Source organism: Microbacterium hydrocarbonoxydans (assembly GCF_900105205.1).
Classification (GTDB): domain Bacteria; phylum Actinomycetota; class Actinomycetes; order Actinomycetales; family Microbacteriaceae; genus Microbacterium; species Microbacterium hydrocarbonoxydans.
Map to the genome: position 1 here is coordinate 619,089 of NZ_FNSQ01000005.1, position 56,639 is coordinate 675,727.

The 56,639-nt window shown below is 68.8% G+C and carries 53 protein-coding genes and 1 riboswitch (2 of these 54 cut by a window edge); of the genes, 26 read left to right on the forward strand and 27 right to left on the reverse strand.

Features of this window, described 5'->3' with window-relative positions; translation table 11 throughout:
* A protein-coding gene (locus tag BLW44_RS03280) for an HNH endonuclease signature motif containing protein (protein WP_060926332.1) crosses the window boundary here: on the reverse strand, window positions 1-828 show its 5' portion. It extends 603 nt beyond the left edge of the window; only the first 828 of its 1,431 coding nucleotides appear in the window; it begins with the start codon at window positions 826-828; its stop codon lies beyond the left edge, outside the window.
* Window positions 829-973: 145 nt separating this feature from the next.
* Here BLW44_RS03280 and BLW44_RS03285 point away from each other — a divergent pair, with 145 nt between their 5' ends.
* Complete coding sequence (locus BLW44_RS03285) at window positions 974-1,423, forward strand: hypothetical protein (protein WP_060926331.1); 450 nt, start codon at window positions 974-976, stop codon at window positions 1,421-1,423.
* 86 nt (window positions 1,424-1,509) lie between these two features.
* Here the strand turns inward: BLW44_RS03285 and BLW44_RS18165 are convergent, their stop codons facing one another.
* Window positions 1,510-3,429 carry an ATP-binding cassette domain-containing protein gene (locus BLW44_RS18165; protein ID WP_074731574.1) on the reverse strand — a complete coding sequence of 640 codons (1,920 nt, stop codon included), beginning with the start codon at window positions 3,427-3,429 and terminating at the stop codon, window positions 1,510-1,512.
* Window positions 3,430-3,550: 121 nt separating this feature from the next.
* Here BLW44_RS18165 and BLW44_RS03295 point away from each other — a divergent pair, with 121 nt between their 5' ends.
* From BLW44_RS03295 to BLW44_RS03305, 3 genes are all read left to right on the forward strand, one after another.
* Entirely contained in the window at window positions 3,551-4,612 is a 1,062-nt protein-coding gene (locus tag BLW44_RS03295; RefSeq protein WP_060926330.1) for an enoyl-CoA hydratase/isomerase family protein, read from the forward strand.
* A gap of 224 nt (window positions 4,613-4,836) precedes the next feature.
* Window positions 4,837-6,564, forward strand: a complete 1,728-nt coding sequence (locus BLW44_RS03300; protein WP_060926329.1) for an ABC transporter ATP-binding protein — start codon at window positions 4,837-4,839, stop codon at window positions 6,562-6,564.
* Window positions 6,561-8,807, forward strand: a complete 2,247-nt coding sequence (locus BLW44_RS03305) for an ABC transporter ATP-binding protein (RefSeq protein WP_060926328.1) — start codon at window positions 6,561-6,563, stop codon at window positions 8,805-8,807. The genes BLW44_RS03300 and BLW44_RS03305 overlap by 4 nt, the downstream gene beginning before the upstream one ends.
* Before the next feature lie 179 nt (window positions 8,808-8,986).
* On the opposite strand, the gene BLW44_RS03310 is transcribed toward BLW44_RS03305, so the two are convergent.
* Window positions 8,987-10,507: a D-alanyl-D-alanine carboxypeptidase family protein gene (locus BLW44_RS03310; RefSeq protein WP_139305232.1), complete on the reverse strand. Its 1,521-nt coding sequence runs from the start codon at window positions 10,505-10,507 to the stop codon at window positions 8,987-8,989.
* 81 nt (window positions 10,508-10,588) lie between these two features.
* Window positions 10,589-10,698: riboswitch (TPP riboswitch) on the forward strand.
* Here BLW44_RS03310 and BLW44_RS03315 point away from each other — a divergent pair.
* From BLW44_RS03315 to BLW44_RS17710, 6 genes are all read left to right on the forward strand, one after another.
* Window positions 10,692-11,348, forward strand: coding sequence for an ECF transporter S component (locus tag BLW44_RS03315; RefSeq protein ID WP_060926354.1), 657 nt, complete (start codon window positions 10,692-10,694; stop codon window positions 11,346-11,348). (Overlaps the previous riboswitch by 7 nt.)
* 89 nt (window positions 11,349-11,437) lie before the next feature.
* A complete protein-coding gene (locus BLW44_RS03320) occupies window positions 11,438-12,838 on the forward strand; it encodes an ABC transporter ATP-binding protein (protein WP_060926355.1) in 1,401 nt (466 codons plus the stop codon).
* Window positions 12,835-13,632 carry an energy-coupling factor transporter transmembrane component T family protein gene (locus BLW44_RS03325; RefSeq protein ID WP_060926326.1) on the forward strand — a complete coding sequence of 266 codons (798 nt, stop codon included), beginning with the start codon at window positions 12,835-12,837 and terminating at the stop codon, window positions 13,630-13,632. Before BLW44_RS03320 ends, BLW44_RS03325 begins: the two co-directional genes overlap by 4 nt.
* 187 nt (window positions 13,633-13,819) lie before the next feature.
* On the forward strand, window positions 13,820-14,872 hold the full coding sequence (locus BLW44_RS03330) for a TerC family protein (RefSeq protein WP_060926353.1): 1,053 nt from the start codon (window positions 13,820-13,822) through the stop codon (window positions 14,870-14,872).
* 94 nt (window positions 14,873-14,966) lie between these two features.
* Window positions 14,967-16,280 carry a hemolysin family protein gene (locus BLW44_RS03335; protein ID WP_060926325.1) on the forward strand — a complete coding sequence of 438 codons (1,314 nt, stop codon included), beginning with the start codon at window positions 14,967-14,969 and terminating at the stop codon, window positions 16,278-16,280.
* 705 nt (window positions 16,281-16,985) lie between these two features.
* Window positions 16,986-17,420, forward strand: coding sequence for a hypothetical protein (locus tag BLW44_RS17710; RefSeq protein WP_139305233.1), 435 nt, complete (start codon window positions 16,986-16,988; stop codon window positions 17,418-17,420).
* Between the two features lie 143 nt (window positions 17,421-17,563).
* On the opposite strand, the gene BLW44_RS03340 is transcribed toward BLW44_RS17710, so the two are convergent.
* Window positions 17,564-18,289, reverse strand: a complete 726-nt coding sequence (locus BLW44_RS03340; protein ID WP_060926324.1) for an aminoglycoside 3'-phosphotransferase — start codon at window positions 18,287-18,289, stop codon at window positions 17,564-17,566.
* 156 nt (window positions 18,290-18,445) lie between these two features.
* Between BLW44_RS03340 and BLW44_RS18170 the strand changes: the two genes are divergently transcribed.
* From BLW44_RS18170 to BLW44_RS03355, 3 genes are all read left to right on the forward strand, one after another.
* Complete coding sequence (locus tag BLW44_RS18170; RefSeq protein WP_245647372.1) at window positions 18,446-19,045, forward strand: hypothetical protein; 600 nt, start codon at window positions 18,446-18,448, stop codon at window positions 19,043-19,045.
* A gap of 181 nt (window positions 19,046-19,226) precedes the next feature.
* The gene (locus tag BLW44_RS03350; RefSeq protein ID WP_060926323.1) at window positions 19,227-19,988 is read left to right on the forward strand and encodes an SDR family NAD(P)-dependent oxidoreductase; all 762 of its coding nucleotides are present in this window, start codon (window positions 19,227-19,229) and stop codon (window positions 19,986-19,988) included.
* A gap of 85 nt (window positions 19,989-20,073) precedes the next feature.
* Window positions 20,074-20,907 carry an SDR family oxidoreductase gene (locus BLW44_RS03355; protein WP_060926322.1) on the forward strand — a complete coding sequence of 278 codons (834 nt, stop codon included), beginning with the start codon at window positions 20,074-20,076 and terminating at the stop codon, window positions 20,905-20,907.
* A gap of 22 nt (window positions 20,908-20,929) precedes the next feature.
* On the opposite strand, the gene BLW44_RS03360 is transcribed toward BLW44_RS03355, so the two are convergent.
* From BLW44_RS03360 to BLW44_RS03370, 3 genes are read right to left on the reverse strand one after another with little or no spacing between them, the layout of a single operon-like run.
* Window positions 20,930-21,679: a sulfite exporter TauE/SafE family protein gene (locus tag BLW44_RS03360; protein ID WP_060926321.1), complete on the reverse strand. Its 750-nt coding sequence runs from the start codon at window positions 21,677-21,679 to the stop codon at window positions 20,930-20,932.
* 24 nt (window positions 21,680-21,703) lie between these two features.
* Window positions 21,704-22,342 (reverse strand): bifunctional 4-hydroxy-2-oxoglutarate aldolase/2-dehydro-3-deoxy-phosphogluconate aldolase, encoded by a 639-nt coding sequence (locus BLW44_RS03365; protein ID WP_082724488.1) that lies wholly within the window; start codon window positions 22,340-22,342, stop codon window positions 21,704-21,706.
* 52 nt (window positions 22,343-22,394) lie between these two features.
* A complete protein-coding gene (locus BLW44_RS03370) occupies window positions 22,395-22,949 on the reverse strand; it encodes a ribosomal protein L7/L12 (RefSeq protein ID WP_060926319.1) in 555 nt (184 codons plus the stop codon).
* A gap of 70 nt (window positions 22,950-23,019) precedes the next feature.
* Here BLW44_RS03370 and rlmN point away from each other — a divergent pair, with 70 nt between their 5' ends.
* Window positions 23,020-24,309 carry a dual-specificity RNA methyltransferase RlmN gene (gene rlmN / locus BLW44_RS03375; protein WP_174521346.1) on the forward strand — a complete coding sequence of 430 codons (1,290 nt, stop codon included), beginning with the start codon at window positions 23,020-23,022 and terminating at the stop codon, window positions 24,307-24,309.
* On the opposite strand, the gene BLW44_RS03380 is transcribed toward rlmN, so the two are convergent.
* Window positions 24,258-24,932, reverse strand: a complete 675-nt coding sequence (locus tag BLW44_RS03380) for an NAD(P)H-dependent oxidoreductase (RefSeq protein WP_074731456.1) — start codon at window positions 24,930-24,932, stop codon at window positions 24,258-24,260. The two genes, rlmN and BLW44_RS03380, sit on opposite strands and share 52 nt — an antisense overlap.
* A gap of 66 nt (window positions 24,933-24,998) precedes the next feature.
* On the opposite strand from BLW44_RS03380, the gene BLW44_RS03385 reads away from it, so the two are divergent.
* From BLW44_RS03385 to BLW44_RS03395, 3 genes are all read left to right on the forward strand, one after another.
* Window positions 24,999-25,568 carry a TetR/AcrR family transcriptional regulator gene (locus BLW44_RS03385; protein WP_060926318.1) on the forward strand — a complete coding sequence of 190 codons (570 nt, stop codon included), beginning with the start codon at window positions 24,999-25,001 and terminating at the stop codon, window positions 25,566-25,568.
* Between the two features lie 99 nt (window positions 25,569-25,667).
* A complete protein-coding gene (locus BLW44_RS03390) occupies window positions 25,668-27,317 on the forward strand; it encodes a DUF4407 domain-containing protein (RefSeq protein ID WP_060926317.1) in 1,650 nt (549 codons plus the stop codon).
* A gap of 78 nt (window positions 27,318-27,395) precedes the next feature.
* Window positions 27,396-28,409 carry an aldo/keto reductase family protein gene (locus BLW44_RS03395; RefSeq protein WP_060926316.1) on the forward strand — a complete coding sequence of 338 codons (1,014 nt, stop codon included), beginning with the start codon at window positions 27,396-27,398 and terminating at the stop codon, window positions 28,407-28,409.
* A 79-nt stretch (window positions 28,410-28,488) separates the two neighbouring features.
* Here BLW44_RS03395 and BLW44_RS03400 read toward each other — a convergent pair whose 3' ends face one another.
* From BLW44_RS03400 to BLW44_RS03415, 4 genes are all read right to left on the reverse strand, one after another.
* Window positions 28,489-29,394 (reverse strand): carbohydrate ABC transporter permease, encoded by a 906-nt coding sequence (locus tag BLW44_RS03400; RefSeq protein ID WP_217632038.1) that lies wholly within the window; start codon window positions 29,392-29,394, stop codon window positions 28,489-28,491.
* On the reverse strand, window positions 29,391-30,341 hold the full coding sequence (locus tag BLW44_RS03405) for a carbohydrate ABC transporter permease (RefSeq protein ID WP_060926315.1): 951 nt from the start codon (window positions 30,339-30,341) through the stop codon (window positions 29,391-29,393). The genes BLW44_RS03400 and BLW44_RS03405 overlap by 4 nt, the downstream gene beginning before the upstream one ends.
* A 3-nt stretch (window positions 30,342-30,344) precedes the next feature.
* Window positions 30,345-31,658 (reverse strand): ABC transporter substrate-binding protein, encoded by a 1,314-nt coding sequence (locus BLW44_RS03410; RefSeq protein ID WP_060926314.1) that lies wholly within the window; start codon window positions 31,656-31,658, stop codon window positions 30,345-30,347.
* Between the two features lie 81 nt (window positions 31,659-31,739).
* Window positions 31,740-32,975: an aminotransferase class V-fold PLP-dependent enzyme gene (locus BLW44_RS03415; RefSeq protein WP_060926313.1), complete on the reverse strand. Its 1,236-nt coding sequence runs from the start codon at window positions 32,973-32,975 to the stop codon at window positions 31,740-31,742.
* A gap of 164 nt (window positions 32,976-33,139) precedes the next feature.
* Between BLW44_RS03415 and BLW44_RS03420 the strand changes: the two genes are divergently transcribed.
* Window positions 33,140-33,859, forward strand: coding sequence for a FadR/GntR family transcriptional regulator (locus tag BLW44_RS03420; protein ID WP_060926349.1), 720 nt, complete (start codon window positions 33,140-33,142; stop codon window positions 33,857-33,859).
* Window positions 33,860-34,034: 175 nt separating this feature from the next.
* Here the strand turns inward: BLW44_RS03420 and BLW44_RS03425 are convergent, their stop codons facing one another.
* From BLW44_RS03425 to BLW44_RS03450, 6 genes are all read right to left on the reverse strand, one after another.
* On the reverse strand, window positions 34,035-34,547 hold the full coding sequence (locus BLW44_RS03425) for a glycine cleavage system transcriptional repressor (RefSeq protein ID WP_060926348.1): 513 nt from the start codon (window positions 34,545-34,547) through the stop codon (window positions 34,035-34,037).
* Window positions 34,548-34,653: 106 nt separating this feature from the next.
* Window positions 34,654-35,712: a PLP-dependent cysteine synthase family protein gene (locus BLW44_RS03430; protein ID WP_060926312.1), complete on the reverse strand. Its 1,059-nt coding sequence runs from the start codon at window positions 35,710-35,712 to the stop codon at window positions 34,654-34,656.
* 22 nt (window positions 35,713-35,734) lie between these two features.
* Window positions 35,735-36,703 (reverse strand): hypothetical protein, encoded by a 969-nt coding sequence (locus tag BLW44_RS03435; protein WP_139305234.1) that lies wholly within the window; start codon window positions 36,701-36,703, stop codon window positions 35,735-35,737.
* A gap of 69 nt (window positions 36,704-36,772) precedes the next feature.
* Entirely contained in the window at window positions 36,773-37,576 is an 804-nt protein-coding gene (locus BLW44_RS03440) for a GntR family transcriptional regulator (protein WP_060926310.1), read from the reverse strand.
* A 1-nt stretch (window position 37,577) separates the two neighbouring features.
* A complete protein-coding gene (gene rbsD / locus BLW44_RS03445; protein ID WP_060926309.1) occupies window positions 37,578-37,982 on the reverse strand; it encodes a D-ribose pyranase in 405 nt (134 codons plus the stop codon).
* Window positions 37,983-38,000: 18 nt separating this feature from the next.
* Window positions 38,001-38,951 (reverse strand): ribokinase, encoded by a 951-nt coding sequence (locus tag BLW44_RS03450; protein ID WP_060926308.1) that lies wholly within the window; start codon window positions 38,949-38,951, stop codon window positions 38,001-38,003.
* A gap of 107 nt (window positions 38,952-39,058) precedes the next feature.
* Here BLW44_RS03450 and BLW44_RS03455 point away from each other — a divergent pair, with 107 nt between their 5' ends.
* Window positions 39,059-39,721, forward strand: a complete 663-nt coding sequence (locus BLW44_RS03455) for a transaldolase family protein (RefSeq protein ID WP_060926307.1) — start codon at window positions 39,059-39,061, stop codon at window positions 39,719-39,721.
* Window positions 39,722-39,861: 140 nt separating this feature from the next.
* Here the strand turns inward: BLW44_RS03455 and BLW44_RS03460 are convergent, their stop codons facing one another.
* Window positions 39,862-40,539 carry a FadR/GntR family transcriptional regulator gene (locus BLW44_RS03460; protein WP_060926306.1) on the reverse strand — a complete coding sequence of 226 codons (678 nt, stop codon included), beginning with the start codon at window positions 40,537-40,539 and terminating at the stop codon, window positions 39,862-39,864.
* 47 nt (window positions 40,540-40,586) lie between these two features.
* Here BLW44_RS03460 and BLW44_RS03465 point away from each other — a divergent pair, with 47 nt between their 5' ends.
* Window positions 40,587-41,567, forward strand: coding sequence for an amidohydrolase family protein (locus BLW44_RS03465; protein WP_060926347.1), 981 nt, complete (start codon window positions 40,587-40,589; stop codon window positions 41,565-41,567).
* A gap of 179 nt (window positions 41,568-41,746) precedes the next feature.
* Here BLW44_RS03465 and BLW44_RS03470 read toward each other — a convergent pair whose 3' ends face one another.
* A complete protein-coding gene (locus tag BLW44_RS03470) occupies window positions 41,747-42,520 on the reverse strand; it encodes an SDR family NAD(P)-dependent oxidoreductase (protein ID WP_060926305.1) in 774 nt (257 codons plus the stop codon).
* Window positions 42,502-43,362: a fumarylacetoacetate hydrolase family protein gene (locus BLW44_RS03475; protein WP_060926346.1), complete on the reverse strand. Its 861-nt coding sequence runs from the start codon at window positions 43,360-43,362 to the stop codon at window positions 42,502-42,504. Before BLW44_RS03475 ends, BLW44_RS03470 begins: the two co-directional genes overlap by 19 nt.
* A 134-nt stretch (window positions 43,363-43,496) precedes the next feature.
* Between BLW44_RS03475 and BLW44_RS03480 the strand changes: the two genes are divergently transcribed.
* Window positions 43,497-44,792: an L-fuconate dehydratase gene (locus BLW44_RS03480; protein WP_060926304.1), complete on the forward strand. Its 1,296-nt coding sequence runs from the start codon at window positions 43,497-43,499 to the stop codon at window positions 44,790-44,792.
* The gene (locus BLW44_RS03485) at window positions 44,779-45,744 is read left to right on the forward strand and encodes an aldo/keto reductase (RefSeq protein ID WP_060926303.1); all 966 of its coding nucleotides are present in this window, start codon (window positions 44,779-44,781) and stop codon (window positions 45,742-45,744) included. Before BLW44_RS03480 ends, BLW44_RS03485 begins: the two co-directional genes overlap by 14 nt.
* A 285-nt stretch (window positions 45,745-46,029) precedes the next feature.
* Here BLW44_RS03485 and BLW44_RS03490 read toward each other — a convergent pair whose 3' ends face one another.
* Window positions 46,030-47,031, reverse strand: a complete 1,002-nt coding sequence (locus BLW44_RS03490; protein WP_060926302.1) for a LacI family DNA-binding transcriptional regulator — start codon at window positions 47,029-47,031, stop codon at window positions 46,030-46,032.
* A 180-nt stretch (window positions 47,032-47,211) separates the two neighbouring features.
* Here BLW44_RS03490 and BLW44_RS03495 point away from each other — a divergent pair, with 180 nt between their 5' ends.
* The 4 genes from BLW44_RS03495 (at window position 47,212) to BLW44_RS03510 (ending at window position 51,839) form a co-directional block, all read left to right on the forward strand.
* A complete protein-coding gene (locus tag BLW44_RS03495) occupies window positions 47,212-48,081 on the forward strand; it encodes a sugar phosphate isomerase/epimerase family protein (protein ID WP_060926301.1) in 870 nt (289 codons plus the stop codon).
* A gap of 176 nt (window positions 48,082-48,257) precedes the next feature.
* The gene (locus tag BLW44_RS03500; protein WP_060926345.1) at window positions 48,258-49,760 is read left to right on the forward strand and encodes a sugar ABC transporter ATP-binding protein; all 1,503 of its coding nucleotides are present in this window, start codon (window positions 48,258-48,260) and stop codon (window positions 49,758-49,760) included.
* Entirely contained in the window at window positions 49,760-50,794 is a 1,035-nt protein-coding gene (locus BLW44_RS03505; protein WP_174521345.1) for an ABC transporter permease, read from the forward strand. Before BLW44_RS03500 ends, BLW44_RS03505 begins: the two co-directional genes overlap by 1 nt.
* 46 nt (window positions 50,795-50,840) lie before the next feature.
* On the forward strand, window positions 50,841-51,839 hold the full coding sequence (locus BLW44_RS03510; protein ID WP_060926300.1) for an ABC transporter substrate-binding protein: 999 nt from the start codon (window positions 50,841-50,843) through the stop codon (window positions 51,837-51,839).
* A gap of 300 nt (window positions 51,840-52,139) precedes the next feature.
* Here the strand turns inward: BLW44_RS03510 and BLW44_RS03515 are convergent, their stop codons facing one another.
* The 5 genes from BLW44_RS03515 to xylB all read right to left on the reverse strand — a co-directional run.
* Window positions 52,140-52,436, reverse strand: a complete 297-nt coding sequence (locus BLW44_RS03515) for a putative quinol monooxygenase (protein ID WP_060926299.1) — start codon at window positions 52,434-52,436, stop codon at window positions 52,140-52,142.
* A 118-nt stretch (window positions 52,437-52,554) separates the two neighbouring features.
* Window positions 52,555-53,523, reverse strand: coding sequence for a phosphotriesterase family protein (locus tag BLW44_RS03520; protein ID WP_060926298.1), 969 nt, complete (start codon window positions 53,521-53,523; stop codon window positions 52,555-52,557).
* On the reverse strand, window positions 53,523-54,485 hold the full coding sequence (locus tag BLW44_RS03525) for a shikimate dehydrogenase family protein (RefSeq protein ID WP_060926297.1): 963 nt from the start codon (window positions 54,483-54,485) through the stop codon (window positions 53,523-53,525). The genes BLW44_RS03520 and BLW44_RS03525 overlap by 1 nt, the downstream gene beginning before the upstream one ends.
* Before the next feature lie 10 nt (window positions 54,486-54,495).
* Complete coding sequence (locus BLW44_RS03530) at window positions 54,496-55,515, reverse strand: NAD(P)-dependent oxidoreductase (RefSeq protein WP_082724491.1); 1,020 nt, start codon at window positions 55,513-55,515, stop codon at window positions 54,496-54,498.
* A protein-coding gene (gene xylB / locus BLW44_RS03535) for a xylulokinase (protein WP_060926296.1) crosses the window boundary here: on the reverse strand, window positions 55,515-56,639 show its 3' portion. The gene runs 405 nt beyond the window's last position; the window shows 1,125 of its 1,530 coding nt (coding positions 406-1,530); its start codon lies off the right edge, out of view; it ends in the stop codon at window positions 55,515-55,517. The genes BLW44_RS03530 and xylB overlap by 1 nt, the downstream gene beginning before the upstream one ends.

Here is a 56,639-nt window from a genome sequence, read left to right on the forward strand (position 1 = left end):
AGTGGGGCCCGCGGCGGGACCTGTCGTGGGATCAGTGGTGGGATCGGTCGTGAACGTCCCGTCTCCGAAGATCGCATGGTCGTCGCGGGAGGCCGAGTCGTGAGCGATGTCGTCGGGATAGAGGGGGCTGTCGCCGTCATCCATCGGCTCGAGCACCGGTTCACGGTCTGCGCGCGCCGCGATGACGGCACGCGCGAGCTGGGTGAGCCGATCGATGACCGCTGCGGCGAGGTAGTCGGGAAGCACGGCCGTCAGAACGGCGAGCCCATCACCGACGGGACGCACGCTGACGGTGCGTTCGGAGGCCGCTCGCGCGTGGCGCGCCGTGGTCGTGGAACCCGCGAGCACCGCGGCCGCACCTGTGAGAAGCGCCTTCGTGCGGGCCGGGGTCTCCTTCTCGGCGACCGTCACGGCGACGACGTCGTAGCGCTGCAGCGCGTCGGCATCCGCTCTGCCGTTGTTGACAGCCTCGTGGACGACCCCTGCCGCCCGCACGATCTCGCGCACGTGGGCCGCCGAGACGATCCCGGCGCGGAACGCCTGTTGCACATGCGGGTGCCCTTTCTCGAGGAACGCAGCGTCGGTGAACGCGTACTCGATGCTCCCCTGGGCTATCCGGCCAGCCGCGGAGTACTCGGCGATCATCGATCGATAGATGGAGTCTCGATGGTGCGAGTGCTCGTCGCCGTCGGCTCTGCCGAGGCGCATGCGGCGTGCGAGAAGGCTCGACGCCTCCGCCTCGAGACAGGCGATCTGCCGACGGGTCTCGACCCATGAATCGAGCAGCTCGATGCGTTCATCGAGGTCGTCATGGGTGGTGGAAGGCATGCTCCGAGTTTAGTATATTTGTTCGAATGTCGAGCGGAACATCAGTATGGAAGAGGAGCGGAACAGTGGGACCCGACAACGGATCGTTGCCTTCCTGTGAGCAAGACACAGACAACTCGGAGAGCGCCGCTGGCAGACTGGACGCATGGTGACGTTGCTGCTGGACCAGACGCAACTCGAGATCGTGCTCTCGCCGATCGAGCGCGCAGCGAGCTTCCACCGCGACAACCTGCGTCTCGCCAGGGACACCATCACCAAGGTCCAGCTGATCGACGACGCATGGACCTGGCTCCGTGGAGTGCCGAACCCCGGGACGCACATTCCGGGCGTGCTCGCCGCCGGAACCTGGAAGGCCGCGGGAAGCGTCGACTTCGTGCTGATCCGCAGGCGTCGGCCCAGCGTGGTCATCGATCTCGCCGGCGACGACCAGTACCGCCGTCTGATCCTCACCACGCGCCACGGACTCGCACTGACCCAGGCCCTCCGCCTCGACGTCTCGGATGAGCCCGCCGACGTCGAGGAGATCGTCGCCACGGCGCCCACCCCCGCGTCGAAGGGGAGCCGCCGCCCGGTGATCCGACCGCGCCCGGCGTGACGCCCGCCACCGCGGGCTCCTGACGAAGAACGCCCTCCGCCGCCGTATGGCGCGGAGGGCGTTCTCATCGAGAGTCCGACGAGCGGTCAGGAGTGGTGGTGCTCGCCCTCGTGGTGCTCGTGGTGCTCGCCCTCGTGGTGCTCGTGGTGCTCACTCTCGTGGTGCTCGTGGTGCTCGCCCTCACCGTGCTCGATGGCCGGGGCATCGGCGGAGTCGACCGCAGCGCCGGGAACCTGGTCGATCACTCCGGTGCTCGCGACGGACCAGTGCGCGGCGTCCGCATCGCCATCCTCGGCGGCGGTGTTCTCGCCGAGCGGGTAGTCGCGCGGCTCGTCCTCGTAGTAGGCCCGTGCGGCGGCCGCGAGCATCGAGCTGACGGCAGCAGAACGAGGGTCGTCCGGATCGCCTTCGCTCGTGGTCTCCGCGTCGCCGGCGTCGACGTCCGACTCTGGGGATGACTCGTCGGCGTCCTGCAGCTCGGCGAAGAACTCGACCCCGGACGCATCCTCGGTCGAAGCATCCTCGGGGGCTGCCTCCTCGGTCGGCGTCTCGTCGACGGCCGCCGCCTCGTCGGCCGCTGCCGCTGCGGGTGCGCCGAAGAGGATGTCGTCGAACGACGGGGTCGGTGCGGGGGCCGAGGTGGGAGCGGGATCCGAGGCCTCGCCGGCCTCGATCTGACCGTCCTCGACGTGCGTGTCCGCCGCCTCGGAGACGACGTCCGCCGCGTCCTCGGCGTCGTTCGCGTCCGAGGCGTCTGCCGCATATCCGAGCTCGGCCGCGGCGTACTCGACGTCTGCTGCGGCGTCGGCAGCGTCGGCGTCGGCATCCGCCTGCACCTCGGCGGCGTCCGAGACGGCCTCGGCGTCGGCATCCGAGGCGGCCTCCGCGTCCGCATCCGAGGCGGCCTCCGCGTCCGCATCCGAGACGGCCTCCGCGTCCGCATCCGAGGCGGCCTCCGCGTCCGCATCCGAGACGGCCTCCTCGTCGCCCGCTTCGGCATCCGAGGCGGCCTCCGCTTCGGCGACACTCGCACCGACACCCGCCGACACGGGCGCGGCCAGGGCCTCGGGAGCCACGGTCGGCGCCGCCGAGGTCAGGGCGCCGGGGGAGAACCGCCCGCCGCGCATGAGGTCGATGAAGACGTCTTCCAGCGTGGGTCCACGCTGCACCAGGGTACTGAGCGCAATGCCCGCAGATGCCGCGATCGCGCCGACCGTGCCGGCATCGCTTCCGCGCACGGTGAGTCCGGAGCGCAGCACCTCGACCTCGAGCCCTGCGGCCGACAGCGCGGCAGTGAGCGCTGCGCGATCGGCGGCGTCGACGACGACCGCCCCGGTCGACGGATCGGCGAGCTTCTCGATGTCGCTGGAGAGAACCAGATGGCCCTTGGACAGCACGAGCACATGATCGGCGACCTGCTCGATCTCGCTCAGCACATGCGAGGAGACGAGGACGGTGCGTCCTTCGTCCGCGAGTCGGCGCATCAGCAGACGCATCCACCGGATGCCCTCGGGATCGAGGCCGTTCGCCGGCTCGTCGAACACGAGCGCGCCGGGGTCGCCGAGCAGGGCGTGCGCGACGCTCAGCCGCTGCCGCATGCCGAGAGAGAAGCTGCCGATGCGGCCCTCGCTCTCGTGCTCGAGGCCGACAAGGGAGAGCACCTCGTCGACGCGGGACAGAGGGATGCCGTTGGCTTTGGCTGCGATCGTCAGCTGACGCGCGGCCGAGCGCCGCGGGCGGTAGACCGTCTCCTCGAGCACCGAGCCGATCGTGCGCAGCGGATGGCGCAGCTCAGGGAAAGCGATGCCGCCGATGGTCGCGGTGCCGCTGGTGGCACGCACCTGGCCGAGCAGGATGCGCAGCGTGGTCGTCTTGCCGGCGCCGTTCGGGCCGAGGAAAGCGGTCACGACACCGGGTTCGACGCGCGCGGAGAAGTCGGACACCGCCGTCACGTCGTTGAAGCGCTTCGTGACGCGCGTGAATTCGAGCACCTGTCCGTCGGGCATCTGCGACCTCTCGTTGCAGTGGGCAGTTCTGTCTATCCTGCCGGAAAAGCCGCCGGATCGTGCATTTACCGTACAAACGCACTCGGATGCAAGGGTCAGTCGACGGGGTAGCCTGGCACGCGTGACCGAACTCAACGCCGCCCCACGGGTCCTCATCCGCACCGAAGGCGCTCTCGGTCGACTCACTCTCAACCGTCCGGAGGCGATCAACGCTCTCGATGTCGGGATGGTCCGGTCGATCGCGGAGGCGCTGGAATCATGGCGCGACGACACCGATGTGCAGATCGTGCTCATCGACGGCGAAGGGGAGCGCGGCATGTGCGCCGGCGGTGACGTCCGAGGCCTGCACGCCCAGATCGTGGCGGGACGCGCGGACGAGACGGCGGAGTTCTTCCGCGCCGAGTACGCGCTGAACGCGATGATCGCGGAGTATCCGAAGCCGCTCGTCACGATCGCCGACGGCATCACCATGGGTGGAGGCGTCGGCCTCTCCGGGCACGCCGCCATCCGCATCGTCACCGAGCGCTCGAAGCTCGCGATGCCCGAGACGCGCATCGGCTTCACCCCTGACGTCGGAGGCACCTGGCTGCTCGGCCGCGCTCCGGGCCGGTTCGGGGAGTACTTCGGCCTGACCGGGTCGACGATGAACGCAGCCGATGCCGTGTTCCTCGGCTTCGCGGATCACATCGTCCCCTCCGAGCGACTCGACGCACTGCGGGAGGCGCTCGCCTACCGCGCCGATCCCACCGGTCCGTCGGAGATCGTGCTGCTGTTCGACGAGACGCCCGAGCCGTCGGCGCTTCCCGCGTCCCGGGAGTGGATCGACGAGGCCTTCTCGGCCGACTCGGTCGCCGAGATCGTGGCGCGCCTCCGGGCGCATGGGGCGGCGGACGCCGACGCGACCGCCGATCTGCTCGAAGGCCTGGCGCCGACGGCGCTCGCGGTGACGCTGGATGCCGTGCGCGAGGCGCGGGCTCTGCCCGGCCTCCGTGCCGCCCTCGAGGGCGAGTACCGGCGGGTGATGTGGTTCGTGACGCAGCATCCCGACCTCGTCGAGGGGATCAGGGCGCAGCTGATCGACAAGGACCGCAATCCGCGGTGGGACCCTGCGACGATCGACGACCTCCCCGCCGATGCCGGCGCCGGGGCCAGGGAGTACGTGCCGGAGCATCCGCTCTTCTGACGCGCATCCGCTCGTCGCGTCACGCCGCCGGGCCTCGTCGCGAGTTCTTTGCCACGGTACACAAACCGCTGGCCCGCGCCCGAAAAGGTTCGCTGTGAGCGAAGGTCCACCCGCAGGGGGATACGAATGTCGTCGGTTCATGGCACTCTTGCATGTGCGCGATCGTCGGCCTGCGTCCGCCCGCCGAGAGACCTGCCACTTCATCCTTCCTAGAAAGTCCGCCTGTGCTGGGAAAAATCCTCGTCCGCTATCTCGCCCGCTATAAGTGGTTGCTCGTGGCCGTGCTGGTGTTCCAGTTCGCCAGCGCGATCGCGACCCTCTACTTGCCGCGCCTGAACGAAGACATCATCAACAAGGGCGTCGCACAGTCCGACACCGACTACATCTGGCGCACCGGCCTGCTCATGCTCGCCGTGTCCCTCGGCCAGATCATCGCCTCGGTCATCGCCACCTACTTCGCCGCGCGTGCCTCCATGGGGGCCGGCCGTGACATCCGCGCCGACGTGTTCGGCAAGGTGAGCGGCTTCTCCGAGCGCGAGGTCTCGCAGTTCGGCGCCGGCTCGCTGATCACGCGCAACACCAACGACGTGCAGCAGGTGCAGATGCTCGCGATGATGGGCGCCACGATGCTCGTCACCGCCCCGCTGCTCGCGATCGGCGGCATCATCTTCGCCGTCCAGACCAATATCGGCCTGAGCTGGCTGATCGCCGTCTCGGTGCCGCTGCTGCTGATCGTCGCCGGGCTCGTCGTGAGCCGCATGGTGCCGCTGTTCCGCAGCTACCAGGGCAAGCTCGACACCGTCAACAGGGTCATGCGCGAGCAGCTCACCGGAGTGCGCGTCGTTCGCGCCTTCGTGCGCGAGCGCATCGAAGAAGAGCGCTTCCGCGGCGCCAACACCGACATCATGGTGGTCGGCCGCAAGGTCGGCTCGCTCTTCGTGCTCCTCTTCCCGCTGTTCATGCTGATCCTCAACGTCACGATCGTGGCCGTGGTCTGGTTCGGTGGCATCGAGGTCAACAGCGGCACGGTCCAGGTCGGCACGATCTTCGCCTTCATGCAGTACATCGGTCAGATCATGGGCGGTGTCATCATGGCGAGCTTCATGGCGATCATGATCCCGCGTGCCGCGGTCTCCGCTGAGCGCATCGGCGAGGTCCTCGACGCGGAGTCCAGCATGGAGCGCCCGGAGAACGGCGTGACCGACTTCCCGACCCCGGGCTCCGTCGCCTTCGATGGCGTCGAGTTCACCTACCCCGGCGCCGATTCACCGGTGCTCACGGGCATCAGCTTCGCCGCCGAGCCGGGCGAGACGGTCGCGATCGTCGGGTCGACCGGTGCAGGCAAGACGACGCTCGTCTCGCTGATCCCGCGGCTCTTCGACGCCTCGGGCGGTGCGGTCTTCGTCGGCGGCACAGACGTCCGCGCGGCGGACGTCGAAGCCCTGTGGGCGACGATCGGTCTCGTGCCCCAGCGCCCCTTCCTGTTCACCGGCACCGTTGCGTCGAACCTGAGGTACGGCCGCGAGGACGCGACGGACGAAGAGCTCTGGCACGCGCTCGAGATCGCGCAGGGCCGAGACTTCGTCGAGGAGATGCCCGAGGGCCTGGAGTCCCGCATCACCCAGGGCGGCACCAACGTCTCGGGCGGTCAGCGCCAGCGTCTCGCCATCGCACGCGCGATCGTGCGGCAGCCGCAGATCCTCGTGTTCGACGACTCGTTCTCAGCGCTCGACCTCACCACGGATGCCCGCCTGAGGCAGGCGCTGTGGCGGGAGTTGCCGCACGTGACCAAGATCGTCGTCGCGCAGCGCGTCTCGTCCATCACGGATGCTGATCGCATCGTCGTCCTCGAAGGAGGCACCATGGTCGGTGTCGGCACGCACGAGGAGCTCCTCGAGACGAGCACGACCTATCGAGAGATCGTCGAATCGCAGCTGGGGGTGGACGCATGAGCGAGCAGGACACGCGCAAAGCACGCCGCGAGCGGGCAGCAGGACAGAACGCCGCCGGCACCACGACCGTCGAGCCCGAGATGACCGACGAGGAGAAGTACGAGGCAGAGCTCGCCGAGAAGGCTCGGCAGAACGGCGGCGGCTGGGACAGCGTCGCACCGGGCAAGGCCGACAACTTCGGCAAGAGCTTCAGCCGCATGATCGGACTGCTCAAGCCGTCGGCTGTGTGGTTCATCCTCGTGTCGATCGCCGGAGCCGTCGGCGTCGTGCTCACCGTCGCGGCACCGAAGGTGCTCGGCGAGGCCACGAACCTCATCTACAAGGGCTTCATCTCGGTGCAGCTCGGACAGCCGAACGGGGACTTCCCCGGGTTCCCCGACGGCACGTCGAAGGACGACGTGGTGTCGGCCCTCCGCCAGGGCGGCCAGGACGACTTCGCCAACCAGGTCTCGGCTCTCGGGAACTTCCGGGTCGGCGACGGCGTCGACTTCGAGGCGCTGCGGTGGGTCATCATCGCGGTGCTGGCCATCTACGTCACAGCCGCGTTCCTGAGCTGGATCCAGGGCTACGTCATCAACGTCATCATGGTTCGCACCATGTGGCGGCTGCGCGAGCAGGTCGAGGCGAAGATCAACCGACTGCCGCTGTCGTACTTCGACAAGGTGCAGCGCGGTGACCTCATCTCCCGCGTCACCAACGACATCGACAACATCACGCAGACGATGCAGCAGTCGCTGTCGGGCGCCATCACGGCCGTCCTGACGGTCGTCGGCGTGCTCGTGCTGATGTTCTCGATCTCCTGGCAGCTGGCCCTCGTCGCGCTCGTGGCTCTTCCGCTCATGGGTGTGATCTTCGGCGTCATCGGCCCGCGGTCGCAGAAGGCCTTCGGCACGCAGTGGCGCAAGGTCGGTCGTCTGAACGCCCGCGTCGAGGAGGCCTTCTCCGGTCACGCACTGGTCAAGGTCTTCGGCCGCGAGCAGGACGCCCTCGACAAGTTCAAGGACGAGAACGAAGAGCTGTTCCAGGCGAGCTTCAAGGCGCAGTTCCTCTCCGGGATCATCATGCCGGCGATGACCTTCGTCGGAAGCCTCACCTACGTCGGCATCGCCGTGCTCGGCGGTCTGATGGTGGCCAGCGGGCAGCTGCGGCTCGGTGACGTCCAGGCGTTCATCCAGTACTCGCAGCAGTTCACTCAGCCTCTGTCGGAGCTCGGCGGAATGGCCGCGGTCGTGCAGTCCGGCACGGCGTCGGCCGAGCGGGTCTTCGAGCTCCTCGACACCGAGGAGCAGGAGGCAGACGCCCCCGACGCTCCGAAGCTGGTCGACGGCCAGGGCGTCGTCGAGTTCGAGAACGTCGCGTTCTCCTACAACCCCGAGCGTCCGCTCATCACCGACCTGTCCTTCCGCGTGGAGCCGGGCCAGACCGTCGCCATCGTGGGACCGACGGGTGCGGGCAAGACGACCCTCGTCAACCTCATCATGCGGTTCTACGAGCTGAACGGCGGGCGCATCCTGCTCGACGGTCAGGACATCTCGCAGATCACCCGCGACGAGCTCCGCTCCCGCACGGGCATGGTGCTGCAGGATCCCTGGCTGTTCGCCGGCAGCATCCGCGAGAACATCCGATACGGCCGCTCCACAGCGACCGATGAGGAGATCCTCGAAGCCGCGAAGGCGACCTACGTCGATCGCTTCGTGCACGCGCTCCCCGAGGGATACGACACGGTGCTCGACGAGGACGCGTCGAACGTCTCGGCAGGCGAGCGTCAGCTGATCACGATCGCGCGCGCGTTCGTCGCCCAGCCATCGATCCTGATCCTCGACGAGGCGACCTCGGCCGTGGATACCCGCACGGAGGTCCTGCTGCAGCACGCCATGGCAGCGCTGCGTCAGGGGCGCACCTCCTTCGTCATCGCGCACCGTCTGTCGACGATCCGCGATGCCGACCTCATCCTCGTGATGGAGCACGGCGACATCGTCGAGAAGGGCACGCACGACGAGCTCATCGCCGCACAGGGCGCCTACTGGCGGCTGTACCAGTCGCAGTTCGAGCAGGCGGCGACCGACCTCGACGCGGAAGACGCGCTCACGGGATCCACGCCTGTGGTCGTCAGCGGCGACGCGGACGACGAGGCAGCGGCAGCGCAGGTCGGCGCATCCGTGGGGCCGCAGGTCCCGACGGCCGAGGCCGCCGCCGCGCAGTCGGTCGTCGAACGACCGGATGCCGGCGGCCCGCAGGCCTGATCGGCGTCGCCGCTGAAACCGTCACAGGAATCGCCGCGGCGACGCAACGGAAGTCGGACGCCCCATCCCGGTCGACCCGGGGTGGGGCGTTCTGCACTGCGGTCAAACCGCACCGGCACCGGCACCAGCACCGGCATCAACACCGGAATCAACACCGGCACCAGCACCGGCTGGGCAGGTCACTCCTCGGGTTCGATGACCCCGAACAGCTCGAGCGGGTGCGTGAGGCGCCACCACGGGCTCGGGGCTTCGACGTCGTCCGCGAGCGACAGCGACGTGGTGATCGTGTTGAGCGGCCCGACGCTCGTGAGTGTGCCGACCTCGTCGCCCTCCTCGCGGCTATCTCCCAGACGGAAGGTCGCCGACGACTCGGCGAACGCGCCGTTCCACAGCACGACGTCGGCATCGGCATCCGTCACCACCTCGGTGGTGGTTCCCCAGAGCGTCGTGACCGTGCCGACCACTGTGCCCTTCGCGACCGCCGGCGCCTGTTCGGCGAGCGCCGTCTCAACCTGGGTGAACAGCGAGCGCGTCTGCGCGAGGCGCTGGTCGTCGTCCGCCTGACCGAGAACAGCCGCATAGACCCGCACGGTCGTGTCGTCGACCGTGATGTCCTTGGCGGTCAGGAGGTTCCAGCTGTCCCCGAGGGTGCCGGTCTTCACCCCGACGACGCCGGCATCCGCGAGCATCCCGTTCGTGTTGCGCACCGTTCCCGCACCGGGCAGATCCACCGACGGGGTGCTGACGATCCCTGCGAAGACGGGATTCTCCATGGCCACCTCGGCAAGCGCCACGAGCGCTTCGGGGGTGGCCTTGTTTCGGTCGTCGAAACCGGAGGGGGTCGCTATCGTGATGCCGTCGAGTCCGCGGTCGCTCAACCACTCGGCGGCGGCGTCGGCGAAGGCGGACTGCGATCCCCAGATCTCCTCCGCGAGGCGGTCGATGTAGTTGTTGGCCGAACCCAGGAGCGTCCCCTGCAGGAGCTGGTACTCGGTGAGCGATCCGTCGACCGGCACGTCGAGGGCCGACTGATCGGAGCGTCGGTAGTCCCAGTACTCCACGGAATCGGACCACGTGAACGAGAAGCTCGGCCCCTGCTCGCCCACAGCCAGAGGCATTCGGTCGAGCACCATCATGCTCGAGACGACCTTGGTCACGCTCGCGATCACGGCTGGATCGAGCGACGAGGAGCTCGTGCCGATTCCGCCGACGCCCACGGCCGCGCTCCCCTGGGACGGCCAGGTCATGACGGCTGCCGGCGACGCGGTCGGCTCGAACTCGACGGACTGCACCGTCGGTGCCACCTCGTGCAGAGGCCACAGCATCGTCGTTCCCGCATAGGTCGCGAGGAACCCGACGAGCATTCCGAGCGGGACCAGAACTCCGGGGCGCGCGATCGCGGGTCGCAGATGCGCATCCTTCAGCAGCTCTCCGCCGCCGGTCGACGCCTCCGCAGTCTCGTCGAGTGGAAGGAGAGTGGTCTGCTGCGCGACTGCGATCGGGTCGACCCAGGTCAGCGGGGTGCCGCCGCTCGATTCCTCCGCCCACTGCGGTTCGGGCGAATCTGCGGCATCCGTGTCATCGGCAGGCTTGATGGCATCACTGCTCTCCGCGACATCCGTCTGCTCAGGGACGTCCGCGGCATCCCTGGGGAGCGGGGCCTCGGAGTCTGCGGCCTCGACGGAGTGGGGAGCGGTCACCTCCTCACGGTACCGAATCCCGTCGGAGATCAGCGGCGCTGCACCGGGATCGCGCGGGAGTGTCGCCACTGGGTAAGATCGGAAGACAACCACGGGAGTCCGGCGAGCCGGGCTGAGAGGGAGCGAATCGCGCTTCGACCGTCGAACCTGATCTGGGTCATGCCAGCGCAGGGAGGAGCTACTGATGAGTGCATCCACGTCCGGATCCACCACGGGATCGGCACCCACCGCAGTCACGTCCGGAGGGCTCGGTCGACCGGAGCTCTGGCGCTGGCGGGTCGTCGACATCGTCGTCGCGAGCGTCATCGCCGTCGCCTGCGCGTTGATCTTCCTGCTCTGGAACGTCGGCTACGAGGTACCGAGCAGCATCCTGAAGCCGCTCCTGCCCGGCGTGCAGGGCCTGCTGGCCGGCCCCTGGCTCATCGCCGGCGTGCTGGGCGCGATCATCATCCGCAAGCCGGGTGCCGCGCTCTACACCGAGCTCGTCGCCGCCACCATCTCCGCCCTGGTGGGCAACGAGTGGGGACCCCTCACGATCGTGTCCGGACTCGTGCAAGGCCTCGGCGCCGAGCTGATCTTCCTGCTCTTCCTCTACGGCGTCTGGCGGCTGCCCGTCGTGATGCTCGCCGGCGCCGGCGCCGGGCTCGCGTGCGGCATCAATGACCGCATCCTCTGGTACGCGGGCGCTGACACTCTCTTCACCACTGTCTACATCGCCTCCACCACGATCTCCGGCGCGGTCATCGCGGGCCTCGGAGCCTGGCTGATCGCTCGCGGACTCGCGGCCACGGGCGCACTCGGTCGGTTCGCCGCCGGCCGCGAGGTCGCTGCACGGGTGTGACCGAGGCCACGGACGCGCACAAGAACGCGGCCGCCACCCTCGAAGCCCGCAGTTGGGGGTGGCGGTACGCGACGAGGCGCCGCTGGGCGATGCGCGGCGTCGGCCTCCGCATCGAGCCCGGAGAGCGGGTGCTCCTGCTCGGGGCATCGGGGTCCGGCAAGTCGACGCTCCTGCAGGGGCTCGGCGGTGTGCTGGGTGGTGCCGACGAGGGCGAGACCCAGGGGGAGCTGCTTGTCGACGGGCAGTCTCCGACCGCCGCTCGAGGTCGGGTCGGGATGGTGCTGCAGGACCCGGACACCCAGACGATCCTCGCTCGGATCGGCGATGACGTGGCGTTCGGATGCGAGAACCTCGGCGTTCCCCGTGACGAGATCTGGACCCGCGTGCGCGCCGCGCTGGCGGCCGTCGACCTGGACGTCGATCTCGATCGCTCGACCGCCGCGCTCTCCGGCGGGCAGAAGCAGCGTCTCGCGCTGGCCGGTGTGCTGGCGATGCGCCCCGGCGCGATCCTGCTCGACGAGCCGACCGCCAACCTCGACCCCGGCGGCGTGGAGGACGTGCGGGATGCCGTCGCCGCCGCCCTGGATGCCACCGGCGCGACTCTCGTCGTCATCGAGCACCGGATCGACGTCTGGCTGCCCCTCGTCACGCGGGTGATCGTGCTCGGGGCTGCGGGCGGGGGGACTGGGTCGGAGGGAGAAACCGTCGTGCTCGCCGACGGCACTCCGCAGCAGGTGCTCGGCGCGAGGGGGGCCGAGCTCGCGGCATCCGGTGTCTGGGTCCCGGGGCATCCGCCGGCGCTGCCGCCATCGCCTTCTCGGCCGCCGGGGGAGACGCTGCTCGAGGCCCGCGGTCTGACAGTCGCCAGGAAGCGCGGACTCGCCGTTGCCGGGCCCTTCGATCTCGACGTGCGTGCGGGGGAGGTGCTCGGCATCACGGGGCCGAACGGCGCGGGCAAGTCGACGCTCGGGCTGACGCTCGCCGGACTCATCCCCGCGGAAGGGGGTCGTGTCTCGGCACTCCCGACATTGGCTGCTGGCGAGAAGAGCGATCCGTTCCGTTGGTCGTCGCGCGCGCTGCTCACCCGCATCGCGACCGTGCTGCAGACGCCCGAGCATCAGCTGCTCGCGAAGACGGTCCGCGACGAGCTGTCCGTCGGGCCGCGGGCGCTCGGGATCCCCGAGGCCGAGATCGCTGTCCGCGTCGACGACCTCCTCGAACGGCTGCGGCTCTCCGCCCTCGCCGCCGCGAACCCGTACACGCTGTCCGGAGGCGAGAAGCGGAGGCTCACGGTCGCCGCCGCTCTCGCCACGAGGCCTCGCATGCTGGTGCTCGACGAACCCACGTTCGGCCAGGATGCCACCACCTGGGCTGAGCTCGTGGGGCTGATCGCCCGGCTCCGCGACGAGGGGACCGCCGTCGTCGCGATCAGCCACGACGAGACGGTGCTCGCCGCGCTCCATGCGCGCCGTGTGGAGATCGGCCGATGATCGATCCGCTGACGGCTCGCATCGACCGACCGGGTCCCATCGCCCCCCGGTCGGCGCTCGCCAAGCTCATCGCCGCGCTCCTGATCGCGCTGCCCCTCGTGCTGACGATCGACGTCGTCTCGGCATCCGTCGCTCTGCTGCTCGAGATCCCGCTGCTGCTGCTCGCCGGCCTTCGAGCGCGCGAGTTCTGGACCCGCACGGCCGTGCTGTGGATCGCCGCCCCGCTCGGCGCGGTGACGATCGCGCTCTACGGCGCCACGAGCGGCGTCGTCCATTTCGAGTGGCTGGTCATGCGCGTCAGCGACGGCTCGCTCGCCCTGGCGGCGGCGACGGCGGTCAGGGTCTTGGCGATCGGGCTCCCCGCGGTCGTGCTGTTCATCACGGTCGATCCCACCGACCTCGCCGACGACCTCGCGCAGCGCGCGAAGCTGCCTGCACGATTCGTCGTGGGAGCTCTCGCCGGGATGCGGATGCTGGGGCTGCTCGTCGAGGACTGGCGCGCGCTCGCCCTGGCCAGGAGGGCGCGTGGGGTGGCCGACCAAGGCCGAGTGCGCCGTGCGTTCGGGATGGCCTTCGCGCTGTTCGTGCTCGCGATCCGTCGCGGGTCATCGCTCGCGACCGCCATGGAGGCGCGAGGATTCGGCGGACGGCAGCCGAGGTCGTGGGCACGGGAGTCGGTGTGGGGTATCCGCGACACGATCTTCGTGGCGCTCGCCGCACTGATCCCTGCGGTCGCGATCACCGTCGCCGTGCTCACCGGCAGCTGGAACTTCATCCTCGGTCCGGTCGCCTAGCACTCAGCGTTCTCATAGCTCGCGTGCCGATCCATTCGCTAGCATCGAATGAACCCAAGGGGAGTACTCCACCACGGGCGGCTCGTCATTACGGATGTCACTGCATCCCGGGTCCCCGGTCCTCGATCTCGAGGATGGAGAAGACCTTGGCGTCGACCTTCTGTCACGCCATGTCTCGGAGTCCCTTGTGAACATCACCCCTCTCGTGTGGATCATCACGATCGCCGTCACGATCGCCTTCTTCGTGTACGAGTTCTTCGTCCACGTCCGCAAGCCCCACGAACCCACCATCGGCGAGTCCGCCCGCTGGTCGGCGTTCTACATCGGCCTGGCGCTGCTGTTCGGTGTCGGCATCGGCGCCGTGTCCGGATGGACGTACGGCGGGGAGTACTTCGCCGGCTACCTCACCGAGAAGGCACTGTCGATCGACAACCTCTTCGTGTTCCTCATCGTGATGACCGGATTCGCGGTGCCGAGGATCTATCAGCAGAAGGTGCTGATGATCGGCATCGTGATCGCGCTGATCATGCGCGGAGGGTTCATCGCCCTCGGTGCCACGCTGATCGAGAACTTCTCCTGGATCTTCTACCTGTTCGGCGCCCTGCTGCTGTTCCTCGCCTACCGTCAGGCTTTCGCGCACGGCGATTCCGACCCGGCGAACGGTCGATTCATGCGCTTCGTGCGCCGCATCCTCCCGGTCAGCGACGAGTACAACGGAGACCGGCTCACGGTCGCCCGTGACGGCAAGCGATACTTCACGCCGATGTTCCTCGTGATCATCGCGATCGGCTTCGTCGACCTGATCTTCGCCGTCGACTCGATCCCCGCGATCTACGGTCTGACCGAAGAGGCCTACATCGTCTTCACCGCCAACGCCTTCGCGCTCATGGGGCTGCGTCAGCTGTACTTCCTCATCGGCGGACTGCTGCAGCGCCTCGTCTACCTCGCCCAGGGTCTCGCGGTCATCCTCGCCTTCATCGGCGTGAAGCTCGTGATGCACGCCCTGCATGTCAACGAGCTGTCGTTCATCAACGGCGGCGAGCCGCTGCTGTGGGTGCCCGAGATCCCGATCTGGTTCTCGCTCGTGTTCATCGGCGCCACCATCGCGGTGGCCACGGTCGCGAGCCTGATGAAGACGCGACGCGACGACAGGCGCGATGCGCTCGACCCCGCTGCTCCCTCCTCCGACACCCTCACCACCGACACCCGCACCACGGAAACCCAGAAGGAACACTCGTGAACCAGTCGCGCCGCTCCGACGCGTCCGCAGACCCTGACAGACCCGGCGCCCGAATGACCTCGGGCGCCCCCGCACCTCGTGAGGCGACCCGCTGATGGGCGACCTCGCGGTGAACATCGCCCTGGTGTTCGTCTTCGTCCTGGTGGGCGGCGTGTTCGCCGCCACGGAGATGGCCCTCGTCACTCTGCGCGAGAGTCAGATCAACGCGATCGCCGTTCGCGGACGGCGAGGGGAGAAGGTCGCGAGCCTCGCTCGCAACCCCAACACCTTCCTCTCGGCGGTGCAGATCGGTGTGACGGTCGCCGGCTTCGCCTCGGCCGCGTACGGTGCGACCTCGATCGCCCCGTCGGTCGCTCCGTTGCTGGAGGGATTCGGCATGGCGCCGCCACTCGCCATGACCCTGGCGACCGTGCTGCTGACCCTCGTGATCGCGTATCTGTCGCTGGTGCTCGGCGAGCTGGTGCCCAAACGGCTGGCGATCCAGCGGAATGCGCAGTTCGCGTACGCGGTCGCGCCGGTGCTCGACGGCTTCGCGACGATCATGCGCCCGGTGATCTGGCTGCTCTCGGTGTCGACGAACGCGGTGGTGCGCCTGCTCGGCGGCGACCCGCACAAGGCGGCCGACGAACTCAGTGAGGAGGAGCTGCGTGACATCGTGGCGACGCATCAGAGCCTCCCCGACGACGAGCGTCGCATCCTCGACGACGTCCTGTCGCTGCGGGGACGTCAGGTCAGCGAGGTCATGCGTCCGCGTCCGGAGGTCGTCGCGCTCGACGGTGCGGCGACGCTCGCCGAGGCCATCGCGCAGGTGAGGGAGCTGCCGTATTCGCGGTACCCGGTGATCGACGCGTCACTGGACGACATCGTCGGCTTCGTGCACGTGCGCGACCTGTTCGAGGCGGCGGCGGACGACGCGACGCGCCAGGTCTCGGGACTCATGCGCCCGGTCGAGTACGTGCCGTCGACGGCGGGCGTCCTGCCCACGCTCACCCGCATGCGGGCCGCCGGCCACCAGATCGCCGTCGTGGTCGACGAGTACGGCGGCACCGACGGCATCGTGACCCTCGAGGATCTCGTCGAGGAGGTCGTCGGTGAGATCTTCGACGAGTACGACACGGAGGACCGGATGCCGGATGCCGGCGGCGCGCTCGACGGCCGACTCAACCTGCAGGACTTCGCCGAGATCACCGGCATCGCCCTGCCGCGTGGGGCGTCGGACACGGTCGCGGGGTTCGTCACGGAGATGCTCGGACGCCTCGCGGTGGTCGGCGACTCGGTCGAGGTGCCCGGTGCGACGCTTCGCGTGACCGCCGTGGATCGCCGCCGCATCGCGGAGATCCGGGTGGTCGTGCACGAGGAGGCCGGCGGGGATCCCGTCGGGAGCGGCGGATCCGTCGTGAACGGCTGACTCACGTCTCGTTCCGGAGGCGGCGTGCTGCTCCCGGGATTGCGTCGAGTAGCCTCCCGCTGCTGACTCTGTATCGGCGGCATGACAGGTGATAGCGAACGTCCAAAGGTGAGCACATTTGACGCGGAATTGAGTACTGGTTGCGTGCCGGTGTAGGGCTAAGCTCGCGGCATGTTCAATCGATTCGCGGCTTTCGGCTTGATTGCTCTGGGAGTTGCAGGAATCGTCCTCAGTATTCAGATATGGCAGCCCTGCTTCGACTCCGCGGTCTCCGAGCAATGCCTTGACGCCATGAGCGCTCGCGCTCACTGGCCGACAGCTTTCGGATTCTGGGCAACGGGCGTCGGGCTCGCGATTGTCGGTGCTTTGTCGCGGGTGGGCCGCTGGGCGTCTCTCGCTGCAACAGTGCTTTTACTCGTGGCGGCTCATCCGGCCTTCGACCCGGGGATCGGCACGTGGGACACGGCAGATGCTGTTCCGGGCTCAGGGATAATCTCTGCGTCGTGGTTGGTCCTTGCAGGGGCCATCATCGGCGTAGGGGGAATTGTTGAGCAAAGACGAATTGTCAAGCAACGCAGTGAGAGGAAACCCGCACACCCAAATCACTAAGCCTTCTGACCCGTTACCCCACGACGCTTCATTCACACCTCTCCTTGAGAGGAGCTACGCAAGTAGCTAATCCCCAGAATGAAAAGGGTAATGAAGATGGAAATGCAACGTCGCATCATCGCGTCTCACACCGTCAAGTCGGTCCTCGCCGGACTTGTGCTCGCCGCCGTCGTCACGTTCGGCGTTCCGCTGGCAGCAAATGCCGCCGGTGAACCTTGCGCCGAAAATCCGCCCTCGTGCGGCTACCTGAGAAACAGTGGAGGCTACAGCTTCCAGGCTTCTACGGACTACGTGAACACAACCACAGTCGCGACAGGAGCCAAGAAGCAGACCGTCGCACCGGGCAGTCGGACTTCTGTTGGCTGGGACTGGGACGCCGTATGGGTGCCGGCGGGGCGATGCGTGAAGACCTACGGCGGGGCTTTCTGGAACATTGAGACCAAAACGAATCGCGTTGGCCAGGTCTCGGGCCGTTGGCACAAGGTCGACAACTGGGGCGCAAGCGTATACATGTACGCCGCCAACTGCTGACCGTGAGCACGATCCGATCCCTTGGCACAGGCCGGGGATCGGATCGTATCTGCCGACGCGAATGCTGCGCCGGCTACCGCTGTCCCATGGCTCGACTCAAGGCCCACTTGGTGAATCTCGATGGTCTATAGCAACGGTCTGACTCAGGTCTCGTTCCAGAGACGGCGGTAGTACTCGAGGCGTTCGCGATCGGGCTCGACGCCGTAGGCCTCGATGAGCGCGTCCTCCCATCCAGGGCCGAAGTTCCACTCCGTACTCATCGACGCGACGGCGATGTCGGCCCAGCGGTCGGCGACACCGAGGGCGGCGAGGTCGACATGCGCGGCCGGGCGACCATCGTCGTCGAGCAGCGTGTTGGGCATGCAGGCGTCGCCATGACAGACGACGAGCCGGTCGACGGGTGGCGGCGTGCGCAGATCGGCGGGCACGATGACGCCACGCTCGGCGGCGTTCACGATCCGCCACTCGGGGTCCCAGGTCCACGGGCATGCGTCGACGGGCAGCGCGTCGTGCATGGTCCTCAGGGCCGCGCCGACGGCGCGCACCGCTGTCGCGGGGTCGTCGCTCCAGCGCGGATCCACGGCACTGCGCCCCGGGATCGCCGCAGTGACGAGCCACTCGTGCGTGGCATCCTGTCCCTGATCGAGGACCTCGGGAACCGCGATCCACCGGCGCGCCCAGCGCATCCGCTCTGCCTCATCGCGCATGTTCGCCTCGGCGTCGTGCGGACCCCACTTGATGAAGCGACCGTCATCCGTGCGGAACGTGAGTCCGCCGATGCCGTTCAGCCAGACCGGAGCGAGCTCGGCATCACCCGCGAGCGCGCGCACGGCGGCAGGGATCTCGACGGCGGCGGACGGGATGCTCATTCTTCAATCCTCTCGCGTCCCGCGAACTCGCGTCTCGCGAACGTATATCGATATGCATGTATTCTCCCGGTTCGTGCGGGGCGCACGCGGTTAGTGTGTGACGCGGTCGCCGTCGGCGACCGCGTCACACACTCCTTCTCGAGACCCGAGGTCTTCGTGCGCGCTTCAGGTCGGTCACAGTGGTGGCGGCGGCAGGGCAGCGATGCCGACGCCGCAGCGGCGCCCGCTTCGACGACCCTGCCCAAAGCGCCGGCGATCTCCACGGCAGAGCCGGATGAGGGAGACCTCGACCGGTTCGTCGAATGGATCAGCGCCGACGACGACCGAGCCCCGGTCGCCTCCGACGCTGTCGTGAACGCACGCACGACCATGAAGGAGTACGACGACATGAGTTCACTGGACGACGTCCTGCAGCAGCTGCTGGCCATCGAAGGCGCCACGGGCGCCGCGATCGTCGACTACGGGAGCGGGATGGCTCTCGCGCAGGGCGGAAGCCGCTCGTTCGATCTCGGTGTCGCCGCGGCGGGCAATTCGAACGTCGTGCGGGCGAAGCTCGCCACCATGCGCGACCTCGGAGTCACCGACGACATCGACGACATCCTGATCAGCCTGAGCACGCAGTACCACCTGATCAACGTGCTCGACGCGCAGCGGGCGGGTGGCCTGTTCATCTACCTCGTGCTCAACCGCGCTGCGGCGAACCTCGCGCTCGCCCGCCACAAACTGAAGGGCATCGCCGCGCAGATCGAGGTCTGATCCCACGCGAGGCGAAACGGATGCCAGAGGGGAAGGGTCGTGGGGGTCCTTCCTCTCCGTCGCGCACGGCGTAGGCTCGGAGTCGATTCCGCCGTCGCTCCCCGGCTTCTCCCGTGAGGCGTTTGGGACTGGGAATCAGCTAAGCTGACACTGAGTCGCACACGTTTCGAAGGAGAACCGCATGCAGATCCAGGGCTCGAGTGCTCTCATCACCGGCGGTGCGTCCGGGCTGGGCCTCGCCACCGCTCGCACGCTCGCCGCCGCGGGCGCCGTGGTCACGATCCTCGACCTGCCCTCGTCGGCAGGTGCGGAGATCGCCGACGAACTCGGCGGAGTGTTCGCAGGCGGTGACGTCACGAGCGCGGAGGATGCCGCGGCAGCCGTCGCCGCCGCTCAGAACGCCGCGCCCCTGCGCATCGTCGTCAACTGCGCCGGCATCGCCCCGCCGGCCAAGGTGCTCGACCGGGAGGGCAACCCCGCGGTGCTCGCCGATTTCGAGCGCATCGTGCGGATCAACCTGGTCGGCACCTTCAACGTCCTGTCGCAGGCATCCGCGGTCATCGCGAAGAACGACGCCACCGAGGACGGCGATCGCGGCGTCATCGTGAACACCGCCAGCGTGGCCGCGTTCGACGGTCAGATCGGCCAGCCCGCCTACTCCGCGTCGAAGGGCGGCGTGCACGCCATGACGCTGCCCGTCGCGCGCGAGCTCGCGCGCTACGGCATCCGCGTCTGCACGATCGCTCCCGGGATCATGGAGACCCCCATGCTCATGGGGCTGCCGCAGGCAGCGCAGGATTCGCTCGGCCAGCAGGTGCCGTTCCCCTCGCGGCTCGGCCGTCCGGACGAGTACGCCTCGCTCGTGCGGCAGATCGTCGAGAACGGCTACCTCAACGGGGAGACGATCCGCCTCGACGGCGCGATCCGCATGGCCCCGAAGTGATCCGACCGGCGTTCGAATCGCGCGATCGACCCGATTCGACCCGGACACACCGCACCCCACGCGATTCGAAACGAGAAGGTGGCTGATGAGCACACTGGCAGGCAAGACCATCCTCATGTCCGGCGGAAGCCGTGGCATCGGCCTCGCGATCGCGCTGCGCGCGGCCGCCGACGGGGCGAACATCGCGATGCTCGCGAAGACCGACACCCCGCATCCGAAGCTCGAAGGCACCGTGCACTCTGCGGCGGAGCAGATCCGCGCGGCCGGCGGCCAGGCGCTCCCGATCGTGGGCGACGTGCGCGACGACGACGACATCACCGAGGCCGTGCTCAAGACGCAGGGCGAGTTCGGCGGCATCGACATCGTCATCAACAACGCCAGCGTCATCGACCTCTCGCGCTCGCTCGACCTCGGCGCGAAGAAGTACGACCTGATGCAGGACGTGAACGTCCGCGGCACGTTCATGCTGTCGCGCGCGGCCGTCCCGATCCTCAAGGATGCCGAGAACCCGCACATCCTCTCGCTGTCGCCGCCCCTGAACCCGAGCCCGAAGTGGCTCGGCGCGCACACCGGCTACACCCTCGCGAAGTTCGGCATGACGATGGTCACGCTCGGCCTCGCGGCGGAGTTCGGCCGCGACGGGATCGCTGCCAACACGCTCTGGCCCCGTACGACGATCGCGACCGCGGCGGTGCAGAACCTGCTCGGCGGAGACAGGGTCATGGCGGCGAGCCGCACTCCTGACATCTATGCGGATGCCGCGTACGCGGTGCTGCTCAAGCCCGCGGCCGAGTACACCGGTCAGACGCTGATCGTCGAGGACGTCCTCGAAGCCGACGGTGTGACCGACTTCTCGGCCTACGCCGCGGTGCCGGGTACCCCCGACGACCGCCTGTTCCCCGACATCTTCCTGGACTGAGTGGACTGAGGCAGGGCCGGCGTCAGAACAGCAGGTACACCGCACCGGCGATCGTCAGCACGATCACGATGCGGTCGAACAGCACCTGGTCCATCCGCTTCGCCAGACGGATGCCGGCGAGGGCGCCGATCACGACGAGCGGCGCCAGCACGGCATCCATCAGCAGCACCTGCCCCTCGAACAGGCCGAGGCCGGCGAGGAACGGGATCTTCACGAGGTTGATGACCGCGAAGAACCACGCCGAGGTGCCGAGGAACACCTGCACCGGCGTGCGCGTCGCGAGGAAGTACATCGACATCACCGGGCCGCCGGCGTTCGCGACCATGGTGGTGAATCCGCCGAGCGTGCCGTAGACACCCGAGAGCACGAGGCTGCCGGGCGTGGGTGCCGTGGCATCCGCGCGATTCTGCCGCCAGCGCCGCCACAGTGTGACGGCGATCATCGCGAGCAGGATGACGCCGATCGCCCGACGCACGATGCCGTCACCGGCCAGCGCGAGGAAGGCGAACCCGGCGAGCAGGCCGGCGAGCACCGCGGGCGCGAGGCGCAGCAAGGTCGGCCAGTGCGCGTGACGCCGATAGGTGATCAGCGCGAACACGTCGCCGACGATGAGCAGCAGCAGCATCGCGGCCGTCGAGGTGCGGGCGGGCAGCACGGTCGCGAACAGCGCGATCGCGAGGATGCTGCCGCCGGGCAGAGCCGTCTTCGAGATGCCGATCGTGACGGCGGCGAGGCCGAGCGCCGCCCAGGCGAGGGGTGCGAGGTCGATCACCGAGCCCTCACCGTGCTCGCAGGCTCACGAGCGGGCGGAGGCGAGCGCGGCGGCGAAACGTGCCGAGCGCTGCTCGATGTCGGCCCAGTCGGATGCCGCGAGGGACGCGCCGTTCGCGAGGTCGCCGCCTGCGCCGACTGCGACGGCGCCGGCGCGGAACCAGTCGGAGACGTTGTCGGGTGTCACGCCTCCGGTCGGCATCAGTGGCGCATCGGGGAAGGGTCCGCGGAGCGCGCCGAGATACGAGGGGCCACCGAGCGAGGCGGGGAAGATCTTGACGACGTCGACGCCGAGCTCGAGCGCGCCCATCACCTCGGTGGGGGTCATCGCGCCGGTCATCACCACGCGGCCGGTGTCGAGCATCGCGCGGGTCAGAGCGGGAAGGGTGCCGGGGCTGACGAGGAACTCGGCGCCGGCGTCCGCGGCGAGAGCGGCCTGCTCGGCGGTCGTGACGGTGCCGGCGCCGATGTAGGCGGCGTCGCCGTGCCGGGCGATGAGCTCACGGATCACCGCAGGCGCGTCGGGCGTCGAGAACGTGACCTCGATGCCGGTCACCCCACCGCGGATGATCGCCTCGGATGCCTCGAGGGCGGCCTCAGGCGACGGTGCGCGGAGGACGGCGAGGACGCCGGTGGCTCGGGCGCGCGAGAGACGGTCGGGCATCGGGGCTCCTTCGGTGGGGGACCGCTCCATTCTCCCCGACCGCATCCTGTCATTACAACCGATGCGGACGAGGCCAGGCCTCGACGATGTCCTTCGCCTGCTTGAGGCCGAAGTCGGTGTGCTCGCGCACGAGCTTGATCGCCTGGATCTTCTGGTCCCCGGCGATCAGCCGGTCGACCTCGGAGACCACCGACGCGGGCAGCGCGCCACGCACCGACGAGGGTGTGGCGGTGATCGAAGAGGAGGCCGCGGCGGCATTCGAGACCGCGGCGAGGTGCGGGGCGGTCGTGCTGACCGACCAGTGGTCGATCCGATCCTTCGCCTCCTGCAGGCGCACGCCGGTGTGCTGGCGGTACAGCTTGATGGCCTGGATCTTCTGTCCGGCGGCCACGAGTCGATCGACCTCAGCGATCGCCGCGGGGGTGAGCTGCGACGTGGCGGCCGTCGACGTCGACGTGGATGCCACTGAGCGGGCCATCGTCGGCGAGGGGGTGTAGACCTGCGGCTCCGGCGCCTTCGGACGCATGGATCGCAGTGCTGCCGCGACGATCACCGCGCCGATGACGATCGCAGCGAACACACTGCCGACGGCGATGACGAGGTCCATGCGGTCAGTCTAGGCATCCGGCGCCTCGCGCCCCAGGGCCTTCCCACCCGGCACCGCGTACCCTGGAGGTATGACCGAGACTCCCCGCACGCGCGAGACGCGCCCCGCCACGGCACCCGCGTCGTCCCGTTCGGGGGCCGTCCGCTCGACCGGCACGCCACAGGTGCGCCCTGCGACCGAGGGCTGGACGCAGCAGAAGGATGCCGAGGGGCGGCCGCTGCTGCAGTTCGCGAGCCCCAAGCGCGGCAAGCCGCCGGTGCACCTCGCCGACCTGACTCCCGCCGAGCGCATCGAGAAGGTCAAGGAGCTCGGGCTCCCCGGGTTCCGGGCGAAGCAGCTCTCCACGCACTACTTCCGGCACTACACGTCGGATCCGGCCGAGATGACCGACCTTCCGGCCGACACCCGCGAGCAGCTCGTCGCGGGCATGCTGCCGCCCCTGCTCACCGAGGTCCGGCGCCTGGAGACCGACCGCGGCGACACGATCAAGTTCCTCTGGCGCCTGCACGACGGTGCACTCGTGGAGTCGGTGCTCATGCGCTACCCGGGGCGCATCACGCTGTGCGTGTCGTCGCAGGCCGGATGCGGCATGAACTGCCCGTTCTGCGCCACCGGCCAGGCGGGGCTGACCCGCAACATGTCGACGGCCGAGATCCTCGAGCAGATCGTCCGCGCCAACCGGCTGATCGCCGACGGCGGCCTCGGCGGCAAGAAGGCCGACGACCACTCGATGGAGCGCGTCTCGAACATCGTCTTCATGGGGATGGGCGAGCCGCTGGCCAACTACAAGCGCGTCATGGACGCCGTGCGCTCGATGGTCGCCCCGCAGCCCGACGGCCTCGGTATGAGCGCGCGCGGCATCACGGTCTCGACCGTCGGACTGGTGCCGGCGATCAAGAAGCTCGCCGACGAGGGCATCCCGGTGACCTTCGCGCTGTCGCTGCACGCGCCGGACGACCACCTGCGCGACGAGCTCATCCCGGTGAACTCCCGCTGGAAGGTCGACGAGGCGCTCGACGCCGCGCGGTACTACTACGAGAAGACCGGCCGCCGTGTCTCGATCGAGTACGCGCTGATCAAGGACATGAACGACCACGCCTGGCGTGCCGATCTGCTCGCCGAGAAGCTCAACGAGCGCGGTCGCGGCTGGGTGCACGTCAACCCGATCCCGCTGAACCCGACGCCGGGTTCGATCTGGACCTCGTCCGAGCCGTCGGTGCAGAACGAGTTCGTGCGCCGGCTCAACGACGCCGGCATCCCGACGACCCTCCGCGACACCCGGGGCAAGGAGATCGACGGCGCGTGCGGTCAGCTCGTCGCGACGACCGAGGACGAGGCTGCGTCCGCCGCGATGGCCTGAGGCTCGGCCTCATCGCCGCGGTCGCGGATACCGGTGCTGATGCCGGCGCGAGCGGCGTCACGGACGCCGTCGCGGTGACCGAGTGATCCGGCGCGAGCGAGCCACGAGGCGATGCGCTCGGGCTTCGCGTCCTTGACGCCCAGCATCCGGGTCGTGCGTACCGAGCGGATGCCGCAGAATCGCAGCGTCCCGCGCGCCACGTGCGTCCGCGCCGGGAGCCCGGTGAAGGGCGTCAGGAACCACGGGGTGTCCGCCAGCAGGAACAGGCGCCCGCTCGCCGCGGTGAGAAGGCCCTCGGGGAGTCCGGCCTTCGAGTAGCGGTATTCCTGCTGGGGGAGCAGCGCGCGATCGAAGAACCCCTTCAGCACTGCGGGCACCGATCCCCACCAGAGGGGCGTCACGACCACGACGGTCGCGGCCTCCCGCAGTGCCTGCTTGGCGTCGATCAGATCGGGCTCCAGCTCCATGCGCTCGCGATACCCGAAGCGTAGCGACGGGTCGAAGTCGAGGTCGCGCAGCGCGAGGATGCGGGCATCGCCGTGCGCTGCGGCATAGCGACGAGCGAGCTCTGCGGAGAGCGAGCGGGCGTCCGGGTGGCCGTCGATGATCAGGGCGGAAGGCATTCGAACTCCTATGTTGACAGTGTCAAGTACTGGTGGACACTGTCAAGATAGGCAACAATGTTGCTTGTGTCAAGTTCTCGGTCCGGCTATCACCACGGCGACCTCGCCCACGCTCTCGAAGCGGCCGCGATGCAGCTGCTCGCCGAGAAGCCCGCGGGGGAGATCAGCCTGCGCGAAGTCGCCCGCGCGGCGGATGTCAGCCACAACGCCCCGTACCACCACTTCTCCGACCGGCGAGGGCTGCTGAAGGTGCTCGCCGAACGCAGCATGGCCGACCTCGTCGCTGCCGTCCGCGAGGCGATCGAGGGTGCGGGCGACCCTCGTGCCGCGGTGATCGAGGGCGGCGGTGCGTACATCCGCTACGCGGTCGAGCATCCGCACGGCTTCGACGTCATCTACGACCCCACCGTTTGCATCCCGGGGGAGCCGAGCGAGACCATGGCGCCGCTGATCGACGAACTCGAGGAGCTGCTGTCGGAGGCATCCGTCGCGGCGGGACTCGACGGCGACACCGGCGTCATCGGCGTCTGGGGCCTCGCGCATGGTCTCGGGACGCTGTGCGCCGCCGGTCACTTCACGCTCGACGCCGCGCTCGCCGCGAGTGCCGATGCGCTCACGCGCATGCTCCCGCGCTGATCTCGCCAACGTCGCCGAGAGCCGTCGCGAGCGCCGCAGCAGGCAAGGACACAGCGTTCGTCCACGTTTTCCACAGGCGACATTTCGTAGATTGTCGGGATGCCCTATTCCGCTCACCGTCCAGGACGGTTCGATTCGCAGGGTCGGATCATCCTCGACAGCGACCCGAACGCTGACACGGACGACCTCGACTTCCTGCGCGAGTACGAGCCCACCGGCGCCGACCTGACTCCGCCGCGTGCGCAGGACGAGCGGCGGATGTCCGACGACGAGCGGGACGCGGATGCCGACGCATCCGCAGAGTCGTCCGCCGAGCAGGAGCCCAGGCGTGAGCCGAAGCCTCGCCGACAGCCGCGCGAGCGGAAGCCCCGCGTGCCGGGTTCCGGGTTCCGGCGCCTCGCGATCCTCGGCGGTGCGGACGGCGAGATCCTCGACCGTGTGCCCGGCGAGACGCCGCGCTTCGTGCAGATGTTCTTCGTGCTCGCCGGCACCGCCCTGGTCTCGGCGATCTCGATGCTGTTCGCGCTGACCACCGGTGTGCAGGCCGTGATCTGGCTGGCCGTGCCGCTGGCGATCGTCTGGGCGCTGATCATCTTCAACCTCGACCGCTTCCTCACCTCGACGATGACGTCGACGCGCAACGTCTGGAAGCTGATCGGCCTCGCGATCCCCCGAGTCGTCATGGCGGCGATCATCGGATTCGTCGTCGCAGAGCCCCTCGTGCTGCAGATCTTCCACAACGACATCGCCCGTGAGGTCGCCTCCACCAACATCACCCAGGCGCAGGCCGACCAGGATGCACTCGAGACCGGCCCGGAGAAGAAGGCGCTGGATGCGGCATCCGATCGCGTGGCCGAACTCGAGAACCAGGCCGCGACGGGCATCGTCGCTGGCACCGACTCGTCGTCGGCGAGTGAGTCCGCCGCTCAGGCCACGGTCGACGATCTGACCGCGAAGATGACCGATCAGCAGGCCGTGATCGATCAGGCGCGCACGCTCTATCAGTGCGAGCTCACCGGCGAGGGTGCGGGAACCGTGCCCGGATGCACCGGCGTCAACGGTGAAGGCGCGAGCTCCGATGCCGCGAAGGCGCAGCTGGCCGAGGCGCAGCAGACGTACGACGCGCTGGCCGCCCAGCTGCGCACCGCCAACGAGGAGCTCGCCGACGCCGGCAGCGCCGCGAAGGAGAACACGAGCACCTCGGAGGCGCAGAACCGCGAGGAGGCGAAGTCGCAGCTGCCCGCAGCCCGCGACAGCTACGACACCGCGCTCGCGGCGTACAACGCGCGCGCCGAGTCCGTGGCCTCCGGCAACGCGGGAGCCATCGGGCTGCTGAGCCAGATCAGCGGACTGAACAGGCTCAGCGAGAAGGAGCCGACGATCCTGTGGGCGCACATCCTGATCGCCGCGCTGTTCTTCATGATCGAGCTGCTGCCGGTGCTGGTGAAGGTGCTCACCTGCTTCGGCGATCCGTCGCTGTACGAGAAGGCCGCGGCGATCCGTCGCCAGGTCGCGCTCGACAAGGTCACCGCCGAGGGCTTCCGAGACCGCGCGGCGATCGTGAGCGTGCAGTCGCAGGGCATCCAGGCGGATGCCGGAACCGGCGAGCCGCAGACCCGCGCCGAGCGCAAGGAGGCGGCGCAGGCCGCCGAGCAGCGGGAAGCTGCCCAGGAGCGCGAGCTCGCCGAGAAGCGCGCGCAGGCTCAGACGCTCGAGGAGCAGGAGCAGCTGGTCGAACCGCGCGTCTGAGACCCCTGCGGCCACGCAGGCTGAGACCGGTCACGGCGATCAGGCCCCGACGTCGTCGACGGCCGGTAGCGTTGTTCCATGGTCAACTATCGCTATCTCGGCAACAGCGGTCTCAAGGTCTCCGAGATCACCTACGGCAACTGGGTCACCCACGCATCACAGGTCGAAGACGACGCGGCCGTCAAGACCGTGCATGCGGCGCTCGACGCCGGCATCACCACGTTCGACACGGCCGACACGTACGCGAACACCGCGGCGGAGGTCGTCCTCGGCAAGGCGCTCGAGGGTCAGCGCCGCGAGGGGCTCGAGATCTTCACCAAGGTCTACTTCCCGACCGGTCCCAAGGGGCCCAACGACACCGGGCTCAGCCGCAAGCACATCCTCGAGTCGATCAACGGATCGCTGAAGCGCCTCGGCACCGACTACGTCGACCTGTACCAGGCGCACCGCTTCGACTACGAGACGCCGCTGGAGGAGACCTTCCAGGCGTTCGCCGATGTCGTCCGCCAGGGCAAGGCCCTCTACATCGGCGTCTCGGAGTGGACTGCCGAGCAGCTGCAGGACGGCCACGCGCTGGCGAAGGAGCTCGGCGTGCAGCTGATCTCGAACCAGCCGCAGTACTCGATGCTCCACCGTGTGATCGAGGGCAAGGTCGTGCCGACGTCGCAGGACCTCGGCATCTCGCAGATCGTCTGGTCGCCGATGGCGCAGGGCGTGCTGTCGGGGAAGTACCTGCCGGGTCAGCCGGTGCCGGAGGGGTCGCGCGCGACCGACCCGCACAGCGGCGCCGACTTCATCAAGAGCTTCCTGCAGGACGACATCCTCACCGCCGTGCAGAGGCTCAAGCCGATCGCCGAGGAGGCCGGGCTGTCGATGCCGCAGCTGGCGATCGCCTGGGTCCTGCAGAACCCGAACGTCGCGGCGGCACTGGTCGGAGCCTCGCGGCCCGAGCAGCTCGCCGAGACGGTGAAGGCCTCGGGCGTGACGCTCGACGCCGACACGCTCGCCGCGATCGACACGGCGCTGGGCGACACGGTCAACACCGACGCCGAGGCGACGTACTCGGTCTCCCCGAAGGCCCGCCTGGTCTGACGGAGACATGCGTCTGACGGATGCATGACGAAGGCCGCCGTCCCTGAGGGGCGGCGGCCTTCGTCATCTCCGGATGTGCTTACTCCTTGACGGCTCCGGCCGTGAGGCCCTGCACGATCCAGCGGCTCGCGAGAGCGAACATCGCCATGGTCGGCAGGATCGTCAGCACGGCGGCCGCCGACATGGATCCCCAGTCGATGTTGAAGGTCGAGATGAACCCGTTCAGCGCCGAGGGCACTGTGCGGTTCTCATCCGTGTTCATCAGGACGACCGAGAGGAACAGCTCGTTCCAGCAGTTCACGAAGTTGAAGATGAACGCCGCGATGATTCCGGGGGTCATCACAGGCACGAGCACCCGGAACAGGGCGCCGAAGCGGGAGCATCCGTCGATCATCGCAGCCTCCTCGAGTGCGTCGGGGACGTTCTCGAAGAAGCCCCGGAGCATCACGGTGGAGAACGGGATGCAGACCGCGATGTACACCAGGATCAGACCGGGCTTGGTGTCGACGAGGCCCAGGTCGGTCATCATCGAGTACAGCGGTCCGAGCGCGATGAACGCGGGGATCATCTGCGTGAGCAGGAAGGCGACCAGCACCGTGCCCTTGCCGCGGAACTCGAACCGGGCGATCACGTAGGCGCTCAGCAGCGCGATCAGGGTCGCCACCGCACCCGCGATCGTCGCCACCAGCGCGGAGTTGCCGAGGAACACCCCGAACGAGCTCTGTTCGAACAGGCTCACGTAGTTGTCGAGCGACGGCTCGCTCGGCCAGTACTCGATCGGGAACCTGTTGATCGTGCCCGGCGACTTGAACGACGTCAGCGCGATCCAGTACAGCGGGAACAGCGTGATGACGAGCCAGAGCGCGAGACCGACGACGCGCACGACGCCGCCGACCGAGACCCTGCGCTTCGGGCGGGGTGCCTTCGCGATGTCGGGGACGGTGAGACGCCGGGTCTCGGTGACCGTGGTGCCGGTGATGGTCATCGCTGGACCCTCCGCATCGCCATGAGGTAGAACGCGCAGAACACGAACAGGAAGGCGACGACGATGAGTCCGATCGCGCTCGCGATGCCGTAGTTGCCCTGCTGCGTGTAGTTGATCATCCACGTCGTGATGATGTGGGTCTGGTTCGCCGGCCCGCCGTTCGTCATCGCGTAGATGATGTCGGGGAAGTTGAAGATCCAGATGATGCGCAGCAGGATCGTCAGCAGCAGCGTCATCGAGATGTACGGGATGATGATCGAGAACAGCTGGCGCACCTTGCCCGCACCGTCGAGGCTCGCCGCTTCGAGCATCTCATCGGGTACGGACTGCAGAGCCGCGAGGATCATGATCGCGAAGAAGGTCACGCCGTACCAGATGTTGGCGACGATGACCGCGAACATCGCGAGCTTCGGATCCGCCAGCCAGGGCAGCGGGGCGTCGATCAGCCCTGCCTTCATGAGCAGGTCGTTCACGACGCCGAACTCGGCGTTGAACATCCAGCGGAACAGCATCCCGATCAGGAAGCCGGAGACCGCCCAGGGGAAGAACACGAGCGCCTGGTAGAGCCCGCGGAAACGGAAGCGCTTGCGCAGAGCGAGCGCGATCAGGAAGCCGATCACGAGCTGCGGCACGAGCGAGCCGACGACCCACAGCACGGAGTTCCACGCGACGACGGGGAAGGCCGGATCCTGGAAGACGGTCACGAAGTTGTCGAAGCCGACCCACGGAGTCGAGGTCAGGTCCCACAGGTTCCAGTCGTGGAAGGCCATGCGTGCGCCCTGCAGCATGGGCCAGTAGGTGAACCAGCACACGAACACGATCGCCGGGGCCATGAAGGCCAGCAGCGTCAGCGCGTGGCGGCCACGGAACGGGCGGCGCCGGCGGGATGCCGGGGAGGCCCCGCCGGCGGTGCCGACGGAGCCCCCTTCGAGAGTGGTCCGGGTCACGGATCAGCCCTTTTCCGCGGCGTACTTCTCGGTCCAGAAGGTGTCCCACGACTCGAGCAGCTCGCTCGTCGACATGTTGCCGAGCAGCACGTTCTGCACATCCTGGTCGGACTTCTGGATCCACTCGGTCCACCAGCTGACGCCACGCGGCTGACGCACGTTGACGTACGTCTCGGGGTCCTCCGTCATCGTGACGTAGCTCGTCCACGGGCCCGAGGAGTAGAACTCGTCGTCAGCGGCCTCCGAGATGATCGGGACGAGACTGTTGGCCTGGGCGAACTCGGTCGCGGGCTCAGCGGACGAGAGGAACTCGACGAGCTTGACCGCGGCATCCTGGTGCTCGCTCTTCTCCGCGACACCCCAACCGGCGACGGCCAGCGGCTGCGCGGCCTTGCCCGAGGGGCCGACGAGCAGCGGAGCGGTGTCCCACTGGTCTTCGGTCAGCGACGAGTCCTGCACGGTGGCGATCACCTCGGGGTCCTGCAGCAGGAACGCCGTGGTGCCGTTCGTGAAGCCCGCGACCATCTCGGGGTAGCCCCACGAGACGGCGGACGGCGGGGAGGCCTTCTTGAAGAGGTCGAAGTAGTCGTCGACGGCATCCTGCGCCTCGGGGGCGGCGAAGATGGTCGACCCGTCCTCCATCAGGAACGCGTCGTCGACGTCGAGGTCGTCGATCGTGTAGGCCTCGATCGCGGCGACGACGTTGCTGTTGGCGTTCTGACCGCCGCGGAACGCGTACCCGTAGATGTTGTTCGACGGGTCCTGGATGGCGCTGGCCTGCTCGAGCAGATCCTTCCAGCTGTGCGGGGGGCCGTCGAAGCCCGCCGCCTCGACCAGGTCGGTGCGGTAGAACAGCGAGAGGCCGTAGAAGCCGTACGGCACGAAGTAGCTCTTGCCGTCCGCGGCCACCGACGCGGACTGCGCGTTGTCGGTCAGAGCATCCCAGCCGTCCCACTTCTCGAGGTCGCCCGAGAGGTCGTGCAGCCAGCCGTTGTTGGCGAACGGGCCGACGGTGATGTCGCGGACCTCGAGGACGTCGACGCCCTTGCCGGACTGCAGCATCTGCTGGATCTTCTGGTCGGCCTGCTCGGTGGGCGGCGAGACCAGGTTGACCTTGATGTCGGGGTTCTCCTTCTCGAACTCGTCGAGGAGGCCGCGGATCAGGTCGGTGCGGGCAGGGTTGGTCAGGCTCTCGACCATCTGCAGGGTGACGGTGCCGTCGGCGGATTCGCCGCCGCCTGCAGAGCAGCCGGTGAGCGCGAGCGCGGCGACGGTGCCGAGTCCCGCGGCGGTCGTCAAGATTCTGTTCTTCTTCACGAGATGCCTCTCAATTGGTGTGGTGGTGGGGGGTCGGGTAGGTGGTGGGGTGGATCGGGTGGTGCGGTCGGGTCAGGCGGGTCAGGAGACGATGATCGAGTCGGCGGTGCGGATGCCGGCACGGCGGAGGATCTGCGGGATGCAGCGCTCGACGAACGCCTCGAAGTCCGACGCTTCGGTGTACAGGTGCGCCGAGAGACGGAAGTAGCCGACTCCGCGGAAGCTCGTGAACGCCGTCTCGACGCCGGTCTCGTCGAGCAGGTCCATGCGCAGGGCGTCGGCCTCCTCACGGGTGGAGCCGAGACCGAGGGGCAGCCGGACCAGTCGCATCGACGGCACGGGGGACGGCAGCGGCGTGAGTGGGTCTTCGTCACCGTAGGGCCGCAGACCCTCGGCGATGATCTCGGCTCCGGCATCCGCCATCTGCGCCATCGCCTGGCGGGCGTTGTGCCAGCCGAACTCGGCCTCGATGAACTCGATCGAGGCGGGGGTGGCGAGGTAGGTCGTCGCATCGATCGTGCCCTGGGTGTCGAAGCGCTCAGGGTAGGCCTCGTTCGCCGCCCACGAGTCGATCAGCGGCCAGAGGTCGTCGCGGTCGGGGGCGGTCGTCACGAGCAGGGCAGAGCCGCGCGGGGCGCAGGGCCACTTGTGCAGGTTCCCGAACCACCAGTCGCCGCCGGCGACAGCCGCGGCATCCGGGATGAGACCTGGGGCGTGCGCTCCGTCGACGAGCGTGCGAATGCCGCGCTGCGCCGCGAGCTCGGCGATGCGCCGGGTCGGCAGCACGCGAGCGGTGGGGGAGGTGATCTGGTCGACGACGATCAGGCGGGTGGTCGGGGTGAGCGCATCGGCGAAGCGCTGCACGACCTCGTCGTCGGAGGCGAGCAGCGGCAGCTCGACCGCGCGGACGGATGCGCCGAAGCGGCGGGCCAGGCGCTGCGCGCCCATCGTGATCGCGCCGTAACCCTGGTCGGTGACGAGGATCTCGTCGCCGCGCTCGAGGCGCAGGGCGTTGTAGACGACGGTCGCGGCGGCCGACGCGTTCGGGACGAAGACGCTGTCCTCGGCGTGGGCGCCGAGGAACGGAGCCGTGCGCTCGCGGGCGTCGCGCACCCGCTCGGCGATGCGGGGGAACCACTCGACCGGGCTGAGGTCGGCGCGGCGGCGCAGGGCATCCTGCTGCTCGACGACGGCCGTGGGAACCGCGCCGAAGGATCCATGGTTCAGGTGGATCACTGCGGGGTCGAGGGGCCACGCGTCACGGGCTCGCATGCCGGAGTTCAGCGTGAGCGGTGCGGGAAAGAGTGGTGCGGGCATCGGTCCTCGTCGGTGCAGTGGGGGAGTTGTTGCACAACTTTGCCACACGGCTTCCGAAATGGCTACGAAAACGTGATGATGAAACATAGTTGTCATACGAATTTGAGGAAGGGTCTGCGTCCGACAGACTCGGCAGGGGGATCGGCGGTGTCAGGAGGATGACGATGAGCGCACTGGACACAGCGCTGCACGGACTGCGCGCGCTGATCGCCGACGGCGCGTTGCGCCCTGGCGACCGCCTGCCGAGCGAGGGCGAGCTGTGCGAGACGCTCGGCGTCTCACGAGGGTCGCTGCGCGAAGCCATCCGCATGCTGGCCGCACTCGGCGTGCTCGAGACCCGGCACGGCTCCGGCAGCTATGTGAGCGAGCTGCGGGCCGCCGATCTGATCGGCAGCCTGTCGCTCACGGTCGGGCTGCTGCCGATGGCCGGCGTGCTGGAGCTGACCGAGCTGCGTCGGGTGCTCGAACCTCATGCCGCCGCGCTCGCCGCCGCCCGCATCGACGCGACCACGATCGAGACGCTCAGCGGCGTGCTCGACGAGATCGAGGCCAGCGACGACTTCGAGGACCACTCCCGACTCGACCACGCCTTCCACATGACGATCTCGGAGGTGGCGGGTAACGACGCGCTCACGAGCCTGATCGACGTGCTGCGCTCACGGTCGCGGGCCTATCGCATCCCGGATGCCGGCGACGCGGCCGAGCTCAAGCTGCATTCGGATGCCGGGCACCGCGCGATCCTGCGCGGACTCGCCGCCGCCGATCCGGTCGCGGCGTCGGCTGCGGCGTCCGCTCATGTGGCCCAGACCGAGTACTGGGTGCGGCGGTACACCGAGGCGGACACGCGCGTGGGCACCGAGGGGCCGGCGGTCGAGACCGACTGATCTCGTGCCCTTCTGTGGGCGGCTGTGCCGGGATGCACAGGTCGCCCCGGACTGCACAGGGGTGCAGTCGTTTCGTGTGCGGGGCGTGGCAACCTGTGCAGATCGGGCGGACGTGATGTGCAGATTGTGTGGACGTGATGAGCAGGGCGGGCGCGAGGTCGGACGTGAGTGGGGGTCAGGCGAGGGTGATGTCGACCTGGACCTCGGTGGCGATGCGCTCGAGGTCGCGGCGCAGCGCGTCGAGGTCGACCGACGCGGGCACCCTGGCCACCACCGACGCTTCGAACAGCCGACCACCGGCCATCGCGGCATCGCGGGTCTCGGTCGCCAGCTCCTCGATGCTGAGGTCGTGGGCGCTGAGCACTCCGGACACCTCGCGGACGATGCCGGGGCGGTCGTTGCCGAGCACCTGGATCTCGAGCACCTGATCGGGCGCATCCTCAGCCGGTGTGCCGGTGAGGACGGCGAGCGTCAGCAGTCCCTGACCCTGTAGGCCGCGCAGCGCACGCTCGAGCTCCTCGGCGCGCTCAGGGGCGACGGACACCTCGATCACGCCCGCGAAGGTGCCGGCGAGCTCGGCCAGCGAGCTGTTCTCCCAGTTCCCGCCGTGGGCATCGACGACATCGGCGACGGCTGCGACGAGCCCGGGGCGATCAGCACCCGCGACAGTGAGGATGAGAGTAGTCATGCGGCCAGCGTAGTCGTTCACTATGCAGCACCAACGCTGAGAGAGCACGCGAAATCCGTGGTCGGCAGGCCGGTCTGCGGGGTTCGTGCTGAATTGTGAACGCGGGTCAGTCGACCCAGACGCCGGTGTCGAGGAAGTGGTCGAGGCGGGCGCGGTGCGGGGCGAGGTCCCAGCCCTGCTCGGCGACCCACTCGTCGTTGAAGTAGGTGCCGGCATAGCGGATGCCGCTGTCGCAGATCAGCGTGACGATGCTGCCGGTCTCCCCGGCGGCGCGCATGCGCGCGATCAGCTGGAACGCCCCGTACAGGTTGGTGCCCGTCGAGCCACCGGCGAGGTGCAGGGTGCGCTCGCGGAGCATGCGGATCGCGGCGATCGAGCCCGCATCGGGCACCCGGATCATCTCGTCGATCACCGTCGGCACGAACGAAGCCTCGACCCGCGGGCGGCCGATCCCCTCGATGCGGCTGGGGCGTCCGGCCGGCGGATCGATGGTTCCCGCCCAGCCGTCGTAGAACGCCGAACCCTCGGGGTCGACGACGGCGATCTGCGTCTCGTGTCGGCGGTACTTCACATATCGGCCGAACGTCGCGCTCGTGCCGCCGGTGCCGGCTCCCACCACGATCCAGCGCGGGATCGGATGCCGCTCCTGCGACAACTGGCTGAACACGCTCTCGGCGATGTTGTTGTTGCCGCGCCAGTCGGTCGCCCGCTCCGCGAACGTGAACTGGTCGAGGTAATGCCCATGACACTCGGATGCCAGGCGCTGCGCCTCGGGAGACATGTCCTCTGCACGGTCGACGAAGTGGCAGCGCCCGCCGTAGAACTCGATGAGGTCGACCTTCTCCTGGCTCGTCGACCGGGGCACCACCGTGACGAACGGGAGCCCCAGCATCCGCGCGAAATACGCCTCGGACACCGCGGTCGACCCGCTCGAGGACTCCACGAGCGTCGAGTCCTCGGTGATGCGTCCGTTGACCAGGCCGTACAGGATCAGCGAGCGCGCGAGGCGGTGCTTGAGCGACCCGGTCGGATGCACCGACTCGTCCTTGAGGTACAGGTCGATGCCCCACTCGGGTGGCAGGGGGAAGAGGTGCAGGTGTGTGTCAGCGCTGCGGTTCGCGTCGGCCTCCAGCAGGGCGATCGCGGTGCTGGTCCAGTCGCTCATGCTCTCGAGCGTAACGCGCGCGTCACTCCTCGACGTATCCGCCCTCGCCCGTCTCGCCGTCGTACGTGAAGACCTTGTCTTCGAGGGTGATCTTGATGTCGTCGCCGAGCGGCTGCTGAGCGAGCAGGCGCTCCTCGAGCATCGTCATCCGCTCCTGATACTCCTGCGCCTGTGCCTCGTCGACGCCCCAGAGGGTCGCCGACTTCATGTCGACGAGGAAGTACAGGAACGCCGACACGGCGGTGCGGTTGAACTCGTTGTCGGGGATCTTCTCCCACAACGCCCCACTGTCTCGAAGCTGCTTGTACTCGTCGATCTTCGACTGCAGCACGTCGGCGATCCCGGATGCATCTGCGTCACCGGGGTCATCGGACGGCGGCTCCTCCGCAGACGGTTCGTCGGAGGGCGCGGTGGGCGCCGCCGTCACCGACGGCAGCGGAGGAGCGGAGACGGGATCGCTGCTCGAGCCCAGCAGGAGGCTCACAGCCACCCCGATGCCGACGACGACGAGCAGCACGAAAGCCGCGACGGCCGCGACGACGATGCCGACCGTCCTGCCGGAGCGCGAAGGGCGAGTCGGGGGCGCCGCGGGGTACGGGTACTCGGAACCGTAGGGGGCCGACGGCTGCTGCCCGACCGGGTACTGCCCTGGCTGCGCCGGAAACTGGCTCGGCTGCCCTGCCGGATACTGCGGCGGGTACTGCCCGGCCGGGTACTGCCCGGCCGGATACTGCGGCGGGTACTGCCCGGCCTGCGGAGCCGAGGCATAGGGCGGCAGCGGCGGGGCGGGCGGTCCGAACGGGCGACCCGCTGCCGGCGGGTGGGGCGCGTGCGGCGCAGGAGGAGCGGGCGGTCCGCTCAGTGGCGGCGCCAGCGGAACGGAGGACGCCAGGTCCCCAGGGGGTGCAGCCGGAGGCGGCGGGATGACAGCATCCGGCTCCGAACCGTTCGAGTGCGCGTCGTCGACCATCGTGTTGCCCCCCCTGCTCACGTCATCCGATGCGACGCGTGCTCCGCTTTCAGGCTAGCGGGCACAGCCCCGGTAGGTCAGCTCGCTCGCCTACCGCACCGTGCCCGCGCGGGAGGTGCTCCCGTCGCCGTCCACGTGCAGAAGGGATGCCTGGGACTGCTCCTGCTGCAGCTGGAACTCGAAGCGCGACCTATCACCGCGGTGGTGCGCCACGAAGTACTCCATCGGGATGCCGTCGGCGCCCCTGCTGACGCTCCGCAGCCGCAGCAGCGCCGAGCCAGCGCTCACGCCCAGGTGCTGCGCCTGCTCGTGCGTCGCGACGGTCGCCTCGGCCGAGCGCACGCCGCTCGTCGCCACGATCCCGTTCTCGGCGAGCAGTCGGTACAGCGACGCCTCCGACAGATCGACGCCGAGTGTGACCCGGCCGACCGGCTCGGGCATCCATGTCGTCGACAGCGACCAGGGTTCGCCGTCGACGTGGCGCAGACGTTCGAGCACGACCACGGGCGCACCGACCTCGACCTCGAGCGCCGCGGCGATCTCGTCGTCGGCGAGGGTCTCCTCGTGCCGCAGCACGTCGCTGTGCACGTGACCTCCTCGGCGTTCGACGTCGTCGTAGAGTCCGATCAGCGTGTGCACGAGGCTCTCGCTCGTGCGTGGCCGCGACACGAACGTGCCTTTGCCCTTGACGCGCTCGACGAGTCCTTCGTGCTCGAGCTGCGCGAGCGCCTGACGCACCACCGTGCGGGAGATGCCGTAGCGCTCGCACAGGCGGTGCTCCCCTGGCAGCGGGTCGCCCGGCTGCAGACCGTCGCGGGTGATGCCGTCGATGATCAGCTGCCGGAGCTGGTCGTACATGGGCGCCGCGGAGTGGCGGTCGATCGAGTCCTTCATCTCAGTACGCCACTCCCGCATGCAGGATCACGTTCGCGTAGGGGGTGAACTCGCCCGAGCGCACGAACGCACGGGCCGAGTGGGTGAGCTTCTTGAACTCGACGTGCGGGATGAGCTCGATCTCGAAGTCCTCGTCGGCGAAGCGCTCGCGCAGGGCGGCCAGCACCTCGGGGCTCTTCTCGGCGACCTCCTCCGAGACGGTGGCGCCCTCGACGACGAGCTCGGCGAGGACCGTGTCGAGCACGTCGAAGAAGGCCGGAGCGCCAGGCCGATAGGCGAGGTCGATGCGCTCGGAACCCGGAGGGATGGGCAGCCCGGCATCGGTCACGACCAGCAGATCGGTGTGGCCCGTCTCGCTGATCACGCGAGACAGGGCGGGATTGATCGTCGTCGGGGTCTTGCGCATGGTGTCTCCTCCGGGAGGTCAGTGTGCTTCTCGGGCGGCCAGGAACGCCTCGACCTCGGCGCGCAGCGGAAGGCTGGGCGACGCGCCCTGCTTCGTCACGGCGAGGGCACCGGCGGCGGTCGCGAGCCGTACGGCCTCCGTGAGGTTCCGGCCGTTCGCGAGGGCGGCGCCGAGGTATCCGGCGTAGGCGTCCCCTGCCGCAGTGGTGTCGACCGCCTCGACCGGGAACGGCGGGACGACGGATGCTCCCTCCGCCGTCACCACGCACGAGCCCTGGCCGGCGAGGGTGATCACGGCCGCGCCGACGCCGCGGTCGAGGAACCAGCGGCCTGCCTCGGCGGCGGTGGCGGCATCCGTCACCTCGATGCCGCTCAGCACCGAGGCCTCGGTCTCGTTGGGGGTCACGATGTCGATGGTCGCCCAGACCGCGTCGTCGAGAGGAGCTGCGGGAGCGGGGTCCAGGATGACGGTCATCCCGTGCTCGCGGCCCCGTGCGGTGATGTGCGCGGTCAGAGCCGACGGCGTCTCGAGCTGGGTGAGCAGCACCGAGGTCGTGGGGGCGAGCGCGGCCAGTGCGGCATCGATCTGCTCGGTGCTGAGAGCTGCATTGGCCAACGGCACCATCACGATGTCGTTCTGCGCCGACGCGTCGACGCGGATGTGAGCGATGCCCGTCGGGCCGGGCACGGTGCGCAGGTGCGTGAGGTCGACCCCGGCCTTGCTCAGACCGTCGACCACCAGGTCGTGGAAGAGGTCGTCTCCGACGCATCCGACGAAGCTCGTCCGGGCGCCGGAGCGTCCGGCCGCGACCGCCTGGTTGGCGCCCTTGCCGCCGAGCATCAGGGTGAACTGTTCGCCGAGGATCGTCTCACCGCGTGCTGGAAGCCGGGTCGAGAAGGTCGTCACATCAGCGGTCACGCTGCCGACGATGACCACCCCGGTGCGATCGGGCGAGGCGGCGGCTGTCATGGCACTCCTGATCGTCGTCGATGCGGGGCGCTTTGACATCCTCCGCGGCTGTCATTACATTAGCCGAAACCCAACCTGTAACGACAGGTTGCGCCCGAGGAGACCCGATGACCGCGCTCGCCCCCCGCCTCTACGTCGACAGCGCGGACACCGACCGGGTCTCGTCGCTCCTGGCCGCGGGAGTGGTGCACGGCGTCACGACAAACCCGACCATCCTCGAGCGCGGCCGTCGCACCGCCGCCGAGATTCCCGACCTGTACGCCCGGTGGACCGAGGAGGGTGCGCGCGAGATCTTCTTCCAGACCTGGGGCGGCGACACCGCCGCCTTCCTCCGCAACGCCGAGGGCATCCGTGCTCTGGGGGAGCGGGTCGTCGTGAAGGTGCCCGCGACGCGCGACGGGTTCGCCGCGGCATCCGCTCTGGTGCGCGATGGTGCGACGGTGCTGGTGACCGCGGTGTACACGGTGGGTCAGGCGCTGGCCTGCGCCTCGATCGGTGTGCAGTACATCGCGCCGTATCTCGGGCGGATGCGGGATGCCGGCATCGACGGCGACGCGGTGATCGCGCGGATGCAGGAGGTCTGCGTGGGCAGCTCGTCGAACGTGCTCGCCGCGAGCCTGCGCTCACCGGAGGACATCACCGGACTGCGCCTGGCCGGAGTGCCGTACTTCACGGCCGCGCCCGATGTGATCGAGCAGCTGTTGTACAACGAGGTCAGCGACGGCTCGGCCGCGGAGTTCGACGCGGCGATGGGGCGTCTCGGGGCCTGATGCTCGGGCCGCCTCGGGGCCTGATGCTCGGGCCGCCTCGTTCACGACTCAGCATGGATGCGGCAGTCGGCGGACTGGCTCCGCACGGTTCCGCAGGTCTGCGGTCGTCGAGGATGCGTCTGTGCTGAGAAGTGAACGACTCAGGCGGATGCCGCTTGGCGCAGCCACCGCTCGACACCGGCGATGTGCGCGGTGGCGAGCGAGGTCGCGAGACCGGAATCCCGCCGGGCGATGGCGTCGGCGATCGCCCGGTGCTCCGACAGGGTGCGCTCGACGGCGCCGCCCTCGGTGAGCCCTCGCCAGACGCGGGCGCGGACGGTCTGACTGCTCAGGTGCTCGATGAGGCTCGCGAGGTAGGCGTTGCCCGCCATCGCGACGATCTCCCGGTGGAAGCGGATGTCGTGCTCGACCAGCGCCTCGATGCTGACGGTCGGGTCGATGGAGTCGACCTCGCGTTCGAGCTCCCCGATCGCGTCGTCGCTGCCGAGGGTCGCGGCGAGGCCGGTGGCCTGGGATTCCAGCATCCGCCTGACCGCGAAGATCTCGAGCATCGAGTCGTCGTCGTGCATGTCGACGACGAACGAGATCGCCTCCAGCAGCAGGTGCGGCTCGAGACTGGTCACATAGGTGCCGTCGCCGCGGCGCACATCGAGGACGCGAATGACCTCGAGCGCCTTGACCGCCTCGCGCATCGAGTTGCGGGAGAGTCCGAGCCGTTCGGAGAGCTCCTTCTCCGGTGGCAGCCGATCGCCGGGGGCGAGTTCGCCCGATACGATCATCGCCTTGATCTTCTCGATCGCATCGTCTGTCACTGCCATGGCGTCATCCTAGCCATTCATCGGATGTCTGGGGCAGGATGGTGGACATGCGCGTACTCGATTCGCACCTGCACCTCTGGGATCCCGAGATTCTGCACTACACCTGGCTCGAGGGGCCGCTGGCCTGGCTGTTCGGCCGGACCGAGATCGAGCACGCCCGGCTCGAACGGGCCACCACGGAGCACTCGATCTTCGTGCAGGCCGAGACGATCGAAGACGACTTCCTCGACGAGGTGCGCTGGGTGGCTGGACTCGCGCCCGCGATCGGCGTCGTCGGCATCGTCGCCGGTGCTCGGCTGGACCGCGGCACCGACACGACCGCGCACCTCGAAGGACTCGCAGCCGAGCCGCTCGTCGTCGGCGTGCGGCACAACCTGCAGGGGGAACCAGACGGGCTGGCGGTCTCCGCGGGCTTCGTGACCGGGGCCAGAGAGGTCGCCGCGCGGGGCTGGGCGTTCGACGCCTGCATCCGTTCCTCGCAGCTGCCGGAGATCTCGCGTCTCGCCGGAGCGGTGCCCGAGCTGCGGATGGTGCTCGACCACCTCGGCAAGCCCGAGGTGGGCACGGCGGATGCTCCGGCCGCCCCGACGATGGAGTGGGTGCGCGACCTCGACGACCTCGCGCGGCATCCGAACGTCTGCTGCAAGCTGTCGGGGCTGCCGGCCGAAGCCGGAGGGGACTGGTCGCCCGCGCAGCTGGAGCCGTTCCTCGACGCCGCCGCCGACGCCTTCGGAGTGGAGCGACTGCTGTGGGGCAGCGACTGGCCGGTGTCGGTGATCGGCCCGCCCGAGGCGGGCGATCCGTACGCGAACGACGACGGAGCGCCGATGTATCAGCCGACGGCGCGCAGCCGCTGGGCGGATGCCGTGATCGCCTGGGCCGACCGCCGGGGACACGACGTCGACGCGATCCTGTGGCGCAACGCCGAGGAGTTCTACCGGGTCGGGGAACGCCGGACGCACGCGGATGCGCGGGAGGAGCGGCCTCGTCGCGGCATCCTCGGATGGCTGAGGGGCGAGCGCTCGTAGGCCGTCGTTCGTCCTTCGTCGGTCGTCGTTCCCGGACTGCACGTCCCGGATTGCACAGAGGGCCCCGAATCGCACAGCCCCCATCGGGGATCGTGTGCGGTTCGGGGCCCCCTGTGCTGTTCGGGACCGGAATCGGCCGCGAATCGGGACTGGAGTCGGTGCCGAACCCGGCCCGGAACTCAGCTGCCGACGGGACGCAGACGCAGCTGCGCCATGCCGCCGTCGACCTCGATGAACGTGCCGGTGGTGGATCCGGCATCCGGGCTGACGAGGTAGGCGACGGCTGCCGCGACCTCGTCCGGCGACACCAGTCGGCCGTGGGGCTGGCGAGCCTCGAGCGCGGCGCGCTCGGCGGGCGGGTCGTCGGCCGAGTCGAGCAGCCTCCCGACCCAGGGGGTGTCGGCGGTGCCGGGGTTCACGGCGTTGACGCGGATGCCTTCGCGCAGATGGTCCGCCGCCATGGCTCGCGTGAGGGCCGAGACCGCACCCTTCGACGCGCTGTACAGAGCGCGCTGCGGCAGGCCGGTGGTGGACGCGATGGATGCCGTGTTGCAGACCGCCGCGCTCGGCGACTGCTTGAGCCAGGGCAGCGCCGCCGAGGTGACGCGGGCGATGCCGGTGACGTTGATCGAGAGGACTCGCGCCCACTCGTCGTCGTCGTTCGCGCTGATGTCGCCCTGCGCGCCGACGCCGGCGTTGTTCACGACGATGTCGATGCGGCCGAACCTCTCGGCGACGGCGGCCACGGCGGCATCCACCGACGCGCGGTCCGACACGTCGGCCGTGAACGCGGCGAAGGCGGCATCCGCTCCCGAGGTGTCGCGGTCGAGCACCGCGATCTGCGCGCCGTCGGCATTCAGGCGCGCGGCGATGGCCGCGCCGATGCCGGATGCTCCGCCGGTGACGATCGCGACGAGTCCGTCGAGTGCGCTGCTCACTTCTGTGCCTCCCATGCCACGAACTCCTGGCGCTGATGCCCGAGTCCTTCGATCTCGATGTCGACCACGTCGCCCGCCTTCAGGTACGGGAACTTCCCGCCGAAGGCGACGCCCTGCGGGGTGCCCGTGAGGATGAGGTCGCCGGGCTCCAGGGCGACGTACTGCGACAGGTGGTGCACGATCGCGCGCACGTCGAAGATCATGTCGTTCGTGTTCGAGTCCTGCCGCGGCTCGCCGTTGACCCAGCTGCGCAGTCGCAGGTCGTCGACCTGGACCTCGTCGGGAGTGACCAGCCAGGGGCCGGTCGGGTTGAACCCCGGCGCGATCTTGCCCTTCGACCACTGCCCGCCGGAGACCTCCATCTGGAAGGCGCGCTCCGAGACGTCGTTGGCGGTGACGTAGCCGGCGATGTGGGCGTCGGCCTCGTCCGGAGAGTCGAGGTGCGAGGCGCGGGCGCCGATCACGATGCCCAGCTCCACCTCCCAGTCGGTCTTCTCGCTGCCGCGGGGGATCGTGACCGCATCGTTCGGGCCGACGACGGTGTTCGGCGTCTTCAGGAACATGATCGGGACAGTCGGCGGCTCGGAGCCGGACTCGCGGGCGTGCGCCGCGTAGTTCTGGCCGATGCAGATGACGGCGCTGGGACGAGCGATCGGCGCTCCGATTCGCATCTCGGCGGCGCCCTGCAGCTCCGGAAGGTCGCCGGCAGCGCGGGCGGATTCGACGCGGGCGCGGAAGTCTCCGGCCAGGAAGTCGCCGTTCACATCGGATGTCACGGGACGCAGGTCGAGGTACTCCTCGCCCTCGATGAGCACCGGAATCTCGGCGCCGGACGGGCCTAGGCGTGCGAACTTCATGTCTCTCCTGATCAGTGCGGTGTCCATGGGAAGCGGGCGCTTCACCGCGGCCCGTCTCGTTGACAGTATAGACATCCGATGTTTACACTCCAAGAGATCTGCACGAATCCCCACCCCGTGCACGAGAGGACCCCGTGAGCCGCATCGTCGCCCTCGACACGACCGACATCCGCTTCCCGACATCGTTGAGTTTGGACGGGTCGGACGCCATGAACCCCGACCCCGACTACTCGGCGGCGTACGTCATCGTGCGCACGGATGCCGAGGACGGCGTCGCAGGCCACGCCTTCGTCTTCACCATCGGCCGCGGCAACGATGTGCAGGTCGCGGCGATCGACGCGCTCGCCGGACACCTGGTGGGGCGCGAACTCGAACCGCTGCTCGACGACATGGGCACGACGTTCCGCGACATCATCGGCGACTCGCAGCTGCGCTGGCTCGGTCCCGAGAAGGGCGTCATGCACATGGCGATCGGCGCGGTCATCAACGCGCTGTGGGATATCAAGGCGAAGCGCGCCGGCCTGCCGCTGTGGCAGCTCCTGGCCAGGATGACGCCCGAGGAGATCGTCGATCTCGTCGACTTCCGCTACCTGACCAACGCCCTGACCAGGGAGGACGCGCTCGACATCCTGCGCGCCGCAGAGCCGGGCCGCGCCGAGCGAGAGCGGGAGCTGCTCGCCACCGGATACCCCGGCTACACGACCAGCCCCGGGTGGCTCGGATACTCCGACGAGAAGCTCGAGCGACTCGCCCGCGAGGCGATGGCCGACGGCTTCACCCAGATCAAGCTCAAAGTCGGCGCCGACCTCGACGACGACATCCGTCGTTTCCGCAAGGCCCGCGAGGTGTGCGGCCCCGACTTCCCGATCGCGATCGACGCCAACCAGCGTTGGGAGGTCTCGGAGGCGATCGAGTGGGTCAACGCGCTCGCCGAGTTCCACCCCGCCTGGATCGAGGAGCCCACCAGCCCGGACGACGTTCTCGGTCATGCCGAGATCGCCAGGGGGATCGCGCCGATCCGCGTCGCCACCGGCGAGCACGCCCAGAACCGCGTCATCTTCAAGCAGCTGCTGCAGGCCGAGGCGATCTCGGTCATGCAGATCGACGCGGTGCGGGTCGCCGGCGTCAACGAGAACATCGCCAACCTGCTGCTCGCCGCGAAGTTCGGCGTGCCGGTGTGCCCGCACGCCGGCGGTGTCGGCCTGTGCGAGGCCGTGCAGCACCTGTCGATGTTCGACTTCGTCGCCGTCACCGGCACCCGGGAAGGCCGGATGATCGAGTTCGTCGACCACCTGCACGAGCACTTCGTGATCCCCACCGACATCCAGGGCGGCTCGTACCTGGCCCCCGTCGCGCCCGGTTCCGGCATGGAGATGAAGGCCGAGAGCATCGCCGCGTACACCTGGAAGGGACAGCATGTCGGCATCTGATCGACTGACGGTCCCGCGCCTCGGATACGGGGCGGCCAACGTCGGCAACCTGTTCCGCGCGCTCAGCGACGACGAGGCTTGGGCCGTGCTCGACGCGGCCTGGGAGAGCGGCATCCGCTTCTTCGACACGGCCCCGCACTACGGGCTCGGCCTGTCTGAGCGGCGTCTCGGCGCGTTTCTGCAGACCAAGCCGCGCGAGGAGTACGTGCTCTCGACCAAGGTCGGTCGACTGCTGCGGCCGAACCCGGAGCACGCCGGCGGGCTCGACACCGCGAACGATTTCCACGTGCCGGATGACCTCCAGCGCGTGTGGGACTTCTCGGCTTCGGGGATCCGCGCCAGCCTCGACGAGTCGCGCGAACGGCTGGGCATCGACCGCATCGACCTCGTCTACCTGCACGACCCGGAACGTCACGATCTCGACCTGGCGCTCGCCGAGGCGCTGCCCGCGCTGGAGCAGCTGCGTCGCGACGGCGAGGTGGCGGCCGTCGGGATCGGCTCGATGGTGTCGGAGGCGCTCGCCGCGGCGGTGCGATCGGCCGACCTCGACCTGATCATGGTCGCCGGCCGGTACACGCTGCTCGAGCAGCCGGCCGCGGCCGACGTCCTGCCCGCCTGTCGGGAGACGGGCACCGGGATCGTGGCGGCATCCGTCTTCAACTCCGGACTGCTCGCATCGAGCGAGCCGAAGCGCGACGGGCGGTACGAGTACGGTCAGCTGCCCGACGAGCTCTGGGAGCGGCTGGTGCGCATCGCCGGCGTCTGTGCGGCGCATGACGTGCCGCTGCCTGCGGCAGCGATCCAGTTCCCGTTGCAGTCTGACGTGGTGCGGTCGGTGGTGGTCGGGGGCAGTCGGCCGGCGCAGCTCACGCAGAATGCGGAGTATGCGGCGCTCGAGATTCCCGACGCACTGTGGGCCGAGCTCGCGGCCGAAGGCCTGATCCCGGCTTGAGCGGGTGTTGCCCGGCTTGAGCGGGCGGTTGCCCGACTTGAGCGGGCGCGGCGTCGTTCACAACTCAGCATGAGCGTGCCCGGGAGGCGGTTTTCGGGCCTCCGGCATCGGTTTCAGTGCGGCTCGATGCTGAGTTGTGAACCGGGAGCGAGCCATAACTCCGGCGAACCGGAGCGGAATCCGCGGCTGCGGGCCGTTCAGCGGAGCCGTCGTGCAGAGTTCCGGAGTTGTGGAGACGAGCGCGGGGGAGACGAGCGCGGTGAGACGAGGGCGCGGAGGCCGGAATCAGCGGCCGACGGTGGACTCGCGCACAACGAGCTCGGCCGCGAACGGCGTCGGAGCAGGCAGATCCGCGCTCGGGTCAGCGAGCTGTCGGATCAGCGCCGCCCCCGCCGCGCGCCCGATCTCGTATCCCGGCTGCCGCACGCTCGTCAGCGGCACGACGCTCTGGTGCGCCTGCGCGACGTCGTCGAACCCGACGAGGGCGATGTCCTCCGGCACCCGGATGCCGTGCCGCAGCAGCTGCGTCAGCACGCCGATCGCGACCATGTCGTTCGCGGCGAAGACCGCATCGGGACGTTCAGCGGCGGACATCTCGACGATGCGAGCGCCGACGTCGAGCCCGTCCTCGGTGGTGAGGTGCGGCACGTCGACCACCGTGACCTCAGCATCTGACCCGTCGACGGCGTCCCGCAGCCCCTGCAGGCGATCGTTCGACTGGCTCACGCCCGGCGCCCCGAGGAACAGGATGCGGCGGCGCCCGATCGAGAGCAGGTGGGCACCGGCGAGGCGTCCACCGCCGCGGTCGTCGAAACGCACGGACCCGACCGTCGCCGAATCGGGGATCGGACCGACGACGACCGAGCGGATGCCGCGGTCGGCGAGCTGTTCGAGCCGAGGCACCACGTCCTGGAGCGGATAGATCACGATGCCCTGCACGCGATGCGCCTCGAACATGTCGATGTTGCGGCGCTCGGTGTCCGCGTCGCGGTTGCTGTTGCTGAAGAACAGCGACCATCCCTCTTCGCGGGCCACGTCTTCGACGCCTCGCGACAGCTCGAGGAAGTACGGCAGCCAGGCGTCGAGCAGGATCAGGGCGAGTGCCTTGCTCGATCCCGCCCGGAGCTGCCGCGCCGATTCGTTGGGTACGTAGCCGAGCTGCTCGATCGCCGCCCTGACCTTCGCCGCGCTCGACTCGCCCAGCACGTGCGGGTGGTTGAGGTAGTTGGAGACGGTGGAGGACGAGACTCCTGCAAGAGCGGCGACGTCCTTGACGCTGGCTGGCATGGATCCTCCGTCGGCTGGCCGTGCGTGGCGACGGCGAGTCCAGCGTAACCGAGGGATTGCAACGTGCCAAGAAAGTTCTTGACGCACCGCAGAGGGCACCCGTAGCGTGACCTGCACACACGGTTGGCACGTTGCAACCGCAGAGGCGACGGTGCCGATCACCCGCCTCCGAGAGGTCTCATGAACATCGGATGCCATGGGCTCGTCTGGACCGGACACTTCGATGCCGACGGCATCCGCCTCGCCGTCGAGAAGACCGAGCAGGCGGGGTTCGACCTGATCGAGTTCCCCCTCATGGACCCCTTCTCGTTCGACGTGGCGGCCGCGCGAGACGCTCTCGAAGAGCACGATCTCGCCGTCAGCGCCTCACTGGGACTGTCCGAGGCGACGGACGTCACGAGCTCGGACCCGGCGGTCGTCGCGGCGGGGGAGGCGCTGCTGCTCCAGGCCGTCGACGTGCTCGCCGACCTCGGAGGGCAGCACTTCTGCGGCGTCATCTACAGCGCCATGAAGAAGTACATGGACCCCGCCACCCCGGAGGGACTCGCCAGCAGCCGCCGCACGATCGCCCGCGTCGCCGATCACGCCGCCGAGCGCGGCATCTCGGTCTCGCTCGAGGTCGTCAACCGCTACGAGACCAACGTGCTGAACACCGCGCGGCAGGCGCTCGCGTACCTCGATGACGTGCAGCGGCCGAACCTCGGCATCCATCTCGACACGTACCACATGAACATCGAGGAGTCGGATATGTTCGCGCCGGTCCTCGACGCCGCGCCGGCGCTGCGGTACGTGCACATCGGCGAGAGCCACCGCGGCTACCTCGGCACCGGAACCGTCGACTTCGACACCTTCTTCAAGGCGCTCGGGCGGATCGGCTACGACGGGCCGATCGTGTTCGAGTCGTTCTCGTCGGCCGTGGTCGCTCCGGATCTGAGCAGGATGCTCGGCATCTGGCGCAACCTCTGGACCGACAACGCCGAACTCGGTGCGCACGCCAACGCCTACATCCGCGACAAGCTCGTCGCCGTGGAGTCGATCCGACTGCACTGACCGGGCAGACGCCCCAGTCGTGATCGACTTGTTATTACAGGTCTTCCCATCCGGAACGCGGTTAGTTACATTTAGATACAACTTGCGCAACGCACGCGCAGGACGCACAATTGATCCGATGTTTCCGGACCCGACCGGATGACATCGCGATGACCTTCAAGGAAGCAGGTGAGCACATGAGTGACCCCATTCTCAGAGTCGAGGGGATCAGCAAGGGTTTCCCCGGTGTGCAGGCTCTCAAGGATGTGCACCTCGAGGTGCGTGCGGGGGAAGTGCTCGTGCTCGTCGGCGAGAACGGCGCAGGCAAGTCGACGCTCATGAAGATCCTCTCCGGCATCTACACCAAGGATGAGGGCACGATCACGTTCGAGGGCCAGGAGGTCGAACTAACCAGCCCCCTCCAGGCGCAGCAGCTCGGCATCACGATCATCCATCAGGAGCTGAACCTGATGCCGGATCTCACCGTCGCGCAGAACATCTTCGTCGGCCGTGAGCCCACCACAGGGCCGTTCCTCTCGGAGCGCAAGCTCAACGCGCAGACCGCCGAGCTGCTGCAGCGACTGGGCATCAGGATGAATCCGCGGCAGCTGGTGGGCGAGCTCACGGTGGCCGAGCAGCAGATGGTCGAGATCGCCAAGGCGCTCTCGTTCAACGCCAAGGTGCTGATCATGGATGAGCCCACCTCCGCGCTCACGGATTCCGAGACCGAGACCCTCTTCGTGCTCATCGAGCAGCTGCGCGCGTCCGGCACCGGCATCGTCTACATCTCGCACCGCATGGACGAGCTGCGGCGGCTCGCCGACCGAGTGACCGTGCTCCGAGACGGCACATACATCGGATCACTGGAGAAGTCCGAGGTGAGCATCCCGAAGATCATCGAGATGATGGTCGGACGGGTGATCGACGAGGGGACCCGCCCGCAGGCGCGCGAGCACGTCAACGACCCGATCGTCCTCGACGTGCAGGGTCTCTCGACCAAGAGCCTCCTCAAAGACGTGTCGTTCCAGCTGCACAAGGGCGAGATCCTCGGCTTCGCGGGGCTCATGGGCGCCGGTCGCACCGAGACCGCCCGCGCCATCATCGGCGCCGACCACCGCGAAGAGGGGACGATCTCGATCGGCGGACGTCCGGTGCGCATCGCGCAGCCGGCGGATGCCGTGAAGCACGGCGTCGGCTACCTCTCCGAGGACCGCAAGCTCCTGGGGCTGATGCTCGAGCAGGACGTGACCTTCAACACCGTGCTCGCCTCCCTCGGCTCGTACGCCAACGGCATCGGCTGGATGGGCGACAGCAAGGCCAAGAACCGCACCAAGGAGTACGTCGAGCAGCTGAGGGTCAAGACGCCCTCGGTGAACCAGGTCGTGAAGCTGCTCTCCGGAGGCAACCAGCAGAAGGTCGTCATCGCCCGGTGGCTGATGCGCGACTGCGACATCCTCATCTTCGACGAGCCGACGCGTGGCATCGACGTCGGTGCGAAGGAGGAGATCTACCGCCTCATGCAGCAGCTCGCCGACCAGGGCAAGTCCATCATCGTCATCTCGTCGGAACTGCCGGAGATCCTCCGTGTCGCGAACCGCATCGCGGTCTTCGCGAACGGACGCGTCACCGGCACCCTCCGCAACGAGGACGCCAGCCAGGAGAAGATCATGCAACTCGCAGCCCACGGAGAGGAAGACTGATGAGCGCTCCGCAGCAGCCCGGATCGTCGACGACGACGATCATCCAGACCGCGCTCGATGAGAACACCGACAAGCGCGACGTCGGCGCCTTCCTGAAGCGACAGCTTCAGCAGTCGCTCGCGTTCGGCACGCTGATCGTGCTGGTGCTGTTCTTCTCGATCGCCAGCCCGAACTTCTTCACCTTCAGCAACATCGCGACGGTGCTGCTGTCGACGGCCGTCATCGGCATCCTCGCCCTCGGCACGACGTTCGTCATCATCACCGGCGGCATCGACCTGTCGATCGGAACCGGCATGGCGCTGTGCGCCGTGATGACCGGTGTGATCGTCACAAACATGGGGCTGCCGGTGTGGGTCGGCGTGATCGGCGGCATCCTGACCGGCGTTCTGATGGGTCTGGTGAACGGTGTGAACATCACGTTCCTCCGCCTGCCTCCCTTCATCGCGACTCTCGCCATGATGATGATCGCGGGTGGCCTCGCCCTCGTGATCTCGAACGTCGCCCCGATCTACTTCTCGACCTCGGCTCCCGACTTCAAGAAGATCGCTCTGGGAGTGCTCATCCCCGGCATCCCGAACGCGGTGCTGATCACCGCCGTCCTCGCCGTCGTCGCATTCCTGGTGCTGTCGAAGACCCTGCTGGGTCGCTACACCTTCGCGATCGGCTCGAACGAGGAGGCCACGCGCCTGTCCGGTGTGAACACCCGCCGCTGGACGATCCTCATCTACATGTTCGCCGGAGCGTTCACGGGCATCGCGGGCATCGTGATCGCCGCCCGCCTGGACTCCGCGCAGCCGCAGATCGGCACCGGATACGAGCTGCAGGCGATCGCCGCGGTGATCATCGGCGGCACCTCGCTGCTCGGCGGTCGCGGATCCATCCTCGGCACCGTGATCGGCGCGCTCATCATGAGCGTGCTCGTCAACGGACTGCGCATCATGTCGATCCAGCCCGAATGGCAGAACATCGTCGTCGGCGTCGTCGTGCTGCTTGCCGTCTTCCTCGACTCGCTGCGCAACCGCGAGCGCACCTGACACACCTCACCCCCCACCACCCACCACAGAGAACAATGGAGTTTCCATGAAATTCGGCAAGAAGACCGCATTCGCGGCGCTCGTGGCCGCATCCGCCCTCGTGTTCGCCGGCTGTGCCGGCGGCGGCGGTGACGTCATCGAAGAAGGCGGCGGCGACGCCGGCGGCGACGGAGAGATGTACATCGCGCTCGTCTCGAAGGGCTTCCAGCACCAGTTCTGGCAGGCTGTCAAGCAGGGCGCCCAGGAGAAGGCGGACGAGCTCGGCGTGAAGATCACGTTCGAGGGCCCGGCCGCCGAGACCGAGATCGCCCAGCAGCTCGAGATGCTGACGACCGCGATCGACAAGAACCCGGATGCCATCGCCTACGCCGCACTCGACCCCGAGGCCTGCGTGGCCCCGCTCGAGCAGGCGAAGTCGAAGGACATCCCGGTCGTCTACTTCGACGCCCCCTGCAACGGCGAGGTCGGCCTGAGCCTCTCGGCGACCGACAGCAAGGTCGCCGGTGCTCTTGCCGCAGAGCACATGGCCGAGCTGATCGGAGGCGAGGGCGAGGTCGCCATCGTCGGTCACTCGAACATCAACTCCACCGGTGTCGAGCGTCGTGACGGATTCGTCGAGAAGATCGAAGCCGACTTCCCCGACATCGAGATCGTCGACATCCAGTACGGCGACGGCGACCACCTGAAGTCGGCCGACATCGCCAAGACGCTGATCGCTGCCCACCCCGACCTCAAGGGCATCTACGGCACCAACGAGGGTTCGGCCATCGGCGTCGTGAACGCCGTGAACGAGCTCGGCCTGGAGAAGGGCAAGATCACGATCGTCGGCTTCGACTCGGGAGCCGCGCAGATCAACGCGATCAAGGACGGCACGATGGCCGGTGCCATCACGCAGGACCCGATCGGCATCGGCGCGCAGGTCGTGCAGGCGGCATACGACGCCGCCAACGGCAAGGACGTCGAGGAGTTCTACGACACCGGTTCGTACTGGTACGACAGCACGAACCTCGAGGACGAGAAGATCGCCGCAGTCCTCTACGAGTGACCCGCGGAGTTCACGGGAGCCCCTCGCCTTCGGGCGGGGGGCTCTTTCGTGTCCGGGGGGCATTCGTGTCCGGGGGGCGATTACGGATGCATGCTCAGATCACGGATGCATGCTCAGAAGGGGCGGGATCGGCATGCAGGTGTGTTCTCGGCATGCAGGTGACAGGCAGGGGGGCAGGGTGAGCAGGGGGAGCCGGAGTACGGATGCATGCTCGGATCACGGATGCATGCTCAGAGGGGCCGGATCGGCATGCGGGTGTGTTCTCGGCATGCAGGTGGCAGGCAGGGGGCCGGGGCCCCGTCAGATGCGGCGGAGGAAGGTCAGGACGGATGCCGGTTCGACGATCAACTGCTGCAGAGCCGCATTGAACGGGATGCCGGCCGGGGCCGAGATGTGCGCCTGGAAGGCCGCGTCGTCGCGATAGACCTCGTAGACGAAGAAGCGGTCGGGGTCGTCGACGAGGCGCGTCGCGTCGAACAGGACGTTGCCCTCTTCGGCGCGCACCACCTCGGCGAAGTCACGCAGCAGCGCAGCGACCTCTTCGCCCTTCTCGGGAAGTGCGGTGAACACGGCATGCAGGATTGTCGGCTCGGTCACGGGGGCTCCTCGGGATGTGGGACAGCGGGTATCAGGTGTCGGGGCCAGAACGGCGGTGTCGGGTGGCGGGCACGGGGCGTCGGCGGTGGGGCGTTGCGGCAGGCGGGGCGGCGACCGGTCAGGACGCCAGGGTGAGGAGACGGGCGGGATTCGCGACGAGCATCCGCTCCACGGCGTCGTCGCCGACGGCGGAGCGCAGTCGCGGCAGGTAGCGCTCGCCGAGATAGGCGAGGCCTGGCATGCCGCCGTAGGCGAGGTAGCGGGTGCGGCGGGCGACATCGCCGCCGAGCAGGATGCGGTCCTCGCACCCGAGAGAGATGGCCCGCTCGGTGAGGGCGAGCAGCTCGGCATCCGATCGCGTGCGCGGCCGGGCGAAGCCGTCGTATCCGAGATACGCGCCGCGCTCGGCGAGCGAGGCGTGCAGCCCTGCATCCGGGTCGCGGTCCGCATGCGCCAGCACGACACGATCGGATGCCACGCCACCCGCCTCGAGCAGATCGAGCACCTCGTGGGCGGCCGTGCAGAACTCCAGATGCACCATGACCGGCGCCCCGGTCGCCCGGTGCGTCGCCGCGACCGCGAGCAGGGTCGTGTGCTCGAACGGGGTGATGCTCCAGTAGCCGACGCCGGCCTTGAGCATCCCCGCGCGCACGGCCGATCCATCGGGCGCAGCCGATCGAGGGACGTCGGGGGTCTCGAACACCAGCGCGTCGTCGACCGGCATCCCGTGCACCACCTCAGCGATGAACAGGTCGGCCAGACGGTCGACGTCCCACACGTGCATCGGGTGTTCGTCGCCGTAATGCGCCTCGCGGTGGCGACCCGTGGTCGAAACGACGTGCATCCCCGTTCCCGCACTGATCCGTGCCACCGCTTCGGGGTCGCGGCCGAGGGCGAAGGGCGTGGCGTCGACCATCGCCGCGAAGCCGCTGGCCTTCAGCAGCGCGGCCTCCTGGCCCGAGAGGTCCTCGTCGTCGAGCTCATCGCCCACGAGCAGCGGCGAGACCTGGAACAGGTGCTCGTGATAGTCCGTCGCGCCGAGCAGCGCAGGGTCGATGTCGCCGAGGACCGTCCGCACGACAGGCATCAGCGCACCGACTCGGCGGCCTCGGCGAGTCGCTCGACGATCTCGGGCGTGAGATCGATCTCGAAGACGTCGGCGACGACCTGTGACCAGCCGTGGATGAAGTACCGCCAGCCGTCGACGACGTGCAGACCCCGCGCGGCCTCCTGCGCTCGGGCCTGGTGCAGGAACTCGAGCGAGCCGCGGTAGTTGAACTCCCACACCCACGCGTCCTCGGGGAACGCGACGTCGTCGGGCAGCGGCGAGCCTGGGCGGTCCTTGCCGAGGCCGGTGGCGTTCACGATCAGCGAGCCCGCGGGAGCGCTCGCGACGAGGGCCGCGGCATCCTGCACCGTGTCGGTGCGCACGTACGAGATCAGACCGTCGGGAGTGCCGTGCTGGCGGTGGACCTCGCGCAGGTGGTCGAGCTTGTCGTCGTCGCGGGCGGTGACGGTGACCTTCGACGGAGCATCCGCTCTCTCCGCCAGCGCCCAGCTGAGCGCCGTGCCGGAGCCGCCGGCGCCGAGGATCACGACCTCGGCCCCGGTGCGGGCGAAGTGGTCGGTCGGGAGGAAGTCGTTCAGGGCGAGGTCGACCGTGAGGGGGTCTTTGGCGCGGCCGATCAGGCGGTCGCCCCGCTTCGAGATGCTCGAGATCTCGGAGCACGAGACGGCGAACGGGTCGAGCTCGTCGAACAGGTCGGATGCCGCGGCGAACACGTTCATCTTGTGGGTCGTGACGAGGGCGCCACGGTGGTTCGGGTCGTCGCGGATCTGCTCGACCATCGCGCGGTACTGGGCCGGAGCCGCATCCATCGGCAGGTCGTGTCCGATGAGGTTCCCGGTCGGCAGCTCCAGCAGTTCCGCCCATTTCGGGAAGACGCTCATAATCGACGAGGAGCCCGTGCTGACGCCGATGAAGCCCATGTACCCGGCGGTCGGGGCGAGGCTCGTGGGGGTCGGAGTCGGGTTCTCGGTGCTGGTCATGCGGTGTCCTTCAGGAGTGGGCGACGGAAGGCTTGGCTGCGCGGGCGACGGAGGGCCCGGCGATGCGGGAGGAGTCGGGAGTGGAGAACACGGGATGCGCGGGGGCGCGCCCCTCGAGCACGGCGAGCACATCGTCGAGCGACATCGAGCCCATGTTGTCGACGGCCTGGGTCGTCTGGGCGCCGAGGTGCGGGGTGACGGTCACGCGGGGCGAAAGGTCGGGCGCGAGCAGCGCGCTCGCGCTCCCTGCGGTGTCGCCGTCGAGGGTGTCGGCCGCGTACGCGCCGAGTCGTCCGTCGCGCAGGGCGGTAGCGAGGGCGGCCTCGTCGACGAGGTCGGGTCGAGCGGTGTTCACCAGGACCGTTCCGGGTCGGATGCCGTCGAGCCGGGCGGCATCGACGAGTGTCTGACCGCCGGGGGCGTGCAGGGTGATGACGTCGGCGGCGTGGAACAGCGCGTCGAGCGCGACCGGCTCTGCGCCGCGCTCGGCGATGACCCCTCCCGGCAGGTACGGGTCGGTGGCGAGGATCCGCGAGCCGAAGCCTCGGAGCCGGCGCGCCACGCCCTGGCCGATGCGGCCGAAGCCGACGATGCCTACGGTCGCCGCGCCGAGTTCGCGTCCGCGGCGCACGCCCCAGTCGCCGGCGCGCACCCGGCGGTCTCCGTCGGCGATGGAGCGCAGAGCCGCGAGCATGAGTCCCACGGTGTGGTCGGCGACGGCATCCGCGTTCGCACCCGGGGTGTTCGTGACGGGGATGCCGCGTCGCTCCGCCGCGTCGAGATCCACCGCCTCGGTGCCGACGCCGTAGCGGGCGATGATCCGGAGGTTCGGGGCGGCCGCGAGGTGTGCGTCGGTCACCGGTCCCGTGCCGGCGATCCAGCCCTCCGCCGCAGCGAGCAGCGGCGCGAGTTCAGTGAGTCCGTGGTGCGCGGGTCCTCGGACGATCTCGTGACCTGCGGCTCGGGCGCGCCCGACGAGGTCGAGGTCGCCGTCCGAGAACGAGCGACTGGTGGCGAGGATGATACCCATCAGCGGCCCTCGGTCGGCGTGTCGGCGGCCGGTGCGGCGGTGGTCGGTGCGGCGGCGAACCACGGCGCCAGTGCCGCGTACGCATCGACGAAGCGCGAGTGCCGCTGCGCGTGCACGGCGTGCCGACCGGCATCCGGGGCGAACTCCGCCGTGACCTCGCTGAGCGCCCGCGCGGCCGAGAAGTCGGCGAGCCCGAGACCGACCGCGCCGGTGACCGCCGCTCCGAGGCTGTTGGCCTCCTCGACGATGGTGCGGCGGCGGATCGGCACGCCCCAGACGTCGGCGAGGATGCCGAGCCAGGCGTCGCTCTGGGCGCCGCCGCCGACCGCGTCGATGCGGTCGATCGTCGCGCCGGACTCGCGGAACGCCTGGATGCAGGTGAGGAGGTTGTACGCGACGCCCTCGAGGACGGCGCGGGTGAGGTGCGCCCTCGTGTGGTGACGCCCGAGGCCGACGAAGGCGCCGCGCGCCTCCGGATCCCACAGCGGGGAGCGCTCGCCGAGGAGGTACGGGAGAAAGTAGAGGTCCTCGGTGTCGAGGTCGCCTGCCGCTTCGGCCGTGAGCCTGGCGGTGTCGGGGTGGGCGGGATCGGGCGAGAGCGCCTCGGTGATCCACTGCACCGATGCGCCGCCCGCCTGCATCGTCGCGGTCGGGACGAAGGATCCGGGCACGACGTTGTCGAATGTCATGGTGCGCATCTGCCGGTCGTGCAGTGGTGCGAGGCTCGCGAACGAGATCCACGACGAGGTGCCCAGGCACACGTAGGCGCCGTCCCCGGGGGCGACGATGCCCGAGCCGACCGCGGCCAGCGGTCCGTCTCCGCCGCCCATGACGACACGGACGGATGCCGGGAGCCCCAGCGCATTCGCCGCATAGGCCGTGAGCGTGCCGGCGACCGTCGTCGAATCGAGGATCTCGGGGAACAGGGCGGGGTCGAGGGCGGCGGCCGCCAGCACCTCGGCCGACCAGGTGCCGCTCAGCTGGTCGTACGCGTTGGTGCCCGAGGCGTCGGAGCGATCGGTGGCGAGGCGACCGGTGAGGCGGTGGACGATGAAGTCCTTGGCGACGCAGAAGTGGCGCACGCGCGCCCAGACGTCCGGCTCGTTGTCGCGCACCCACATGAT

Coding starts and splice junctions, on each gene's coding strand:
- BLW44_RS03285 (WP_060926331.1), top strand. CDS start 974: ATGGTGACGTTGCTGCTGGACCAGACGCAACTCGAGATCGTGCTCTCG.
- BLW44_RS18165 (WP_074731574.1), bottom strand. CDS start 3,429: ATGCCCGACGGACAGGTGCTCGAATTCACGCGCGTCACGAAGCGCTTC.
- BLW44_RS03305 (WP_060926328.1), top strand. CDS start 6,561: ATGAGCGAGCAGGACACGCGCAAAGCACGCCGCGAGCGGGCAGCAGGA.
- BLW44_RS03315 (WP_060926354.1), top strand. CDS start 10,692: ATGAGTGCATCCACGTCCGGATCCACCACGGGATCGGCACCCACCGCA.
- BLW44_RS03320 (WP_060926355.1), top strand. CDS start 11,438: ATGCGCGGCGTCGGCCTCCGCATCGAGCCCGGAGAGCGGGTGCTCCTG.
- BLW44_RS03325 (WP_060926326.1), top strand. CDS start 12,835: ATGATCGATCCGCTGACGGCTCGCATCGACCGACCGGGTCCCATCGCC.
- BLW44_RS03335 (WP_060926325.1), top strand. CDS start 14,967: ATGGGCGACCTCGCGGTGAACATCGCCCTGGTGTTCGTCTTCGTCCTG.
- BLW44_RS17710 (WP_139305233.1), top strand. CDS start 16,986: ATGGAAATGCAACGTCGCATCATCGCGTCTCACACCGTCAAGTCGGTC.
- BLW44_RS03340 (WP_060926324.1), bottom strand. CDS start 18,289: ATGAGCATCCCGTCCGCCGCCGTCGAGATCCCTGCCGCCGTGCGCGCG.
- BLW44_RS03350 (WP_060926323.1), top strand. CDS start 19,227: ATGCAGATCCAGGGCTCGAGTGCTCTCATCACCGGCGGTGCGTCCGGG.
- BLW44_RS03355 (WP_060926322.1), top strand. CDS start 20,074: ATGAGCACACTGGCAGGCAAGACCATCCTCATGTCCGGCGGAAGCCGT.
- BLW44_RS03365 (WP_082724488.1), bottom strand. CDS start 22,342: ATGCCCGACCGTCTCTCGCGCGCCCGAGCCACCGGCGTCCTCGCCGTC.
- BLW44_RS03370 (WP_060926319.1), bottom strand. CDS start 22,949: ATGGACCTCGTCATCGCCGTCGGCAGTGTGTTCGCTGCGATCGTCATC.
- rlmN (WP_174521346.1), top strand. CDS start 23,020: ATGACCGAGACTCCCCGCACGCGCGAGACGCGCCCCGCCACGGCACCC.
- BLW44_RS03380 (WP_074731456.1), bottom strand. CDS start 24,932: ATGCCTTCCGCCCTGATCATCGACGGCCACCCGGACGCCCGCTCGCTC.
- BLW44_RS03390 (WP_060926317.1), top strand. CDS start 25,668: ATGCCCTATTCCGCTCACCGTCCAGGACGGTTCGATTCGCAGGGTCGG.
- BLW44_RS03395 (WP_060926316.1), top strand. CDS start 27,396: ATGGTCAACTATCGCTATCTCGGCAACAGCGGTCTCAAGGTCTCCGAG.
- BLW44_RS03400 (WP_217632038.1), bottom strand. CDS start 29,394: ATGACCATCACCGGCACCACGGTCACCGAGACCCGGCGTCTCACCGTC.
- BLW44_RS03415 (WP_060926313.1), bottom strand. CDS start 32,975: ATGCCCGCACCACTCTTTCCCGCACCGCTCACGCTGAACTCCGGCATG.
- BLW44_RS03420 (WP_060926349.1), top strand. CDS start 33,140: ATGAGCGCACTGGACACAGCGCTGCACGGACTGCGCGCGCTGATCGCC.
- BLW44_RS03425 (WP_060926348.1), bottom strand. CDS start 34,547: ATGACTACTCTCATCCTCACTGTCGCGGGTGCTGATCGCCCCGGGCTC.
- BLW44_RS03430 (WP_060926312.1), bottom strand. CDS start 35,712: ATGAGCGACTGGACCAGCACCGCGATCGCCCTGCTGGAGGCCGACGCG.
- BLW44_RS03440 (WP_060926310.1), bottom strand. CDS start 37,576: ATGAAGGACTCGATCGACCGCCACTCCGCGGCGCCCATGTACGACCAG.
- rbsD (WP_060926309.1), bottom strand. CDS start 37,982: ATGCGCAAGACCCCGACGACGATCAATCCCGCCCTGTCTCGCGTGATC.
- BLW44_RS03450 (WP_060926308.1), bottom strand. CDS start 38,951: ATGACAGCCGCCGCCTCGCCCGATCGCACCGGGGTGGTCATCGTCGGC.
- BLW44_RS03455 (WP_060926307.1), top strand. CDS start 39,059: ATGACCGCGCTCGCCCCCCGCCTCTACGTCGACAGCGCGGACACCGAC.
- BLW44_RS03460 (WP_060926306.1), bottom strand. CDS start 40,539: ATGGCAGTGACAGACGATGCGATCGAGAAGATCAAGGCGATGATCGTA.
- BLW44_RS03465 (WP_060926347.1), top strand. CDS start 40,587: ATGCGCGTACTCGATTCGCACCTGCACCTCTGGGATCCCGAGATTCTG.
- BLW44_RS03470 (WP_060926305.1), bottom strand. CDS start 42,520: ATGGGAGGCACAGAAGTGAGCAGCGCACTCGACGGACTCGTCGCGATC.
- BLW44_RS03475 (WP_060926346.1), bottom strand. CDS start 43,362: ATGAAGTTCGCACGCCTAGGCCCGTCCGGCGCCGAGATTCCGGTGCTC.
- BLW44_RS03485 (WP_060926303.1), top strand. CDS start 44,779: ATGTCGGCATCTGATCGACTGACGGTCCCGCGCCTCGGATACGGGGCG.
- BLW44_RS03490 (WP_060926302.1), bottom strand. CDS start 47,031: ATGCCAGCCAGCGTCAAGGACGTCGCCGCTCTTGCAGGAGTCTCGTCC.
- BLW44_RS03495 (WP_060926301.1), top strand. CDS start 47,212: ATGAACATCGGATGCCATGGGCTCGTCTGGACCGGACACTTCGATGCC.
- BLW44_RS03500 (WP_060926345.1), top strand. CDS start 48,258: ATGAGTGACCCCATTCTCAGAGTCGAGGGGATCAGCAAGGGTTTCCCC.
- BLW44_RS03505 (WP_174521345.1), top strand. CDS start 49,760: ATGAGCGCTCCGCAGCAGCCCGGATCGTCGACGACGACGATCATCCAG.
- BLW44_RS03510 (WP_060926300.1), top strand. CDS start 50,841: ATGAAATTCGGCAAGAAGACCGCATTCGCGGCGCTCGTGGCCGCATCC.
- BLW44_RS03520 (WP_060926298.1), bottom strand. CDS start 53,523: ATGCCTGTCGTGCGGACGGTCCTCGGCGACATCGACCCTGCGCTGCTC.
- BLW44_RS03525 (WP_060926297.1), bottom strand. CDS start 54,485: ATGACCAGCACCGAGAACCCGACTCCGACCCCCACGAGCCTCGCCCCG.
- BLW44_RS03530 (WP_082724491.1), bottom strand. CDS start 55,515: ATGGGTATCATCCTCGCCACCAGTCGCTCGTTCTCGGACGGCGACCTC.